This is a genomic window from Helicobacter sp. CLO-3 (genome assembly GCF_001854545.1).
Taxonomy (GTDB): Bacteria; Campylobacterota; Campylobacteria; order Campylobacterales; family Helicobacteraceae; genus Helicobacter_B.
The window spans coordinates 1-46810 of the sequence record NZ_MLQN01000020.1 but is presented as its reverse complement, the minus strand read 5'-3'; the positions used below and the strand labels follow the sequence as shown (position 1 = coordinate 46810).

Genomic DNA, 46810 nt, shown 5'->3' with positions numbered 1-46810 from the left:
CCAAAGAATGGATGAGAGTAGCTAGGATGACACCTTTTGGAAGTGAGATATATGGCAACTATATAAAAGAAGCTATCAAAACAACAATATCTTTGTCTTTGCAAAAATATATGCCGTTGGTTTATGGGGCTTTGCGATATATTAAGCATCGCATAAAATCATAAGTGCTCGAGTATGTCGTGATTGTTGTATAACAGGGGTGTTTTTACTTAAAAATGCTCTACGTGCTTTTTATGGTTTATGATTGCAGGTGTTTGGAGCGTGTTTTACCTTAGTTTTATCTAAAACAGCCTAGAATTGCGCGGAAATTTATTTAAGCGAGATTTTATGCAGCATATTCCGGTGCTTTTGGATTCTGTGCTTGGCGTGTTTGACGAGATATCAGGCGCGCAAGAAAATAATGCAGAATCTAAAAATATCAAAAATAATGACGCCACAAATCAAGCCACTTCAAATAAAAATAGAGAATCTAGGAACGCAGAATCTAAAAATAATAAAAAAAATATAGATTCTAGTCAAAAATCCACAAATCAAATCCCAAAAGAGATAAATACGCTAGCTATGCAAAGCGAGCTAATCGCGCAAGATAAGCCCGCCACACAAGGCGAGCCGCCCGCGCAAAATGAGTTATTTGCGCAAAACAAGCCACTCGCGCAAAAGCCACAAAAGCTTTTCATCGACTGCACGCTGGGGCTTGGCGGGCATAGTGGCGCGCTGCTAAAAGCGCATAGCGACATCGCGCTTATTGGCATCGATCAAGATGAGTTTGCGCTAAATATCGCGCGGGAAAATCTAGCGCTATACGCCAGCCGCGCGCGCTTCATCCATGCAAACTTCGCGCAAGGCTTAGTCCAAGCGCTAGAAATCGCGCAAAATGAGCGGCTAAAAATCGCTGGCGTGCTGGCAGATATCGGTGTAAGCTCATTGCAGCTTGATGATGCTTCGCGTGGTTTTGGATTCTCAAGCGAGCGCCTTGATATGCGTATGGATACGCGCGCGAGTCGCACAGCTAGCGATATTTTGCGCGATTATTCAGAGTTTGAGCTAGCGGGGATTTTTCGCGATTATGGCGAGATAAAAGAGCATAAAAAAATGGCGCGCCTTACAAAAGAATATATGCAGACGCACAAAGGCGGATTCTCCAGCGCTAGGGAGTTTAGCGACTTTTTGGCAAAGCATTTCAAATCTAGCAGAATCCACCCCGCCACGCTTGCATTTCAAGCGCTTCGCATCGAGGTAAATGATGAGCTAGGCGTGCTAAAATCGCTGCTAGACACGCTAGAATCCACCTACAAAAGCCACCCAAACCTGCTAAGCGGCGCGATAGTCGCTATCATCAGCTTCCACTCGCTAGAAGATAGAATCATAAAAGAGCGCTTCAAAGAATGGAGTAGGGCGTGCATCTGCCCTGCTAGCGCGTATCGCTGCGAATGCGGGGGCGATAACGCAAAAGGCGCGATGCTTACCAAAAAGCCAATAATCGCGAGCGAGGCAGAAATCCGCAAAAATCCGCGCGCAAGAAGTGCAAAACTGCGCGCTTTTAGGCTAAAATAAGGATTTGGAAATGTTTAGCGTAAAATGGGATGCAAAAGCCAAAAGCTGCTTTGATAAGGCAGAATCTAGATTCTAGATTCTAGCCAAATGGTAAAATAAATTTGCTAAGTGGAGTAAAAATCAAGCGGGGTAAAAAATAGAGTGGAGCAAAAAAACAAGTGGGGGCAAAAATAAAGTGAAGTAAAAAACAAGTGAAGCAAAAATGCAAAATCAAAAGCGCAAAATAAAAATAACACAAAGGAGCATAAATGCAGCGACAAGCGACTTTTATAATGGATTCTAGCGCGCATGTTAGCGTGGATTCTGGTGCTAAATCTTTGCAATCGCGCGCGGGTGGTGGCGCGCATTCTGGCATAGATTCTGGCGCACATTCTGCCACACATTCTGGCGCGCATGCCAATATACATTTTAGCGCATATGCCAGCGCGCATTCTCGCGCAAATGTGGATTCTGGCATGGATTCTAACGCCGATTTAAAAGCCGCGTTTATCACAGATTCTAGTGCAGAATTTGGCGAGCGCGTAGAATCTAGCGAAAAAGAAGCGCTAAATGAAATCCTCTCGCAAGAATCTACAAAAGATGAGCCACCAAGCGGGCTAAAAGTATCCTATCTCATCGCGGCATATGGCGCGCTATTTGCGGCACTGCTCGTGTGTGTGCCAAAGATTTGGCTTAGCAGCTCGATATACTACACCAGCCGCGACATCACAAAGCTCCAAACCCAAAGCGACTTGCTAAAAGAAGAAAACAAGCGCCTAAAAAACGAGCGCGAAGCCCTGCGCTACCAATACCTAAGCATTCAAGCCAACTCCAATCCATAAGTAAAAATCGCGGGTGTAAATCGCCCGCCAAAAATTAGAGCGCAAAAATTAACGCACCAAGCAAAAAAAGCCAAGCCAAAAGCATTAAGCCAAAAGCCAAGCATTTTCAAGCCTGCGCTTTGGTGGCATATTTTGCCAGCGCATTTTCAAGAATCTTTAAGAATTTTTTAGCTAAAAACAGCATTTATTTTGCGACATCACAACAGCGCAACATAACCAAAAACATACAACAACAAGGAAGCAAAATGAGCCTTATGATAAATGATGAGTGCATCGCGTGTGATGCGTGCCTAGAAGAATGCCCCAATGAAGCGATAATGGAGGGCGATCCGATATACCAAATCGATCCAGATTGCTGCACGGAGTGCGTGGGGTATTATGATGAGCCAAGCTGCGTGAGTGTGTGCCCCAAAGATGCTATCGTGCCAGACCCGGATAATAGCGAGACGCTCGAGGAGCTCAAATACAAATACGAGCAGCTAAGCAAAGGAGAATGATTTGGCAAAAATTACAGCCGTCATCGACATCGGCTCAAACTCCGCGAGGATGGCGATATTTGAAAAAACTAGTCGCTATGGATTTAGGCTTATCTATGAGATAAAATCCCGCGTGCGCATATCTGAAGGCTGCTATGAGAATGGCGGATTTTTGCAAGAAGAGCCCATGAGGCGCGCGATAAATGCGCTAAAAGAGTTTAAAACCATTGCCAAAGAATACGCCGCCAAAAAACTTTTGTGCGTGGCGACTTCTGCGATAAGGGATGCGCCAAATAGGGCGGAGTTTTTGCTTCGTGCGCGCAAAGAAAGTGGTGTGAGTATAAAAGTCATCGATGGTAGCAAAGAGGCGTGGTATGGCGGCGTGGCGTGTGCCAATCTCTCACACAATAAATCCGGCATCACCATAGACATAGGCGGGGGAAGCACGGAGTGTGCGATCATCGAAAATGGCGATATAAAAGAGCTGATATCCCTAAGGCTTGGGACGATAAGGCTAAAGGAGCTGTTTTTTGATAGGCATAAAAATATCGATGCGGCAAAAGATTTCATCGCGCAAGAGCTAGCCAGAATCCCCTCGCATTTCAAGCATGACAATGTCTTTGGTATCGGCGGGACGATCCGCGCTATCGCCAAAATCAATGGTAAGCAAGCCAAATACCCCATAAAAACCATACATGGCTATGAGTTTTCTGTAAAAAGCGCCAAATCATTCATACAAACCATATACAAAACAAAAGAGGAGAATCTAGGCGAGCTAGGTGTGCCACACGATAGGCGCGATAACATCCGCTCGGGTGCCTTGATATTTTCGATGCTTTTGGAGCATTTTGGCGCGAAGCTTATCACAGCAAGTGGCGTGGGCGTGCGCGAAGGGGTGTTTCTCGCTGATATGCTACGCACGCAAAAATACAGATTCCCACCCGGAATCTATCCATCTTTGGTAGCGCTAAAAGATCGCTTTGGCGCGCGCAGTAAGCAGGGCAAAAATATCACCAAACAAGCGCTCGCTATCTTTGAAGCGCTTTTGCCACTGCATAAGCTAAAGCCACACAATGCGAATTATCTGCGTATCGTAGGGCAGCTTTGCGATATAGGAAGCTTTCTAAACTTCTATGGCAGGATGGATCATGGCGCGTATTTTTTGCTGCATGGGCTGGATTATGGATTCTCGCATACGGATAGAGCGATCGTCTGCTTGCTTGTAGAATACCTAAACAAGCGCATCCCAAAAGATGACGCCATCGCGCATATAAATGACATCATGCCGCCTATCGAGAATCTACAGTGGCTAAGCTTTATCCTATCGCTTGCGTATCTGCTGTGTATCACAGGCGAGCACGCGCTGCATTATACTTATAGCGATAAATGCCTCTATATCCACACCAAAGCGCGCCTATATATCGCGCGCGAGAGTGTGGCGCAGCTAGTCGCGCCTACGCATATAGACATAGTGTTTGTGTGATGCAAAAAGCATATATGAATTTTATCGGCAAGCTTTTGGGCGCATTTATCAGCGCGCTTGGTGCATTTCTAGCGGCGATCCCTCATGGCGCGTTTTTGTTTTGTGTGAAAACGCTTGGCTTTCTTATGTGTCTGCTAGATAATAAGCGCCGCTATAATGACGCGATGAGTAACCTAAACTTCATCTACAAAGACAGGCTAACGCCAAAACAAAAAAAGGCTATCATCAAGCGCTGTTATAAAAATTTTGCCTTTGTGATACTGGAGAGCATCCGCATCCCAAAAATCCCATACTATATACATAAGCAGCGCTTTGAAGTGATAGATGAGCACTATTTGCTAGATAGCCTCAAAAAAGACAGCGGGGCTATCATTATCTCGGGGCATTTTGGGTATTGGGAGGCGATGGCGACATTTTTGCCGCCTAGACTTAGACCTTATCATATGGCGAGCCTTGGGCGACTTACGGGGATTGATAGCATTGATAAGCTTATCATTTCTAGGCGCGAGCTGCAAGGCGTGAAGTTTATCAACAAATCTGGCGCGTTTAGGGAGCTTTTGCGCTTTTATGCGGGGAAAAATGCGCTGGCTGGGATTCTTGTAGATCAAAGCATCTCATCAAATGAGGGCGTGCAAGTAGAATTCATGGGGAAAAAGGCGACGTACACGCCTATCGCCTCGATACTCTCGCGTCGATTTAATGTCGCTATCGTGCCGACTTTTATTGATTTCAACAAAGACTACTCGAAATTTAGCGTGCGATTTTACCCGCCGATATATACGCCTCACACTGATGACACCGCCGCTGATATCGCGCTCGCCACGCAAGCGCAGGCTGATATCCAAACGCTTGTGATAAATGAGAATCCATCTAGCTGGTTTTGGTTTCATAGGCGCTGGAAGGATTTTTATGGGGAGATTTACGCGGCCAAAAAATAGGGGTGTGAAAATAGGGTATGAAAATAGCGCGCGTGGCGGTGTTTGGTGGCTTTTAGATTCTGGCGGTTTTGGGATTTATGGAATTTTGGCTTTAGATTCTGGTTTTTGCGAATTTTTAGATTCTGGTAAGATTTGGGTTTATTGAATTTTTGGATTTTCCCTATTATTTTTTGATTGGATTTGTTAAATTTTGTCTTTAGATTCTGGTTTTTGCGAGTCTTTGGATTCTGGTGAATTTTTAGATTCTGGCGGATTTTAGATTCTAGAATCTATAAAATATATCAAATAAAGGAGCGTGTTATGTCAAGCACCATCGCATTTATCGCTTTTGTCCTGCTTGTTATTTTGCTTTTATATAAGCTTTATGTGATGTTTCGCTAGGCTGATAATCCCAAAAGCAAGAGAATAAAATGCAACACAACAGCTACTTGGCACAGATGATTCTTATTTGGCAAGCTTCTTTGAAAAATTGCTAATCGACAAAAATTTGGAGTTAAAAACTATGCCAAAATTAATTTTGTCACCCGAAAACAAAGAAAAACATAGCTTGCGTAAAAAATATCATAGATGATAAAAGGCTAAAAAATGCCAAATCAGATTCTGCAATGCCTGCTTGATGAAAAAAGCAATCCTTATAAAAAAGGCTTATACCACTATACACAAATACATTTTGCCTATCATTCTAATCGCATCGAGGGCAGCACTCTAAGTAAGGAACAGACTAGGTGCATATACGAAAAGGATTCTTTTTTGGCGGATGAAAATCAGATTATAAAAAGCAATGACATCTATGAAATGCAAAATCATTTCAAGGCTTTTGATTATGTGCTAGATAGTGTTTTTGAGCCAATTACTGAAGACTATGTAAAAAAGCTTCATGCAATCATAAAGCAAAATTGCAGTGATATATCTGTGATAGGCGATTATAAAAAGCGCCAAAACTTCATCGCAGACACCAAAACAACGCCTCCACAAAGCGTAAGCAAAGAAATGAAAGCACTCCTAAAAATGCAGAATCTAACTAACATTGAAGATATTATAGATTTTCACTATCGATTTGAAAGCATACATCCATTTGAGGATGGTAATGGCAGGGTAGGGAGGCTTTTGATGTTTAAGCAATGTTTGAGTGCTAATATTATCCCATTTATCATAGATTATGAGCGCAGATTTTTTTATTATCGAGGGTTGAAAGAATATGCACGCGAGAAAGGGTATCTGATAGATACTTGTCTTGCTTGTCAGGATGATTATGGAGAATTAATTTTGGATTTTGGGGTGGATTTGCAGAGCGCAGAGTGAGTGTCGTATAGACTTGGCTAGATTTTACGCAGGTGGTAGGGACGCTCACACCTCCTACACTCAAGCCCAAAGTCTTGATAGGCGACTGGTTCAAAAGAACATTTCACCTGCTTAAAATTAATTATAACATAAAATAATCTCTATAGATTCTGGTTTTGTTTGGCATTTGGGTTTGGTGGATAAAATATAAAAAAGCAAATCCCCAAAACTCTAAGGAAACAAATAATGAAAAAACTAAGTGATTTAACCCTTTTGCAAAGAGAAGCATTGTTTAAAACATTGCGAATTAGCATCACATATCATAGTAATGCTATAGAAGGAATCTCTTTAGGCCTTAAAGAGACAAAAACACTGCTTGAGACAGGCAAAACTGCCAATAATAAACCCATCCACGAACAACTTATTATTCTAGGATTTGCAGAAGCTTATGATATGATAATCCGCGAAGCCAATGATAAAAGTAAGATTCTTGATAGCTCTTTTATCAAAGACTTGCATTATTTGATTTTTTCTAGCGCGCAAAAAGTGAGCCCGCATCTTATCCAAAAACCTATTGGGGCATATAGAATCCATGAAGCAAGAATCGGCGGCGCAGATATAGAGCTCACACCGCCACACAAAATCTCACAAGAGATAGAAAACTTACTCTGCCTTTTTCCTAGTAATCATTTAGATTTAGAACAAATTGCTAAGTTTCACGCGCTTTATGAGAGAATCCATCCATTTGCTGATGGCAATGGCAGGACAGGAAGGCTTTTGATAATCTTCCAATGTATCCAAAACGACTTTATCCCACCACTCATTGAAAATGATGATAGAGAGAAGTATCTAAAAAGTCTCAATGATTACCAAATCAATAATGACATTAAGGAATTTGCATCAAGGGAATTTGCATCATTTTTAGAGTATTGCCAGCTTAAGAGTCTGGCTCTGATAGGAGAAGAGTAGCAAAGTTGCGAAAAGGCAATAAAAATCCATAAAAGGTGAGTATTGTAAATGCATATAAACATTTACAATTATTTTAAACCAACTAAAGATAGGGGTGAATATGAATATTAAAAAAAGAAAACAAGCAATATGAACCAAGAGACATTGAAGTATCTTACTCGCTATGTTTGGTGGGAAAAGCCTGATGAAATCATCAAAAAGAACCCGCTAAGAGTCATTGCAAGTGCTATGCGCTATGCTAATAGCGTGGATTCGTATAAAAAACTCCTAGAAATAGGAGAGTATGCACTAAAAGAAACTCTATCAAAAGCGCAAGCTGGCTGGTTTGATAAACCAAGCTGGCATTATTGGCATTATATACTTTATGGATTAAAGACGAAGATTCCGCCATTTCCTAAGAGAGGATTTTTGCAAGATTCTAAAGATTCTAAAGATTCTAAAGATTCTAAAGATTCTAAAGATTCCAGCGCTAATTCGCCCTTTTCTGGCAGGCTGGGCTCTGCAAAATCTGCTGGCGAAATATCAAGCAATGATAGCGTGCCAATGATAGCAGATGCAGATATACACACCTTGCTTGCTACCAAGCTAAAAGCTATTTGTTATGAAGCGAACTACAAAGATTATCTAGACATTGCAAATATTTTAAAGCACACATCCGCGAATTTGCTAGAAGGCTTAGAAAATGTCTCAAAAATTTTTGGAGAAGACTATCCATTAATCCAGATTCTAAAGAGGCTGGCATTTTTTGAAGATGGCGATTTGTATAAATTGCAACAAGATGATAAAATTATTTTGCTGCAAGCTATTGAGGCAACCAAACCATATTTCCAGCCAAAAACACAAGAAAACGCCAATTGTCTAAATAAGCCCCAATAGCAAAATAATATTACTATAAGCTATCTATACATATAATATAAATATATTTATATCTCAAGTCCATATATCTTATAATACAAAAAGGCACAATATGACACAAATGGAATGTCTAAAAATGCTTGATTTTTTGGAAAAAAATAAAGAATGGTTATTTGATATTAATTTTGTATGTAAGTATTTAAGAAGCGACAACACGCAGGCTGTAAAAATCGATTTAAGTAGATTCTGCAAGGCTGGGCTAATCGAGCGCGTAGCAAAAGGCTTGTATGGCAATCCAAGAACAAATGAGCGCGGAGTTTTTCATTTGGAAAAAATCGCAACTTATCTTAGACCAAAAACGACATTTTATTTGAGTCTTGAATATTTGCTTAGCGAAGAAGGACTTATCTCACAGATTCCAAATAGGCTAACTTTTATCACTTCAGGCAGAAGTCAAACATTTTTCACAAAATATGGGATTTTGGAATATACACATACTTCACGAGATAAACATACTTTGCTAGATAATTGCTATTTTGACAAAGTAAAGGGGCTATGGGTGGCGACAACAGAACAGGCTATAGATGATATTTATAGACACAATAGAGCTGTAGATTTATATGAAGAACAGCAAGCTAAAGATAGGGGTGAATATGGATATTGAAAGAATTTTGAGAAAATACCCGATAAATGCAAGAGAGACAATCTTTAAAGAGATTATGCACTATGAAATATTAGAGAGTCTATTTAGCATAAATGATATTGCCAATACTCTAGTATTTCAAGGCGGAACAGCTTTGCGTTTGTGTTATTATATTAATAGATATAGTGAGGATTTAGACTTTGTGATAAATAAAGGAGCGGAGTTTAGCAAAGAGTTTATGCGTGATTTTGAAAACATTTTTTGTGAAAAAATTAGTAATAAGTATAATCTTGAGACAGAGATAATAGAGCCAAAAGAAAATAAAAATATAGTCCAGCGATGGAGTGCTAGAATATATTTGCCAAACCATAGCAAAAAATCAAAAATCAATCTAGAAATCGTGAATATTCCAAGCCACGATAATAGAAATGTTTATCTGATACCTAATTATGAAGAAGTTATTAATAAATCAATAAGCCTATATGCAGAAAGCACAAAAGAGATTTTTGCAGATAAATTATTGGCTTTGGCTTTGAGAGATTATATGAAATTTAGAGATTTTTGGGATATAGAATGGTTACAGCGCAAAACAAAGCCTGATTATGATTTATTGAGATTAAAAATCAAAGACTACAAGCAAACCGAAGAAAGCTTTCTTGAAAAACTAAAGAATAAAGAATTTGAAATAAGAAATAATGATTTGGAGGAGGGCTTTTTGAGGGAGATGTCGCGCTTTTTAGAGCCTAATGAGTTTTTGAAAGTCAAAGAGCGTCATTTTTATAGGACACTGCAAGAGCGAATACTTGAGGCGATAGATGATATAAAGCACCATTTTAATGAGAGCGAAGATGAGGGAGAATCTAGAGATAAGAGGCTAATGCAAAGCCACACGCGCAGGCGCAGATGATATAAATTTGCGCGTCAAAAGCCTTTGTTAAACACTTTGTTAAGATATTTGACACATATTTTATGTATAATGCAGGCTTTATCACACAAAGGAGTCCCTATGAAAACCTCGACAAATCACACTGCAAAAACCCTAAAATCTATCGCCGCCATCGCGTTTGGTGCGACGATTGCCATCATGCTAAGCGCATGCTTTGATAGCGAGCCAAAGGCAGAGAAAACCGCTGCGCCAGTGAATCTAAGCTGTGCGAATATCAGCGACATAGAAATCGCAAAGCCCGGCGTAAATGAGCTAAACATCGATGCGGATGAGGTCGCCCAAGCCCTCTATCCAAAGCTAAACGAGCTATGCGAGAAAATCCCAGAATCCTACAAAGTGCAAGCGAGCTATGAAAGCAAGCTGGATGAAGCCACCAGCACTACAAACCTCACCGAGCAAGAGACAAAAACCGCGACTTTGGCTATCGAGCTTGCGTTTTTGAGCCCGGGCAAGGAGCATAGCTTCAAAGGCAGCTCGTGGCTAGAGGCTAGCAGCAAAAAGGTGCTAGATATCGGCGAAAGCGTCCAAATATCACCAAAAGATAAGCAAATGATGCTAAACCAAGCGGCAAAAACAGCGATAAATGAAGCGCTAAAGGTGTTTGATAAGAAGTAGATTCTAGCTGTATAACTAGTCACATAAAATTTTGGCGCGTTAGCGGCGCACCTCAAGGAGCAACCATGAAAAAATCTATCAAGCTTTTATCTTGCGCTGTATTAGCATTTGCGCTGGCTTCAAGCTTCACTGCTTGTGCCAAAAAGCCAAAGCCACAAGGCAGCTTCCAAGCATCAGAATGCAAAACGGTTTGTGATAAAAACGAGTGCAAAACGCGCTGCATAAACATAGATGGCAGCTACAAATAATCTGGCGCAATCTAGTGCGATCTAGCAAATCTCTAGCAGGGCAAACGCCTCTAGTGCGCAAACATAGCATGCTAGAGTGGCACTAGGCGCGCAGCCATAGCACAAACCAAAATAAGGCAAGCACAAAAGGGCAAAAATGCGAGTTCGGATTTATTATGAGGATACCGATTGCGGCGGCATCGTATATCATACCAACTACATAAAATACTGCGAGCGGGCGCGCAGTGAGCTGTTTTTTGGCAAGCGGATGCTGCCTTCACTTGATACTTGCGGCTTTGTAGTGAGTGCTATGGAGGCGAAGTTTTTGGGCTTTGCCAAGCTTGGCGATGTGCTCTTTGTGCGCACGGAGGCTATCAAGCTAGGCAAGGTGCAGCTGGTACTAAGGCAGCGGATTTATAGAATCCAGACGCTTGGCGATGCGGATTCTAGCGGCGCTTTGGATTCTAGTGATACTCTAGATTCTAGCAACATTTGGGATTCTAGTAGCGCGCCAAAAACGCAGGCAAATCCCGCGCCAGAAACACAAGCAAATCACGCGCAAAAAGACTATATAGAGGAAAACTGCATATTTGATATGGTGGTGCGTATGGGCTATGTCGATGTGACAAATCAAAAACCAGCGCCTATACCAGCTAAGTTTTTAGAGATTTTGCAAACGATAAAGGCGGAGTAGAATCTAAAAGGCAGAATCCAAAAAAGCAGAATCTAAAAGCGGATTCTACAAACTTAGATTCTGCCAAACTTAGATTCTGCAATCTTAGATTCTGCCAAACGCACTAGAGCATAAACAACCCAAACAAAAGGCAAAAAATGCAACATATAGAAGGCAAACCAGACATCACCTACCCATGCCAATGGGAATACAGAATCGTAGGCGAGAAGCAGCATCGCATCGAGGAGATAGTGGGTGACATCATGCAAAAGCCCTATTATCTCGAGGTCAAAAACCACTCCAGCGGCGGGCGCTTCGTGTCGATGCACCTAAGCACGATGGTGGATAGCGAGGAGGAGCGCAATGAGATTTTCTCAAAGCTTGCCAATCATAAAGAAATCAAAATGGTGATATAGCCGCGAGAATCCACATCGCAAATCTGCATTACAAGAATCTAAGGCGCTTCAGAATCCAAGCCGCCAGAATCTAAACTAGAGAGAATCCACCCACCACTTTAAGCGCGCTTTAAACACTTTTATCATACATACCATATCCCAAACAATCACAAAGGACAATCATGCAACAACCACAACAAATAAAGGAAAAAATCACCAAGCTACTCTCCCAAGTGCTATACCCAAACTTTCAAAAAGACATCGTAAGCTATGGCTTTTTAAAAGAAGTCCGCGAAAGCAGCGGCGGCATCGAAGTGATGCTAAGCATACCTTCAAGCGACGCCACCATCGCCAAAGCCCTGCATGACAAAATCGACAATGTCTTGCAAAAAGAGGGCATAAACGCCACCATCACCATAAACACGCCAAAGCTAGCAGAATCCGCGCAAGCCCGCCAAGCCCCGCAGGCCAAAAACCTGCTCCCCCAAGTCAAGCATTTTGTCATGGTGAGCTCTGGAAAAGGCGGCGTGGGCAAATCCACCGCGTCCGCCAACCTAGCCGTAGCACTCGCGATGGAGGGCAAAAAAGTAGGGCTGCTCGATGCTGACATATATGGCCCAAATATTCCGCGTATGTTTGGACTGCAAGGTGTCAAGCCCAAGCTCGACCCAAGCGGTAAGCGCCTCATACCGCTAAACGCGTATGGCGTGGATATCATGAGTATGGGCGTGCTTTTTGAGGAGGGTGAGAGTCTGATTTGGCGCGGGCCGATGCTTATGCGCGCGATCACGCAGATGTTTAGCGATGTGGCGTGGAAGGATTTGGATATTTTGGTGCTTGATATGCCCCCGGGCACGGGCGATGCGCAGCTATCTATCGCGCAGAGTGTGCCTGTGAGCGCTGGCATCGCGGTCAGCACACCCCAGCTTGTGAGCCTTGATGATGGCGCGCGCTCGCTAGATATGTTTCAAAAGCTCTCCATTCCAATCGCTGGGATCATTGAGAATATGAGTAGCTTCATCTGCACATGCTGTGGCAGCGAGCAAAATATTTTTGGCAAAGATACCACGCTGCCGCTCGCGCAAAAATATGGCACGCAGATTCTGGCTAAAATCCCGCTAGATATGAGCGTGCGCGAGGGTGGCGATGAGGGCAAGCCGGTGGTGTATTTTGCGCCAGATTCTGCTATCGCCAAATCATACAGGAGCGCCGCACTCAAGCTGCTAGAATTCCTAGACAAAGTAGATAGCGAAAACCTCGCCACCAACGCGCAAATCCAACCGAGATAGGCGTTTAGCCAAAGAAGGCTTTAGGCAAAAAAGCTTTTGGCTAAAAGGCTTTGGCCGAAAAAGTGTGCGGTTACTTTGGCCAAAGAAGCGCGACAGTTGTTTTTAGCCAAAAGAAGCGTAGTAGTTATTTAACCAAAGAGGCATAGCAGTTGTTTGGCCGAAAAGCTTGGCGCTTTGCCTCGCCCGTCATTGCGAGGAAGCCGCAGACTGACGAAGCAATCTACAAAAGACACCAAAAAACACAAGGTGGATTTAAATCTGCGCGCACCAAATGGATTACTAAAGAAACTGACGCTTTGCTTCGCAACTATGTTGCTCGCAATGACAGAGGACGGTGCTGGATTGCTAAAGCAGTTTCTTTGGCAAAGCGCAAATTCTTTAATAAGGCATCAGCTTCTTTACATAATGACAAGCAAAGCAAAATTCTTTGGTGATGATAAAGTATACCCTCGCATCTTGATATTTATGTGAAAAGTCGCCTTATGGATTTTAAATTTTGCGCTTGCCAGCATTTACCTTTTTGGCTTTTTGTCAGAATCTGCTTTGCTAAATTCCCAGTTTTTATACTTTTTTGAGAAAAAATGGCAAAATTTCAGCTTTGGTTAAGTTTATTTTCTTATAATTCGTTGATTTTGAAAATCAAAACACCCAAAAGGAGCAAAAATGCTTTCAAAAGAAGTGATCAAAAAGCTAAACAGTCAAGTCGTCGAGGAAATGTATGCCTCAAACCTTTACCTAAGTATGAGTTCATGGTGCTACACACACCGATTTGACGGTGCTGGCGCATTTTTGTTTGACCATGCGAGCCAAGAGAGCGACCATGCCAAAAAGCTCATCACCTACCTAAATGAGACGGATTCTGCGCTGACTATCACGCAAATCGATAAGCCAGAAGCGGATTTTAAATCGTTACTAGATGTGTTTGAGCGCACTTATAAGCACGAGCTTAGCATCACCAAATCCATAAATGAGCTTGTGGAATTTACGCTCGCGCACAAGGATTATTCGACTTTCAACTTCTTGCAATGGTATGTGGCGGAGCAGCACGAGGAAGAGGCGCTTTTCCGCGGCATCGTGGATAAAATCAAGCTTGTCGGCGATGGCGGCAATAGCCTTTATCTAGTCGATCAATACATCAAGGGGTTAGCTGGAAAATAAGCCAAAAAGCTGGCAGGCGCGGGATCTTAGCGCGGCCAAACGCGCGCAAAGTAGGGTGCTCGGCACTGGGTCTAGGGCGCGGGCGCTGGATTCTGCGCGCGCGTGTTTGCTATGGTTTTTGGCAGAATCTAGCTTTAGATTCTGGTCCGCTAGCATTTGTGCTAGATTTTGCAAAATACCGCTTAGGTTCTAGTTGGATTCTGGTTCGCACTTTTTCTTATTTTGACTTTTGACAAAGTTTGCCAAAGTCTAAACAAATCACCACAACTAAACTTCGCTAAGCCTGCAAAACACGCGGGCTTAGCACCACTTACACCGACTGCAAAAACCGGATATACAGAAGCACTTTTTGTGTTATAATGATTGTAATATATCAAGCAAAAAAAGGAGCTAGAATGATTAAAATTAGAAAATCTAGCCTTTTATGGATTCCCGATTTGTTTGGTGGATTGGGCGCATTGGCAGTATTGGCATGTTTTGTTAGCATCCCTGTTTTTATAATCTTGCCTATTTGGTTTGAGTCTTTGAATGAAATAGCAGATGCTGTAATTATGAATATTTTTTACGCTTCCATCATTTTGCTTGGCGCGGTAGTTGTTTTTTATATACTTATGCCGCTATGGGCGCTTTTGTATGTTCCGCTCAAAATTTTGCAAGCCTTTTCCGCGCTTTTCGTGCAATTTGTGAGTGATGAGGAATATGAAGAACATCAAAAAATGAAGCAAGAAATCAGGCAAAAAATAAGTGCTAAATATGCAAAAGCGCAAGAATCTAGAAGCGCAGAATAAAAAAACATAGAATCCAAAAGCGCAAAATCAAATCGCTAGATTCTGCTAGAATCTAAATGCAAAATTATTTTGCGCTTTTGTATGTAATGTATTTATTGGCGATTTTTGGCTTGCGCTTTGGCGCATTCTGCGCATACACCGATAAACACCGCCGATACATCAGAAAGCTCATAGCCTGTTTTATACATCACGCTGCCTAGAAGCTCGCCCACATCCACATGCACATCTTGCAATTTACCGCATTTCTCGCAGCTTACATGTATGTGCTTATCGCTCGCGAGCTCGTATTTTTGCTTTTGCGTGGGGGCTTTGACCTCGCGCAGGATATCCGCCTCGCTCAAAGTCGCGACATTTTTATACACTGTGGCTAGCGAGATGCTAGGATGCAGCTTTTTGATGTGGCTATAAATATCCTCCACGCTGATATGCCCGCTTTTTTGTATTTGGTGCAAAATGGCGATGCGCTGGGGCGTGGATTTTAGGTTTTTATCGCGCAGCATTTCTTTGAATGATTCCGCGTGAAAAGATTCTGCGTGCAAAGATGCGGTATTTGCGCTAGAAGCGATATCAGACATGGCATACTCCATAAAATTAAAAGTGATAGAGATTTTTGTGCGAAAAATAGCAAAAAAAGTTAAACACAAAGTTAAATTTATGAGCGATAAAAGCAAATTGGCAAAAGTCAAATCGCCAAAAGCTAGAATCTAAATTGCCTTTTAAAGTTAAATATATTAGAATCCGCGCGTTTATCGCGCTTGTGAGCCTTGCCAAAAGCACCTTAAGCCAAATTGGCTAAAACGCAAGATTCGCGCCACAAGTTACAAAAATTTCAGACAAATTTAAGGAGTATGCGTGTTTGATACTATTAGCAATTCTTTGCGTTCTATCGCTTCCAAAATCCGCTTCAATGACGATGAAAAAGCCCTCGCGCGCGCGCTTGATGAGCTGAAAAAAACCCTGCTCAAAAACGATGTGCATCACAAGGTGGTGAAATCCCTACTAGAATCCATATCCGCGCAAACCAAGCAAAATGGCATCGGCAAGCAAAGCTTCATGGATGCGCTGCAATCAAGCCTTTTGCAGATTCTGGAAACCAGCGGGCATTATGGATTTGTCTATGCGCAAAAGCCGCCAACCATCGTGCTGATGTGCGGGCTGCAAGGTAGCGGGAAAACGACTACTAGCGCAAAGCTTGCTAATTACCTAAAAACGCGCGGCAAAAAGGCGCTGCTGGTGGCGTGCGATTTGGCGCGGCTAGCGGCGGTGAGCCAGCTAAAGATTCTGGGCGAGCAGATAGAAGTCGAGGTGTTTAGTCATGAAAATATCGGTGCTAGTGATGCGAGCAAGGCTAGCGTGCTAGATATCGCCAAGGCTGCTAGGGCGCATGCGATAGATAAAAATTTTGATGTGATGATAGTGGATTCTGCGGGGCGATTGGCGATAGATGAGGCGCTGATGGGCGAGCTAAAGAGCCTTTGTAAGCTGCTGGAACCGCATGAGAAGTTTTATGTCGCGGATTCTTTGAGCGGGCAAGATGGCATACGAAGCGCGCAGTCTTTCAAAGATGCGATCGGGCTTAGCGGCGTGATTTTGACGAAGTTTGACAGCGACTCAAAGGGCGGCATCGCGCTAAATATCGCATATCAGCTGCAAGTGCCGCTGCGCTTCATTGGGAGTGGCGAGAAGATCCCAGATCTTGATATTTTCATCCCTGATCGCATCGTATCAAGGCTCATGGGTGCGGGCGATATCGTCTCGCTGGCGGAAAAAACGGCTGGCGTCATCGATGAAAAAGAGGCGAAAAATATTAGTAAAAAGCTGAAAAAGGGGCAGTTTGGGTTTGAGGATTTTCTAAATCAAATCGAAAATGTCAAAAAACTAGGCTCAATGAGCTCGATAATGTCGATGATCCCGGGGCTTTCATCGATGGCGGGACAGCTTAAAGATGTGGATCTGGATAACTCGCAAGAGATCAAAAATATCCGCGCAATGGTGAATTCTATGACGAAAAAAGAGCGCGAGAATCCGGATCTGCTAAATGGCTCTAGGCGCAAGCGAATCGCAATGGGCGCGGGGCTAGAAGTGGCGGATATAAATCGCATCATCAAGCAGTTTGACAATGCTTCTAAAATGGCAAAGCGCTTGAGTCAAAAGGGCGGTATGCAAGAGCTTATGAATATGATGGGGCAAATGCGGGGAAGGGGGTAGGGCACCCAGTCTTTTTGTAGCCGATAATGCTGGCGTGATGACCGCGCCAGATGTTGATTTATGATTTGATTTTTTTTGGTACTTTGACTTGTGCGCAGCTTTTTAGATTCTGGGTTGTTTATTTTGCGCGCACTAGAATCCAAATTTTTAATATCTATTCTTAATACTACTACAAAACTTCAAAAATGTTTAATATTATGTTATATGATTGTGATTAGATACATTACCTTGTAAAGGGGCGCGAGATGAGTAGTATTAAGATTTTGGGGTTTGATATAGGTGTGGCAAGTATTGGCTGGGCTTTTGTAGAGGGCGATGAGATTAGGGATTGTGGCGTTAGGATTTTTACCAAAGCTGAAAATCCAAAAACTGGGGAATCTCTGGCGCTTCCAAGGCGCGAGGCAAGGGGCGTGAGAAGAAGGCTTGCGCGTCGTCGAGTAAGGCTAAACACCATAAAAAAGATAATATGCAAAGAGTTTGATTTGCGTTTGAGCGATTATATAGCAGATGATGGCGAGCTGCCAAAAGCGTATCAGACAAATAAGGACACCAAGAGCCCTTATGAATTGCGATATAAGGCGCTTAACGAACGACTAAGCAAAGAGGAGCTGGCGCGCGTGATTTTACATATAGCAAAACATCGTGGCTATGGCAATAAGCATGCAAAAGATGGCGACGACAAAGATTCTGGCAAGGTAAAAAAGGCTATTGGCGAAAACAAAACATTGCTAGAGCAAAAAGGGTATGAGAGTGTTGGTGAATATTGTTTTAGGGAGTTTTTTAAAAGCATAAAAGATAAGGATGGCGAGACGCACAATATTCCATCTCAAAATATACGCAATAAAAAGGGTAATTATGATAGATGTGTGTCGCAAAAACAACTAGAGGATGAGTTGAAGCTAATTTTTGCAAAACAACGCAAGCTTGGATTTAACAAAGAGTTTGAGGATGCGATTTTGGAAGTTGCCTTCTATCAAAGACCATTAAAAGATTTTGATGATAAAATAGGTGATTGTATATTTTTTGATAATGAAAAACGCGCACCCAAAGAAAGTATCAGTGCTATTGAGTTTGTGGCACTCACTCGCATCATAAATACGCTAAAATATCTTAGCAAAACCACCGGCGAAGTATATGAAAAAGAAATAATAAATAAAATTTGGCAAAAAATTCTAGAAAATGGCAAAATGACTTATGCAGAACTGCGCAAGATTTTGGCGCTAGATAGTTCGGTATTTTTTAAAGATAAAGACCTTGATTATACGCTTGGCATAAAAGAGGCTGAAAAAATAAAATTTATAGAATTTAAAAAGCTAATAAAGTTTAAAAAGGCGCTTGGTAGCTTTGATGGGCTTAGTCGCGAGATTTTAGACAATATTGCTATGCAAATAGCCATCACAAAAGATAGGCAAAGATTACTAGAAAAATTAGAAGTCTTTCCGCTCAATAAAGAACAAAAAGAAAATCTAAGCCAGCTGAATTTTTCAAAGTATATAGATTTGAGCTTAAAGGCGCTGAATCAGATTCTGCCCTTTATGCGAGAGGGTAGGCGATATGATGAGGCAAAAGATGATGCTAAGCTGCAAGAAAAGGCAAAAAATACCAAAAAAGAAGAGTTTTTGCCACCACTTAAAGAATTTGATCTAAATTTGACAAACCCTGTAGTGGCGCGCGCATTGGCAGAGTTTCGCAAGGTGCTCAATGCTTTGTTAAAAAAATATGGTAAGGTGCATAAAATCCACTTGGAGTTTGCGCGAGATATGAGGCTGGATTTTGATGAGCGAGAGAGGCTAATATCGATACAAAATGATAATTTTAATAAAAGACAACTTGCAGAGGATTTTTGCAAGGAGCATGGGCTTGAGCCAAGCAATGCCAATATTTTAAAAATAAAATTATGGCAGGAGCAGCAATGGCATTGCATGTATAGTGGCGAATTAATAGGCATACCAGATTTAAAAGACCCTACAAAGCTACAAGTCGATCATATCTATCCATATTCCAGAAGTTTTGATGATAGCTATACAAATAAGGTTTTGGTGCGTGCCGAGTGGAATCAGGAAAAAGGTAATCACACACCATTTGAAGCATTTGGTGGTGATAAAAATAAATGGGATAAAATTGTAGCGCTTGCAGAAAAACTCCCGCCATCAAAAAAGCTAAATCGTAGTGAGAAGTCTAAAAAAGATAAGCTATTGGATGAAAAATTTAATGATAAAGAGCTTGGATTTCTCGCTAGAAATATTGTAGATACAGGCTATATAGCGCGACTAGTGGCAAAATATATTGATATGTATTTGGAGTTTTTGCCGCTGGAAGAAAATGAGAATACCTCACTTGCTAGGGGAGAAAAAGGAAGTAAAAAGCATATCGGCATAGTAAATGGCAGGCTGACTTCTGAGGTTAGGCACAATTGGGGGCTTGACCCAAAAGATAGGGATAATCACTTGCATCATGCAATAGATGCCATAGTGATTGCCTATATGAATGATAAAAGGATAAAGGCTTTTGCAGACTTTAGGAGGTTAAAGGAGCTAAAAATAAAGAGATATGGTCGCGAAATAACAGAAGATGAATATCAAGAAAAGAAAAAAGAGTTGTCATGCGCGCCATTTGATGATTTTCGTAATCGCACCCTAGAAAATATAGATAAAATCTTTGTATCAAGACCGCCTAGAAAAAGAGCCAGAGGCACATTGCACGAGGAAACTTTTTACTCCATTGATGATAAAAAATTGCTAAAGGCATATGGTGGAAAAGAGGGCATGCAAAGGGCATTGTCACTGGGTAAAATCCGCCAAATAGGCACAAAAATTGTAAAAAATGGCACGATGGTGCGCGTGGATATTTTTAAAGATAAGCGGGGTAGATTCTATGGGGTGCCTATTTATACAATGGATTTTGCACTCGGTGTGCTGCCAAATAAGGCAGCCGTGTCTGGTAAAGACAAAAATGGATTAATAAAGGAGTGGGCAGAAATGGATAGCGGATATGAATTTTGCTTTAGCCTTTTTAAAGATGATTTGATATTGGTGCAGAGAAAAGAAATGCAAGAGCCAGAGCTTTGCTATTTTGTAAGTTTTGATTCTAGCAATGCGCAAATAGATGTAAGGAGTCATAATAATCATTTTTCTGTGCTTAATGAAAACCAAAAGCTGCTTTTTAAAAGCGCTACGCAGGCAGAAGTGATCGGAGAAAGCATCGGCATACAGAATCTAAAAGTATTTGAAAAATGGCATGTATCGCCGCTTGGGGAAGTGCGCAAGGCCGAATTTAGCCCAAGAGGTGAGGCAAAACTCAAAACAAGCAAAAAGCGCAAAAAGTAGCGATAGCATAGTAAAAATAGTAAAAAATTAGCGGCGCAGAATCCAAAGCAGCAGCACTTAAAAAGCCAGAATCTAAAGGCTAAAAATGTCAATATAGCACACGCCAGCACAAAGGAAGCAAAATGTTTGATTCTGCGTTTCGCACGCTGTTTTTAAGCACTAAAGCGCACCTTAGCCTAAACAACAAATTTTAGCATAAAAAGATTTATGAAGTGGCTAAAACTGATGATTTTATGCGAGCCAAAAAACGAGTATTTTAGCATAAAAAGATTTATGAAGTGGCTAAAACTAATAGAACACACACTAAAAATACTACTAAATTTTAGCATAAAAAGATTTATGAAGTGGCTAAAACTAATTCGCGCGAGATATGCAAACACAAAGGATTTTAGCATAAAAAGATTTATGAAGTGGCTAAAACATAATCACGCTTCCTTTATGCATATTTGCAATTTTAGCATAAAAAGATTTATGAAGTGGCTAAAACAATAGTCTACAATATAAACACCTCTTCCATATTTTAGCATAAAAAGATTTATGAAGTGGCTAAAACTAAGTTAAATTTGTCATTGGCTAACATTTAGTATTTTATCATATAATACATAAATGGATGGCATTTTATTTGCATTTTGTGTATAAAATTGCTTGGTAATCAAACTAATGAGGGTATATAAGCCTAGTCAGGTGCATCAAAATAAGCATAATTTTGTCCATATTGTTATTTAAGCGCTAGACTTGTTGTAATAGAGCAGGCAAACATTATTGCGACTTGACATATATCACCAAAAATACCAATGTAATGCGAATTCTGATTTTCTGATTTTTGTGCGGCAAATCTAGAACTAAATAGTCAAAATAGGCGCCAAGACAATTGCAAAAAACATAAAATACGAATGAATAATCTAAAAAGCCTTTGTGCGAGTAGCACATTGTATTCGCGTATAATGATGACAGAATGCAAGGCAATGTTATAATAAAACATCTGTAAATACTTGCAGCATACTGCATGTAACTTATTGGCAAATTGGTGTATTATATAAAATAGTATCCATTGTTCAATATCCAAAATTTCTTGACAGGCTTTCCCATCTTATTTTTTTGCCTGTACAAAATCATCCATATGCATGGATGCAAATAAGCGCAACGCGGTTTTTGGATCTTTTGGAGATTGATGGCTTGATGGGATTGCTTATACCTTTTGTTGGTGTGCCAGAGGGCATGGTTGTTAGCGCAACATGTGACAAGATAAATAAGGTTGCGCCAACGGCATCAACTTTTCCGCTTTTTGTCATTGCGAGGTTTTAAAAATCCGAATATACGATCTATTAAAACATTAAAATCTAATTTTGCATTTTTGTCTGTTCTTGTTTTGCCTTATCATCGTTTGCTTTTTGTGTGAGGATTCAATCCAATGAATATTGGCTCTTGATTTTGTGTATCTCCATGATACATGTAGTATTTTCAAGGCCGTTGTGCTTATGCATAAAACTTTATTTAGCTGAAAGATTTTTGCTGCTTTTTGTAGATTAAAAAACCTTTGCCTTGTTTTTGCCATTTTGTTTCTTGCAATGATGATAAATCTTTGTACAATCAATCATTTTGCATCATTTCCCCGATTTAGATTCTGGGGTGTTTTGGATGAGGGCGGCTTCATAGAGGAAGATGGAGGGCCGGTAGTCGATGTTTTTCATCGCGTCGCGGCTGGCGTAGGAGAGGTAGAGGATTTCTTTGGCGCGCGTGATTGCCACATAAAACAGCCGCCGCTCTTCTTCGAGGCTCCCGCCTTTGGCGATGAGCTTTAGGTTTGGGAATCTGCCCTGCATCAAATCAATAACAAACACCATCCCAAACTCAAGCCCCTTGCTAGCGTGGATGCTTAGCAGATTTACGCCGCTTCCTTGCGTGTTTTCGCTGCTGCCTAGCACCATCGCGTTTAAAAACCTGCCTAGATTCTCGTAGTTTTTGGCGATGTCTTGGAGTAGCAGCATTTTGCGCTCGATTTTTTCGCGCGCGTCTATTTTGCGCTCTGGGTCTATCACGCCATCTTTGTTTTTGGCGCGTTGGGTGCAAAGCATCTCTACTATATGCTGATAAAAGTCGCTTTTGGCGATGTTTGCGATGAGTGGGCGCGGGTGCGTGCCTATATCATGCGAGCGCACGATCTCAAAAAGCGCGCTTAAAAATTTCGCACCCTCAAAAGTAAGCTTGGGATGTGATAGTATCGGATTCCCGGCAAATCGCGGATGCACGACATCATCAAACTTTTTGGTATCTTGCAAGGTGAAAAAATCATCAAAAAGCCCAAGTTGCGAGTTTTTCGCTCGCTTTTCAAAGGGGCGGATGCTAGTATCTGGCGAGAGTAGCCCGCGCCTCGCATTTCCTTCGCCTAGCCTGCTTAAGCCTTCATAGATCTCTTTGCCTATCGAGCTTCCGATGCCAGAGCCATAGCTTAACACATGGATATATGCCATCATATCTTTGTGGTTGTATAAAAGCGAGCAGATATCTAGCATGAGTGCCACTTCTTTGGCATCAAAAAAGCTCACGCCACCTTTGCGCTTGGAGGGGATGTTTAGCTCTCTTAGCAGTGCTTCGCAGCCATCGGCTGAAGAGTTGTTGCGGAAAATGATAGCAATGTCATCAAGCGGATAATTCGCTGTCATGATTCTGCGCGCGATGTCTTGGTATTGGGCAAATAGCTCATCATACACGAGCAGTTTTGGTGGGATTGGCTCGGTGTTTTTGATGACTTCTAGGCGTTTGGGGTAGATTCTCTCGTTTTTTTCTATCACGCGGTTAGCAAGGTCTAGGATGTATCTAGTCGAGCGGTAGTTTTTGCTAAGCGTCCAGACTCGAGAATCCGCATAGGTGCTTTGAAAGCTAGAGATAATAGAGATGTCTGCGCCATTAAACGCATAGATGCTTTGGTCATAGTCGCCCACGCAAAAAAGGCTTTTTGGTGAGAGCGCGTGTATGACTTGGTTTTGCAAGGGGTTTGTGTCTTGGTATTCATCGCATAGTATTTCTTGATAGGGGCAGTCTATCGCGCGCATTTCTTTGGCATACTCGATAAGCAAATCATTATAATCCATATAATTATGCGCTTTTTTGAGTGCATTATACTCATCAAAAATGCCCTCATATATCTCGATATACGCGCTATGATCGCTGCCTCTTGATGATAGCCACTCTTCAAAGCTTTCGTTATTTCTAGCGTTTAGGAAAAGTGAGTAGATATCAAACAAATATTGTGCAGAATATGGCGGCGTGTTTGTTTGATTGGTATATACGCGCGATTGTGCGATGCTTTTGAAAAGCACTTTTAGCTCTTTTGGCTGTTTTAGGCTTATGGCGTATTTTTCTTTTAGATATCTGTAGCACACAGCATGAAAAGTGCCGCATTCTATTTGGTTTGCGATATTGCCAAAGCGTTTGGCTACGCGCGAGATCATCTCTTGGGAGGCTTTGTTGGTAAAGGTTAGCAGCAGTATTTCTTGTGGATTTATGCCACTTTCTAGCAGATGTGCTATGCGCCCCACGATAGTAGAGGTTTTGCCTGTGCCTGCGGAGGCGATGATGAGGTTATGTCCCATAGGCGCAGTAGCAGCATTATACTGCTCGGTGTTTAGGTTGCTAAGAGGCATTATCTATCGACGCTTTTTATGATTTCATCTATTACCATATCCACCGGCGCAAACGCGCGCTGAATGACTTTGAGCGGTGTTTTTAGCAAATCTTGTGCGAGGCTTATTTGGGTTTTGGGGTCTTGGAGGGTGCCGCGCACGCTTACTTGCGTCGTCACACGCCCATCTTTGCCTAGCAGCAGATAGCCTACGATTGGGATTTTGTTTAGAATCCCGCTTAGGTTTTTTAGCGTAGAGATAGAGAGCCCCATATCCACTTCTTGCGTGTCTATCTCGATAAATCCATTCCCCACGATATCCATAGATTTGCCGGTTAGGTCTATGGATTCTAGTCCCACATATTGCGTGTTTAGCGACACTTTTATTTTGCCTTTGCTTACTTCATAGCCTTTAGAGCTAAGTGCTGGGCTTCTAAACATCACAAGTGAAGGGATTGTATCAATAAGCCCTATGATATTTTGCGCGATAGCAAAGCCTACGAAGCTTGTATTTTGCATGCTTATTTCGCCATTGAAAATCTCTTCTTTGTAGATTCCACCCATCTCAAACAGCCCGCCATCCACGATTTTGCGCCCGATGACGCGGTTTAGAAAATCCCCGCTGAAATTCCCCGCTTTAAACAAAACATTGCCATGAATTATATCGATGTTTGCGATGCCATTTTTGTAAGTGGCATCAGCGCTTATGCGATCATCGCGGATTTTGGCGTTGAAATCATCAAATGGCAGCGTGATATCTTTGAAAAATCCTACGACATTTTCGGCTTCTATGGCGATGATTTTGGGTTTTATGTTGTTTTGGCGCTCATATCGCCTTTTTTGACGCAAAAACTCACTCTCTAGCAGAATCTGCTCTCGAGTGAAAACCGCCTTTTTCTCACTAGAAGTGCTAAACGCCTCTTGTATCGCTGGAATCTCGCTAGAAAGCAGGCTATCAATATCCACATCTATATCTTTGAAACTCGCTAGCACGGTATTATCATACAAATCTAGCCCGATGAGTTCATCCTCGCTTTTTATTTGCAATTTGTCATTGGCATAGATTCCGCGGAATGAAAAATCTTTGATAACCTGCTTTTGCTTATCAAGCAAAAATGAAGGAAAGTCGATGATACTTACACCAAAGCTAAAATCCTTCGCCCCTCTAATATGCACGAACGCGCTGCCTTGCGAAAGCCCCAGATAGCGCATAAGCGGCGAGTATGGCGCGAATTTGGCAAAGTTTGTGATGTTTGCTTTTATCTCTTCGCCTAGCACTTGCGCTTGCACATCAAGAGTCGGGATGCTGATAAGCACCGGGTCTTGCGCAAAATCCACTTCTATGTCAATCTGTGGCAGGCTCTCTTGCGTGGCGCTAAAAATATCATAGGTGAATTTTTGCTCATCTTGATGTTTGATAAGCTCGATGATTTTTGCCTGCATGACTTCTGGGCTCATGGGTTTGGTGAAATCTAGCTCCACGCCATTGGTGCGATAGGTGCTTGGGGCTTGTTTTTTGGGTTTTGCGGCGGGTTGGGCGTCGTTGTCGCTTGCTTCGTTTGTGTCGCTCGTGTTGTTTGCGTTGCTTGTTTCGCTCGTGTTATTTGCGTTGTTTGTGTCGCCTGCTTCGCTTGTGTCGCCTTCGTCATTTTTGATAGCTTCTTGGTTTTGCGCGGATTCTTGGGTTTGGCTTTGTTCTTGTGTTGGCGCTATTTCTTGGGCGGCAGAATCTGGCGCGCTAGATTCTGGATTTTCTTGTGTAGCTGGCGCGTTTTCTTGCGTGTCATTTGGCGCGCCCTTTTGTGTGGCGGATTCTGCGCTAGAATCTGGATTTGCTTGCGCGCTAGATTCTGACATATTAGATTCTGCTTCTTGTGGCTCTTGCGTGGCTGGATTTATGGGCGCGGTTGGGTTATGGATACTGCTTTGCTCCACATCTTCGCCAAACTCGAGAATCTCTTCTTGCGGCGCTTGTGAAGCATCGGGCGCTTTTGGCAAAATGATAGAATCTTGCGGATTATTTGGCGCGCTGGCATTCGTGGTGCTTGGCGCAGTTGGTGTGCTTGGCGTGTTTGTTGTGGGTGTGTTTATCGCGGGCGCGTTTGGTGCGGCTGGCTTGGTGTTTGGATTAGAATCTAGCTTGACATAGCCATCACTGCCATCATTATCGCTACTATCGCTAGATTTAGATTCTGCATTTTGAGATTCTGGGTTGGAATCTGATTTGGATTCTGGCAAAGCGGTAGTGTTTGATGCGTAATGCGCGAAGTTTCTGATAGGCACTCTAGTAAATGAGCCAAAAGGATACTCAAACGCGCGCAATGCGCTTGTCAAATGCGCGCTGGATTTTGCCAAATGCTTGGCGCGAGAATCTGATTTTGCGCTAGATTCTGCACCACTTGCACCACCAGCGCTCGCGCCACCAGAATCCATATTTTGCCCGCTAGATTCTGCACCACTAGAATCCTCGCTAGAATCCGGCGCAAAATCATTTTCCCTAGATTCTCTCTCTCTTGATTCTTGTATATCTTGGATTTCATTAGAGATTTCATCTTGCATTTTATCTAGCCCATCGATATGCCTAAAAATCTCTTTTGGCTGGATGAGGCGCTGATTTACATCGGGGTTGGTGCTGACGCGCAGTGCGTGGATGAAGAGGCTTGTTTTTATCTTTTTGTCCGCGAGGCTCAAGCGCGATTTGGTATCGATGTCAAATAGATTCTCATAGCGCGTGTTTTGCGTCCATATATCCACATAGCTATCTTGTATCTGTGGCGTTATGTTGATAGCGATATTTGCCTGCTTGGTGCTAAAATTTTGCCCCGAGATGCTGATGAGCCCATCTTGCGCGTTTATCTCGCCTTTAAGCGAGACATGCGCCTCCTCCTCAAAAGCGACATTTATATCTAGCTTTGCCTTAGTTTGCGCGTCTATAGAATCTAGCGGGATTTTCACATGATATATCGCTAGCAAATCGCGCAGTGCTTGCGTATAGTCTAGCTGCTCGGCGCGCGCTTGTATGCTAAGGGTTGGCACATCTTTTGGAAGCGTGAAAATAAGCCTTGAGCCAGCAAGGCTAGTGGTGTCAAACTTGATATCATCTGGCTCAAGCACCGCTTGCATATTGGCGACTTTTATCTGCGCTGATTTGGCGGCAAAGGGCTGCAGGCTCGGGTCTAGCTTGTAGTTTGGCTTGCTTACTAGAAGCGTCATTTTGGCGTTTTCCATAAGCGTTTTGAAAAACTTTTTGTCATTTAGCGTGATGTCAAAGCTAGCGGTTTTTATCTCCATAGTATCAAAGCTAAGCGCGTCAAAAAGCCATTTATCAAGTGCGGGCAGCACATTTGGCGCGCTTTGAGCCAAACTTTCGCGCAAGAAGTCGAGATTTTTTATTTTGGAGGTTTGTGCTTTTAGCACGAGGCGCTTGAGATCGCTTGTGCCTTGCAGAAATATTTTGATGCCAGAATTTTTGAGATCTTGGCTTTTGGATTCTGCATTTTTGGCGCTAGAATCCGCGCTAGAATCCACGCCAGAATCTCTAGAATCTAGCTTTTTAGATTCTGCATTTGCGCTTGATAGAAATGGACTGATAGCCAGCCCAAAGCCGATTTGCCCGCTAGAGCTAGCATACAAAATCCGCCCCGCTACTTCCATATTTGGCTCGATGATATGGAGTTTTTTGATGTTTAGCTCGATTTTATTATCTTGGCTTTGGACATCAAACACCGCTTCAAGCTTAGGAAAATGCAGCAAATAATGCTCGCCATCATACAAAATCGACGCGACATAATCATCGCTCAAAATGATGCGCTCCACGCCCAGCTGCTCGAAATACGCCAGCCCCCAAAGGGCGTATTGTATGTAGCTGCCGATTTGTTTGAAATCTAGCTTAGAATCCTTTTTGCCAGATTTTTCACTCTTTTTCATTTGCTCGCGCAGATCCACTTCTTGTGCTTGCAAAATAAACTTTTTATTGAGTTTTAGGTAGAATCCTTTGATTTGTATGTCAGATATTTTTAGATTCTCGATTTTGATGCCATCTGAAAGTATCTTGAGACCACTAAAAAGGGCGACAATGGTTACAAAGAGGATGATAAATACGCTTAATAATCTTTTGGATGGGGTTTTTCTCATAATCTTAGCTATCTTTTTTTATTTGGGATTGCCTATACAAAGCACGCCGATAGTCAATGTGCCACAAGGTTCGATAGCCAGCATTATAGCATATCTATCAAAAAATGGATTTGATATTAACCAATTCGACAAAAACATTTTGCGCCTTTTGGGCAAACCGCAAAGCGGCGCGATAGATATGAGCCAAGCGATACAAATCTACACCAAAGCAGATTCTGCCAAAGGCTATGCTATCGCCAAAGGCGACTTCCTCTACTATCTCACCGCCGCCAAAGCAGCGCAGCAGAGTATCACGCTGATACCAGGTGAGACGATGTATTTTTTCATCCAAAATATCGCTAGCGAGCTAAACCTAAACGAAGCCAAGCTCTGGGAAGCGTATCACAAATACGCGCCCTATGATGATGGCGTGATACTGCCAAACACCTACAAAATCCCTTCACAAATAGATGAAGACAAACTCATCTCAAACCTCATCGCGCGCTCGATGCAAATACATGAGAATCTAGCCACAAAGCATTTGGGGCGATACGAGCAAAATGAGTGGTTTAGATATGTCTCTATGGCTTCTATCGTGCAAAAAGAGGCGGCAAATATACAAGAGATGCCAATAGTCGCTGCTGTGATTTATAATCGCATAAATATCGGTATGCCTTTGCAAATGGATGGCTCGCTAAACTATGGCAAATACTCGCATCTAAAAATCACGCCAGAGCGCATAAGAAACGACGCCTCGCCTTATAACACCTATCGCAACAAAGGCGTGCCACCAGCACCGGTGGGAAGTGCTAGCATCGAGGCGATAGAGGCGGTGCTAAATCCGGCTAGCGTGGATTATCTCTACTTCGTGCGTAACAAAAACGGCACGCATTCATTTAGCAAGACATTTAAAGAGCACCGAGAGAATTTTAATAAGTAGGGGAAAATTGACAAGTAGGGGATTTTGATAAGTGGAGATTAATAAGCGGAGGGGATTTGATAAATAGCTTATAAAGGAGCCAAAATGATAATGCAGAATCTTAGGAAAACTACAAAACGCGAGCAAAATGCAGAATCTAAAAATGCCAAAAAACTTTTTTCGTCATTACTAAAGAAGCTGCGCTTTACTGAAGAAACTCACTTCGTTCGTTTTGCGAGGAGCGAAGCGACGAAGCAATCCATTTTGGTAAAATGACGACGACAAAACTTAAAAGGAGCCAAAAATGAAACACATAAATCAGAATCTAAAAAACCTAGCATTTATCGCCATAGCCACGCTTGGCTTGATGTTTAGCGCTTGCTTTGACCCAAAGATTAATACCAAATTAGATTCTAGCCCGAGCCTCAAAAACACAAACCCTTTGACCGACAAATCAAAGCACATTTACCACCCAAAAAATCGCGATGAACTCGTGCAGCTGCTAAAAGATGAAAGCATAAAGCTAGACACGATAGATACGAGCAAAATTACTAATATGGGTTGTTTGTTTGCGAATATGTTTCATGTTAGTTATTGCCCTGAATTAAAGGCAATAGAAGAAATAGAGCACTATGCAAGACAATGTCAAAATACCGCTGAATATAGAAAGGATTTTGGCGGGATTGAGACTTGGGATGTGAGTAAGGTTACAGATATGAGTTTTATGTTTGCTTCAGTAAAATCCTTCAACCAGCCGCTTAATTCTTGGAATGTCGGTAATGTAAAAGATATGAGCAGTATGTTTTGTGAAGCATATTCATTTAATCAACCGCTTGATAAATGGAATGTTGGCAAGGTAGAAAATATGAGCGGTATGTTTTTTGGCGCAACATCCTTTAACCAACCACTTGATAAGTGGGATGCAAGTAAAGTAAAAGATATGGCTCATATGTTTAGCGATACAATACTCTTTAACCAACCGCTTAATAAGTGGAATGTGAGCAATGTAAAAAATATGAGCGGTATGTTTCTTAGAGCGGATTTATTTAACCAGCCGCTAGACAAATGGGATGTTAGCAATGTGGAGGATATGGGTGCTATGTTTTGGGGCGCAATACCATTTAACCAGCCTTTAAATTCTTGGGATGTAAGTAATGTAAAAAATATGAGCGGTATGTTTGCTTATACAAAATCTTTTAATCAACCACTAGATAAATGGAATGTCAGCAATGTGGAGAATATGGGTGAAGTGTTTCGGGGCGCAAAATCATTTAACCAGCCGCTAGATAAATGGGATGTAAGTAGCGTTACAAATATGAGTCATATGTTTAGCGATACAATACTCTTTAACCAACCGCTTAATAAGTGGAATGTAAGTAAGGTAAAAATATGAGCGGTATGTTTCTTAGAGCGGATTCATTTAACCAGCCGCTAGACAAATGGAATGTCAGTAATGTGGAGAATATGGGTGATATGTTTTGGAGCGCAATATCATTTAACCAACCTCTAGATTCTTGGAATGTCGGTAATGTAAAAAATATGAGCCATATGTTTTATGATGCAAAATCTTTTAACCAGAATTTAGATTCTTGGAATACGCGCAATGTCAAAATTATGAGAGGCATGTTTGTTGGCTCGCCACTAGAATCCAAACCGCCAAAATGGTATGACTCTTCTAAAAGTCATATTGATGTTGATGGTTGCTAAAGCAAACTCAAAAGGAGCAAAAATGACAATGCGAAATCTAAAACTGCTAAAAACGCTACAAAACGCCCGCGCGACGCAAAATCCAAAAACATTAAATCTAAAGACGCTAAAATCAAAAATATCAAATCTAAAAATGTTTAAAAAGCTAGCCCTTGCCTGCCTTTTTGCGCTAATGCTAGATTCTAGCCTGCAAGCCAACACAAACCCCTTGACTGACAAATCAAAACACATTTACCACCCGCAGACGCGCGATGAGTTCGTGCAGTTGCTAAAAGATGAAAGCATAAAGCTAGATACGATAGATACAAGCAAGATAAAAGACATGAGCTTTTTGTTTGCGAATATTGGCGATGAGTGCTATAGCTTAAGATATATAGAACTTGAAACATATATACCAAATTGCAAAAACAATGCTAGAGCGCGAAAAGATTTTAGCGGGATTGAGACTTGGGATGTTGGCAGGGTAAAAGATATGAGCGGTATGTTTGTTGGTGTAACATCCTTTAACCAACCGCTTAATTCTTGGGATGTTGGCAAAGCTACAAATATGCAGATGATGTTTTATAAAGCTTGCTCTTTTAATCAGCCCCTAGATTCTTGGAATGTGAGTAATGTTACTAATATGAGCCTTATGTTTTATGGCGCAGAATCCTTTAATCAGCCGCTTAACTCTTGGGATGTAAGCAAGGTAAAAAATATGAGCGAGATGTTTAAAAATGCAATATCGTTTAACCAGCCCCTAGATTCTTGGGATGTGAGTAAGGTTACAGATATGGATAGTATGTTTAGTGGTGCAGAAGCTTTTAACCAGCCGCTAGATAAATGGGATGTAAGTAGCGTTACAAATATGAATCATATGTTTAGTCACGCAAAATCTTTTAATCAGAATCTTAATTCTTGGAATGTAAGTAGCGTTACAAAAATGTGGGGCATGTTTAATGAAGCTCACTCCTTTAATCAGCCACTAGAATCTTGGGATGTCTCTAATGTAAAAGATATGAGTTTTATGTTTTTTGGCACAGAATCTTTTAATCAGCCGCTAAACTCTTGGGATGTGAGTAATGTTGCAACTATGGGTGATTATGTTTATGGACACAAAATCCTTCAATCAGCCGCTAGATAAATGGGATGTAAGTAGCGTTACAAATATGAATCATATGTTTTTTGGCGCAAAATCCTTTAATCAGCCGCTAGATTCTTGGGATGTAAGTAATGTTGAATATATGGGTTTTATGTTTTATGATGCAAAATCGTTTAATCAAAATCTAGATTCTTGGAAAGTAAATAAAGAGGCAAATCAGGAATATATGTTTGGACACTCACTGCTAGAATCTAACCCGCCGAAGTGGCATAAGAAATAAGGCAAAATCGCTAGAATCCAAAAAAGTGCAGAATCTAAATTTGTCGTTGCCAAAAACCTTCCTTGTCATTACTAAAGAAGCTACGCTTTACTGAAGAAACTCACTTCGTTCGTTTTGCCAAATAAATCTCGCGCTTCTTTCGTCATTGCGAGGAGCAAAGCGACGAAGCAATCTATAAAAATGCAATCTATAAAAATGCAAGTGGATTGCCGCGCTCGAGCTATGCTCTCGCTCGCAATGACAGATAAGGCTAATTGATTACTCAAAGAAGTTAGTTTCTTTAAGTAATGACGATAACAAAACTTAAAAAGCGACAAAAGCGCTAGAATCTAAAAACAACTTAAAGTATAATGCCAAAACCAAATCGCAAGGAGTCAAAAATGAAGTATATAAATCAGAATCTAAAGAAACTAAAAAATGCCAGCGAAGCGTGGAATCTAAAAAATCTACAAAACACTAGCAAAGTGCAAAATCTAAAAATGCTAGCCTTTATCGCCATAGCTGCGCTTGGCTTGATGTTTAGCGCTTGTAATATTTTTTCAAACAATGCAGCAAATACAAACCCGCTCACTGATAAATCAAAGCATAAATACCACCCACAAAATAGGGATGAATTAGTAGAATTGTTAAACGATGAATCTATAAAGCTAGATACGATAGACACGAGCAAGATCACGGATATGAGCTTGTTATTTGCAGATACTTCTAGCTATAGATGCGATAAATTATTAAAGATAGGACTTAAGTCATATATGCGAAAGTGCGAAAATACAGCTGACGAACGAAAAGACTTTAGCGGAATTGAGACTTGGGATGTGAGTAATGTAATAGATATGAGTGCTATGTTTTATGAAGCACACTCATTTAATCAACCGCTTGATTCTTGGGATGTTAGCAAGGTAAAAATATGAGTTCCATGTTTTATTATGCAGAGTCATTTAATCAGCCGCTTGATTCTTGGAATGTCCGTAATGTTACAGATATGAGTTCCATGTTTTATAGGACACGCTCATTTAACCAACCGCTTGATAAATGGAATGTTAGCAATGTTACACATATGAGTGATATGTTTTCTGAAGCGCAATCATTTAACCAACCTTTAAATTCTTGGAATGTGAGTAAGGTGGAAAATATGAGCAGCATGTTTTATGAAGCACACTCATTTAATCAGCCGCTTGATAAATGGAATGTTAGTAATGTTACATATATGAATGGTATGTTTGATAGAGCATATTTATTTAATCAACCGCTTGATTCTTGGGATGTGAGTAAGGTAGAATCAATGGGGTCTATGTTTGCTAAAGCACGCTCATTTAACCAACCCCTAGATTCTTGGAATGTTAGCAAGGTTACATATATGCATGCTATGTTTGCTCATGCAGAATCCTTTAATCAGCCGCTTAATTCTTGGGATGTTGGTAATGTAAAAGATATGGAGGCTATGTTTGCTGGAGCACGCTCATTTAACCAACCCCTAGATTCTTGGAATGTTAGCAAGGTTACAGATATGAGTTCTATGTTTTATGAAGCAATCTCATTTAACCAACCACTAGATTCTTGGAATGTTAGCGAGGTCATAGATATGGATGAGATGTTTAAAGGCGCGCAATCTTTTAATCAACCGCTAGATTCTTGGGATGTGAGTAATGTAAAAAATATGAACTGCATGTTTTGTGCCGCAAAATCATTTAATCAGAATCTAGATTCTTGGAAAGTAAATGCATACAAAGGCCTTCATATGTTTAAAGACTCACCATTAGAATCTAATTCGCCGAAGTGGCATAAGAAATAAGGCAAGATTACCCGGAATCCAAAATCGCTAGAATCTGCAAAGCACAGAATCTAAAGCGACTTTTGAAGTATAATGCCAAAACTAATTGCTAAGGAGTCAAAAATGAAACACATAAATCAGAATCTAAAGAAACTAAAAAACGCCAGCAAAGCGCAGAATCTAAAACAGCTAGCCTTTATCGGCATAGCTGCGCTTGGCTTGATGTTTAGCGCTTGCTTTGACTCCAAACTCAACGCCAGCCTAGATTCCAAACCCAACTCCAAGCTTAATGCCAAATTAGATTCTAGCCTAAGCTTCAAAAACACAAACCCCTTGACTGACAAATCAAAGCATAAATACCACCCAAAAACTCGCGCTGCATTAGTAAAACTACTCAAAAATAAAAAAATCAAGCTAAACACGATAGATACGAGCAAAATCACTGATATGAGTTTTTTGTTTGCCGATGCTTCTTTTGATGGATGCGAAGAATTATTGGAAAATCTGAAGCTTAAATCATATATGAAAAATTGCAAAAATTCCGATGCCGAGCGAGAAGACTTCGAAGGGATAGAGACTTGGGATGTGAGTAATGTCACAGATATGACCGCTATGTTTTTTAGCGCATATTATTTCAACCAGCCGCTAAACTCTTGGAATGTCAGTAATGTAAAAAATATGAACGGTATGTTTTGGGGCGCAACATCTTTCGACCAGCCACTAAACAGCTGGGATGTCAGTAATGTTACAGATATGAAAAAAATGTTTGATTATGCAAAATCCTTTAACCAGAATCTAAACTCTTGGGATGTGAGTAATGTAGAAGATATGGAAGCAATGTTTTTAAAAGCAGTATCCTTTAACCAGCCGCTTGATAAATGGAATGTCAGCAAGGTTACAAATATGATCCATATGTTTAGCAAAGCAATACTCTTTAACCAACCACTTAATAAATGGGATGTCAGCAAGGTTACAAGTATGCATGGTATGTTTTATGAAGCTTATTCCTTTAACCAGCCACTAGATTCTTGGGATGTCAGCAAAGTAGAAAGCATGAGATTTATGTTTGCAAGAGCAGCATCCTTCAACCAGCCGCTAAACTCTTGGAATGTCAGCAATGTTGCGGATATGAGTTTTATGTTTTATTTTGCGCTACACTTTAACCAGCCTCTTGATAAGTGGGATGTGAGCAATGTAAAATATATGGATGAAATGTTTAAGAATGCATACTCCTTCAATCAGTCGCTAAACTCTTGGAATGTTGGCAAGGTAAAAGATATGCAGAGCATGTTTAAAGGCGCGCAATCTTTCAACAAGCCGCTTGATAAATGGAATGTGAGTAATGTAGAAGATATGGAAGAAATGTTTTTGGGTGCAAAATCTTTTAACCAGAATCTAAACTCTTGGGATGTTGGCAAGGTAAAAGATATGCGGGGTATGTTTAACGATGCGCAATCTTTCAACCAGCCGCTAGATAAATGGAATGTCAGCAATATTGCGGATATGGGTGCTATGTTTGCTGGGGCGCGATCCTTTAACCAAAATCTAGATTCTTGGAAGGTAGATAAAAATACAACGCGAGAAAAAATGTTTGTCGGCTCGCCGCTAGAATCTAAACCGCCCAAATGGTATAAACAGCGATAGAAAAACAAAAGCTTAGGGCAAAACCAAAATGCAAGAAGCCAGAAGACAAAAACCAAAAAGATAAGAGTGTGGATAAAATGAATATTTGTTTGCAAAATGATTTGTCGCAAGACATGCCGCGTATCATCTCGCCAGCGGTTTTTATCGCCGATGCGCATTATAAGACAAATGGCGCGGGTGGCGATGTCGTGCGCGTGGATTTTGACAGCGGCGCAAATGTGGATTCTGGCGCGCACAATTGCATTTCACCATCGCCAGCGAGAAAATCGCAGAATCCAAAGCGTCATTGCGAGGAGCAAAGCGACGAAGCAATCCAAACAGCGCAAGCCACAAGTGCCGACAATGGATTGCTTCGCTACGCTCGCAATGACAGAGATAATAACGACAACACTCGCAATGACGACACTCGCGATGATAGCGCTTATAACGACAACGCTCGCAACGACAGCGCAAAAGCTAAGTGGCTAGAATCCATAAAATGCCTAAAATCTTGCGATGTAGATTCTGCGTTTTTGCGCTATGAAAGTCATGAAAGCCACGAGAACCATGAAGGCCATAAAAACCACAAAAGCGCGGATTCTAGCGCAAAAAGTTTTGGCAAAAGCGACTTGCTGGGCTTGCTTGCCGCGCTTATTAAGAATCCGCCCGCGCAAGTGTTTTTGATGGGCGATATAGCGCATTTGCTTATCGGGCATATCCCAAGCAGCGCCAAGCGCAACCGCGCGCTGATAGCCGCGATAAACGAGCTTGCGACAAAATGCGAGGTGTTTTATTTTGAGGGGAATCATGATTTCGGGCTGGATTCTGCGCTTTCCCCAAATGTCAAAATCTATCCCAGATGCACCCAGCCAGCACTTTTTGCGCTTCAAGACGCCACGCCAAGCCAAAACAACACATCGTGCCAAAACGATATGCCAAACCAAAACGCCACGCCACGCGCGCACGCTTCGCAGAATCCAAATCCGCCCGAAGTAGATTCTGTGTCAGATTCCGCACGAAATCTAGCGCCAGATTTTATGCCGGATTCCGCGCCAGCTCTAGCGCTAGATTCTGTAGGGCAGAATCTCTTTTTGCTTTCACATGGCGATGTTTTCGTGGGGCACGGCTATGAGTGCTACATCCGCGCGATAAATTCGCCGCTAATGCTAAGCGCGCTAAAGCTCATCGACACTCTTAGCTTTGGGCTTATCTACAAGCTAGCAGAATCTAGGGTCAATGCCAATCATATCCGCCTGCCGCGCATGGGCGCGCGGGCGTTTGGCGCGTTTGTGAAAAAACGCTTTGCACGATATCTGAAATGCCTGCCAGCGCCCAAAAATGCGCGCGCCAACGCACAATCAACCGAGCCGATAAATACGATAAACATAATAGAAGGGCATTTTCATATCGGCGCGATAGGGGCTATAAACCGCGCGGATTCTGCGCCCGCTATAGATTCTATAGAGCCCAAATCGCATGCAGAATCCAAATCTCACGCAAAATCCACCAGCCCCGCAGAATCTAAAAAACGCGCAGAATCCACAAAGCACCCAGAATCCACAAACCCCGCAAAATCCCCCAGCGACAGCGCCACAAACGTCAGCGACGCAGACAAAGCGGACAATACAGACAGCACAGACAACACAAACAAAGGATATTTTATCGCCTTGCCCTCTTTTTATTGCGATAAAAAAATTTTTGTTTTATAATATGCGCTACAATTCGATATTAATCTATCAGCACCACAAACAAAGGCAGAAATATGGCAGGCAATCTTTTAGATTCTCAAATTGAAGGATATAATGAAATTGCTTTGATTGATTTTCGTATTTTTGAAATGCGCGATGGCGAGTCGTATGAGGGCGTGTATGGCGTGAATGTCGCCAAAGTGCAAAGCATCGTCGAGTATCCAGAGGAGCTGTTTGACATCCCAGCGAGCCCGGATTATGTGCTTGGGCTTTTTGATTTGCGCGGGATGATTATACCAATCGTCGATCTTTCAAAATGGCTCAATATCAAAGTAGATTCTGCGCCTCGCAAGCACAAAGTCATCATATCCGAGTTTAATAATGTAAATATAGGCTTCGTCGTCGATGAAGTGCGGCGCATAAGGCGGGTGAATTGGAAAAATGTGGAGCCGGCGCATTTTAGCGCATCTAGCACCATAGAGCGCGGGAAAATCACAGGCACCACGCGCATAGAGGGCGATAGGACGCTGCTTATTTTGGATCTAGAAAGTATCATCGATGAGCTGAATTTCTATGAGAAAAAAGCGGATGATATTATCGAGATTGTCGAGGAGCATGAGAAGTTTAGCGGGCTGGCATTGGTGCTAGAGGATAGCTCTGTGGCACGCAAAAGAGTGGTGAAAAACCTGCAAGCGATGGGCTTTAGCGTCGTAGAGGCAATCGATGGCGAAGAGGGCAAACAAAAAATCGAAGCACTTTTCAAACAATATGGCGACAAGCTAGGCGATCACCTAAAAATCATCGTCTCTGATGTGGAGATGCCAAAAATAGATGGATTCCACTTCGCCAACGAAGTAAAAAACGATCCGCGATTTGCAAAAATACCATTGGTGTTTAACTCCTCGATATGCGACTCAAACAGCGTAGAAAAGGGCAAAAAAGCCGGCGGCGATGGGTATATTGTGAAATTTGATCCCAATATATTCTATCAAGAAATCAAAAAACTGCTAACTTCAGTGTGAAGTTGCAAAAATTTTTGGTAGAATTAGCAAAATTAACTTTGGTGAGGTATTTGTATGGATGATATGCAAGAGATAATGGAAGATTTCCTTGTAGAAGCCTTTGAGATGGTGGATCAGCTAGACCAAGACTTGGTAGAGCTAGAAAACAATCCAGAAGATCTCGAGCTGCTAAACCGCATTTTTAGGGTGGCGCACACTATCAAGGGCTCAAGCTCGTTTTTGAATTTTGATATTCTCACCAGCCTTACGCACAATATGGAAGATGTCCTAAACAAAGCGCGACGCGGTGAGCTAAAAATCACGCCAGATGTCATGGATGTCGTGCTTTTGTCAGTGGATTTGATGAAGGCGCTTTTGCAGGCGATAAGGGATTCTGGCACGGATGCAAATAGTGGCATAGACATCACTGATGCGGTCAAAAAGCTACAAGCTATCTCTCAAGGTAGCGCACCAAGCGCAGAAGCAAGCACTCCAGCAGCTTCCGCAGAATCTGCACCAGCGGTATCAGCTCCCGCAGAATCCGCGCCAGCAACTTCTGCCGCGCCTACAGCCGATGCGTCAAACCCGCTAGCTGATGAGCCAGAAAAAGACTACTCTAATATGAGCTCATCTGAAGTAGAGGCAGAAATCGAGCGCCTACTACAAAAGCGCCAAGAAGCAGATAAGCAAATGCGCGCACAAAAGCGAGCGAGCGGACAAGCAGAAGATATCCAAGCCCCCAAAGCACCAGCGCCAGAGGCGCCAAAAGAAGCGCCACAGCCAGCCGCTGCCGCGCCAAAACCTGCCGCAGCCGCGCCAAAACCAGCGCCTAGAGCAGATGCAAAAGCAGGCGGCAAAGATGAAAGCAAAGCGGTGGCCACAAATGTCGAGCAAACCGTGCGCGTGGATGTCCGCAGGCTAGATAACCTTATGAATCTCATCGGCGAGCTCGTGCTTGGCAAAAACCGCCTTATTAAGATTTATGGCGATGTGGAAGAGCGCTATGATGGCGAGAAATTCCTAGAAGAGCTAAATCAAGTCGTTTCTGGAATCTCGAGCGTCACTACAGATTTGCAGCTAGCGGTTATGAAAACGCGTATGCAGCCTGTAGGTAAGGTGTTTAACAAATTCCCGCGCATGGTGCGTGACCTTTCAAGAGAGCTCAAAAAGAGCATCGATCTTGTCATCACTGGTGAAGAAACCGAGCTTGACAAATCTATCGTAGAAGAGATAGGCGACCCGCTTATCCACATCATCAGAAACTCATGCGACCACGGCATAGAATCCCCAGAGGATAGAAAAGCGCTAGGCAAGCCAGAAGTGGGCAGAGTGGATCTAAAAGCCTATAATGAAGGCAACCACATAGTCATCGAGATAACCGATGATGGCAAGGGGCTTGATGCGGATTTCTTGAAGCAAAAAGCCATAGAAAAAGGGCTAATATCTGAAAAAGACGCCGATGGCATGAGCGAAAAAGAAGCATTTGGCATCATTTTTAAACCCGGATTCTCCACCGCCAAAACCATAAGCAATGTATCTGGGCGCGGCGTGGGAATGGATGTCGTCAAAACCAATGTCGAAAAGCTAAATGGGATCATCGAGATAGATTCTGAAAAGGGCGCTGGCACGACATTTAAGCTAAAGATTCCATTGACGCTAGCTATCATCCAAGCCTTGCTAGTAGGCGCACAAGAAGAATACTATGCGATCCCGCTTTCATCAGTCATCGAGACGGTCAGAATCGGGCAGGATGAGATCTATAGCGTAGATGGAAAATCTGTCTTGCGACTGCGCGATCAAGTGCTTTCACTAGTGCGTTTGGCGGATATCTTTGGCGTGGATTCTGTGCTAGAATCTCCAAATGAAGTCTATGTCGTCATCATCGCGCTTGCCGAGCAAAAAATCGGCGTCATCGTTGATTATCTCATCGGGCAAGAGGAAGTCGTTATCAAATCGCTTGGCTATTATCTCAAAAGCACGCGCGGCATCGCAGGCGCTACCGTGCGTGGGGATGGTAAAATCACGCTTATCGTGGATGTAGCAGCGATGATGGAGATGGCAAAAGAAGTCAAAGTAAGCATAAACAATGTCATCGAAGAAGCGCAAGCCTCCAAGGCAAAAAGCTCGCCGGCTGATTATGTCGTGCTAGCGATAGATGATAGCAACACCGATAGGGCTATCATGAAAAAATGCCTAAAAACGCTAGGCGTCACCGTGCTAGAAGCGAGCAATGGCCTAGAAGGACTAGAAATCGTGAAAAACAGCGACAAGCCGATTGATGCGGTGCTCGTGGATATCGAGATGCCAAAAATGGATGGCTACACATTTGCCGCAGAAGTGCGCAAGTATAATAAGTTTAAAAACTTGCCACTTATCGCTGTCACCAGCCGCGCTAGCAAAACTGACAGAATGCGCGGCGTAGAATCTGGTATGACAGAATACATCACCAAGCCATATACGCCAGAATATCTAGCCAATGTGGTAAAACGAAACATAAACCTAGTAACGGGAGAATAATATGGCGGATAAAATTAGAGATATTTTCGAGCAGCAAAAAATACAATCCGGCAAAGTGGGCGGCGGAGGCGATGTGCAAGATGAGCCAGAAGATATTCTGCAAGTCATTGGCTTTGTCGTAGGCAATGAAGAATTCGCCGTGCCAATCCTAAATGTCAAAGAGATAGTAAAGCCCACCGATTTTACGCGCGTGCCGGGCACTCCGCCTTATGTGCTAGGCGTGTTTAATATGCGCGGAAATGTCTATCCGCTCATAAACTTGCGCCTAAAATTTGGGCTTCCAGCTATCAAGCAAGACAAAGATACAAGATATCTCATCGTGCATCAAAATGATGAGATAGCGGGCTTTGTCATCGATAAGCTAACCGCTGCTATCACGCTTCCGGGCTCTAGCATCGACCCAGTGCCAGACACGCTAGCTAGCAACCAAGCGGGTATGATAGATGGCGTAGGCAAACGCGAAGACCATCTCATCACCATCCTAAAAATCGATGTCTTGTTGAAAAGGGATTTTTAGGCTATAGATTTTTTATAGAATCTAGCAAGATTCTAGCACCAAATTTGTTTTGATGCTCTTTTGGTGCGGCTTTAGCGCGCTTTTTGCTATTTTTTTGTTTCTACTTTTATTTTTGTTCTCGGTAGATTCTATCAATTTTTATATTTTTATCTTTTATTTGCTTTTGTGGCTTTTTGATTTTTACTTTAAACTTTTGGAGCTTTTCATTTGTCATTTTTTCTGCTTTAATGTTTTTTTGTGCTGTTTTAGATTCTGCTGCTTTTTTATCAAACTTGTTTTTGCTGTATAGGATCTGCTTTATCACTTTTGCCTATCTTGCCTCATATATTCTGTCTATTTTTGGATTCTATCTTGCAAACATGCAAGAATCTATTTTGCCTATCAAAATTACCAAGCTTTTGGCATTGCAGATTCTGCCAATCATCACGCTAAAATATTTTCCTAAAATCCCACGCCAAGCATCACCGAGCCATAGGTATGTAGCGCATCTTGCGTGGCAAACTCGCGAGTCCTATGCACCACGCTATAATTTATCACAAAGCGCTTATACTCCATCCCAAGCCCCCATGCAAACTCGCCCATCACCCTTTGCAGCGCGAGATTGTGCGGCGTGACATAATGCGGCGCAAAAGTGTTGCCCTGCACGAACATATTGCGCCCCACAAACCGCGCGCCAGCCGCCACAAATCCATATATACTAAAGCCATATTTATGCCCCACAGAGCGCACAAACCCGGTGTTTATCGTAAGTGGCATAGCATTTTTGGAGAGATTGTAGCCAAAGCGCAGTGCGAGGCTAGTTTGCGCGTGGATTCTGGCATTGCCGAGCGCTAGGCTAAGCTGTGGCGTGAGATCCACAAAATGCGCGCTTTTCTCATAAATCGCCGGCACACTATAAGAGAGCCCATAATAAAGATTGGCGACAAACTCATTTCTAAGCTGCGTATCCCAGCCGGCAAGTCGCGCGTTGTTGGTGAGGTCGTGTATCAGATTTTGCGCCTGCTTGCCAAGCGCGCTTTTCCCCACCAGCCCAAGCTCGATAGATAGCTGCTCCAGCGCGTTTGCATAGCGGTGCTGCGCTAGAAATCTAGCATACAAATACCCACTATATGGATAATCATCAGGCGACGGAATGGCGCTGAAGCGATCTTTTGGCGCATACATTTCTTGCGCGATAGTGATAGAAAATGAGCTGTGTGGTAGCGAGCTATTTGGCGGTGTCGCGGCGTTTAATGTCGCGCGGCTTGTGGCTGTATCGGCGGATGAATTCTGGGCGGGTTGATTTTTGGCGGATAGATTTTGGTTTGTATCAAGCGCATTTGGCGCGTTTTGTGCGTTTGATTTGGCTGTAGATTCTCGTAAAATAGGCGCGAAAACAGGGCGCAGAGAAAGCACCCGCAAAAATCTAGCCATAGCAGAATCCGCCTCGTATTCTTTGGAGACAAACGCCAGCGAAGTGCCAGCAGTGTAGTATTTGTCAATCATTGAATCAAAGTTTGAGTCGTTTTCATAATCTAGTATCAAAAAATGCTTTTGGCGTGCGGTGCTTGCGCGCGGACTTTGTGGGTTTTTTAGATTCTGCGTATCTTGCGGGCTTTGCAGATTCTGCTCTTTTTCTGTATCGACGCTTTGTGCGCTTATAGGCATCAAAAAAGCGCAAAAAGCGATAGCTATCACAAGCGTGATTTTGCGAAAAATAACAGCGCAAAAAGCAATAATTTTTGCAAAAATAGCCTCAAAAATATAGCTATATAAAAAATAAAAATCTAAAAGGTGCGGAAAAAGATTAGAACAAGAACGCAATATATATATTGTTTTTATGGGTGTCATTATGATGAATATGCAAGCAGTAAATAAGTGGCAAAAGTAGTTTTTTGGTGTCAAGCAAGCGAAATCATAGCCCAAAAGGCTATGATTAGAAACTATTTAGCTTCTTCTTTCACTTCGGCATTAGCTTCGGCCGGTGCTTCGCTAGGTGTAGCCGCTTGCTCTTGAGTAGATTCTGTAGCGGCTGGCGCAGCTTCTTTTTTGTCATCACCGCAAGCAGCAAAAAGCACTGCTGCACAAGCTAGAATAGCAAATTTTGAAACAAGACTTTTCATCGGATCTCCTTGAAATTAGAAATAAAACTGATTTATAGCAAAATGCGCATTAATCTTACATTAAATGTCATAAAAGCTAGCGATAAGGCGATTATATGTTTTTTAAGACGCAAGGGTTTATAATCGCAAGCTACAAAAAAGGCGTAAAAAGGATTGGGATGGATAACTTTGACAAATGGAATGACACCAAAAAAGCTATACATAATAGCCCAAAGCGACAAAAAATAATAAAAGAGGGTGGCGTGTATTGGGTGAATGTGGGGCAAAATGTGGGATGTGAAGTGAATGGCAAAGGTGGCGATTTTGTTAGACCTGTTTTAGTTTTGAAAAAGGTGTATATAGAAAATACTACTTATGATTTTTTCATAGGTGTGCCACTCCTAGCAAAAACAAAAAAGGCTTTCTATACCAAAAAATAACAAGCAAAAAGAATGGCACTAAAGTAACCGCTATGCTGGGGCAAATAAGAATGTATGACGCTAAAAGGGTTATAAACTATCACTATATGGCTGATAAAAATGAGCTTGAAGCAGTAAGAAGCAAGATGTCAAGAATAATATCCCCCGGAAGCTAGTCCGGGAAACCTAAGCTAAAAGCTTAGGCCAAGACTCCTTATGAGAGTGCGCGTATTGTATTCTTATTTTGTTAAATAAAGCTTAAATATCTGTGTTTTTTGGATTTTGCTGCTTTTTCGCATTAAACCCCATGCTATCCAGCCGCATAATCTTAGCTCCAGCCAAACAGAGCACAAACAAATCCAGACCCTCGTTGCGCTCGCGCACTTTCTCCCAGCGGTAAGTGTTGTATCCGCTTGGCGTTTTTGTTTTGACTAGTTTTTCTGCGGTTAGCTGGCGGAAGTATTCTAGGCTGTAGGTCTCGCTAAAATGACAATATCCAGCCCCTACCTCATCGATTCAAGTGGCCCCAAACGTTTTGCCAGCCCTAATCTTTTTTTATTTTTTTTAAGATCCCAAGAATTTGCCTTTGAAATATTTTGGCATTTTAACAACCTAAAACATTTTATGGATAAATCCTAGCGATTTCTTTGGCGAATTCCACGCAGCCCTCTATCGTCTGCACCGGGCTTACATAGCCCATCACCTCGCGCCCAAACGCCCCAAAAGTCGTCATCCCAATAGCGATGGCGATGTAGCTCCCCTCCCAGCCAAAATTTTGCACGAATGAAAAATAATTGCTCGGCGATGTGAAAATGATGATGGCGCGAGGCGCTGGCTGGTCGCTTTTGGCGAGGGTTTTGGTGGTGTTTTTGTAGGCGATTATTTGTCTGAATGGGATTTTGGCTTCAGTGAGGCGCTCATCAAGCCCAGAGACGATTTTTTTGGCGCGCAGATAGAGGGTGGGGCGGTTTTTTAGCCGATGCACTAGCTCATTGCCAAAGGATTCTCCATGCGAATCATGGCAGACAAACTCCACGCCAAAGCCCTCTTTTTGCAATGCATGCGCGCTGCCAGAGCCTATCGCAAAGGTCGGGATTTCTAGGAAAGCGCGCATTTTTGGGTATTTTTGCATCTCTTGTGAAAGCGCTTTGACAGCGTGTTTTGAGGTGACGATGAGTGCTTGGATTTGTTCTTGCGGGCGGTCGGGGTCGATGTGCGCCTCTACGAGCGCGTTTCGCAGCGGATAATAAGTGATCTCATTTACCACAATCGTGGCGATATCAGCGAATGGCTGGGAATTTATCAAAACTATTGGACGCATATCAAGCCTTGTTTGAGTTTGGATTCTAGATTTTTGTGTTTAAAAAACTAGATTTTGTTGTTTTTATCTATGGATGATAGCATAAGTTTTGCAAAAGAACACTTTGCCAGCAAGGCTTATTTTGCTTGCAAAGATTGTTACGCTTAAATAATGTAATATATTATCAAAATATTCTAATTATTTTTACTCCCCTATATATTCGTGTAATATTTTTAGCGCTTCCCTAAGCTTATTTGGCTCAAAGTAGGCGTTTTCTTTTTGTGGATGTGGTGTGGTGTCTTTGGTTTCACCTATCATGTAGAAGTATTTATCCTTTCTAGATAGCGCCATTAAAAATGAAAATGGGTCATGATAATATTGTGAAAATAGCTCAAATACAAAGATATTTCTTGGCGCAAAAAGTATATTTGCAAATCCAGAGCCATGCAGACTGGCTACGACTTTAGCTTGAGAAAAAAGCTCCATTTGCTCGTTTAAACTCATAGAGTCTGGCAGAATGATTTCAAATCCGAATTCTTTAAATAGAGATTCCACCTCACTGGCATTTTCTATATTGCGATTAGAATTCTTGGGGCGCGTGAGAAATATTTTTCTTTTTGGGATTTTTGGTAATGTGTTTATGAGCAAACTGGAATACAGAAGGCTATTGATGACTTGGGTTAAAATAGTGACGCTAGAATGAAGATTGTCGGGTCTATATTCTACATATGAATAATCATGCAATATAGTGGGAATGAGTAGTTCTGTAGCCTGGATGATTTTGCTAGGATTGGCAGCTATGATTTTGGATTCTGGGATACCAACCAAAGGCATCATTTCTTTTTGAAAAGCATAATCTTGCGCGATGATGTAATAATCTATCTGCTTGCCACTTAATCGAAATTGATAAAGGCTAAGCATAACCTCTTTGACAAAATGCCCAAAGGTGCCATCCACAGGTCGCGTAAGCAGCGCCGCAGCCCCATCAAGTCTTATAACTTTTGGTTTATAAAATAGTCTATACCAATTTCTAATCAGTTTTAAAATAACAATAATAGAGCGCAAAAATGATGTATTTTGAGGCGCTTCTAGTTGATGATGCCTATAGTTCGTATATGGCAGCAGCGCCCTTTTGCTTTTGGTCCATACCAAGTCTTCTTTCATATGCGCATATGCATTTGGTAGAGAGTGCACAACAAATGCCTTTACGCTGCTAGCATATGGGCGAAAAAAACGATGATATCTACCAAAAATATCGCGCATATGAAAGTTTGAGTATGGTTTGCTGGGAGAGGTGATATAAGAGGTATCAGGACTGTTTGCATTAGAATTCGCATTTGCTCTATCTGGATCTAGCTCTCTTGCAAGTGCAAAGACATCGAGATTTTTATCGGGATTACCTCCCCCCCCCCCCCCCTCTCACACTCGATAGATAAACTGCTTATACTCCTCTTGCGTGCAGAATCCCATCACGCGCTCCACGCCCGCGCGGTTATACCAGCTGCGATCAAAAAAGACGATTTCCC

Annotated in this window: 45 protein-coding genes, 1 pseudogene and 1 CRISPR repeat array; of the genes and pseudogenes, 35 read left to right on the top strand and 11 right to left on the bottom strand. The window is 42.1% G+C overall.

Features of this window, described 5'->3' with window-relative positions; translation table 11 throughout:
• The first annotated feature begins 327 nt into the window (after positions 1 to 327).
• The 18 genes from rsmH to ftnA all read left to right on the top strand — a co-directional run bounded on the left by rsmH (position 328) and on the right by ftnA (position 14323).
• Complete coding sequence (rsmH, locus tag BKN38_RS06460; RefSeq protein ID WP_233712904.1) at positions 328 to 1554, top strand: 16S rRNA (cytosine(1402)-N(4))-methyltransferase RsmH; 1227 nt, start codon at positions 328 to 330, stop codon at positions 1552 to 1554.
• Positions 1555 to 1802: 248 nt separating this feature from the next.
• Positions 1803 to 2375, top strand: coding sequence for a hypothetical protein (locus tag BKN38_RS10355; protein ID WP_082942473.1), 573 nt, complete (start codon positions 1803 to 1805; stop codon positions 2373 to 2375).
• Between the two features lie 245 nt (positions 2376 to 2620).
• Entirely contained in the window at positions 2621 to 2872 is a 252-nt protein-coding gene (locus BKN38_RS06450) for a YfhL family 4Fe-4S dicluster ferredoxin (protein ID WP_066454466.1), read from the top strand.
• 1 nt (position 2873) lies between these two features.
• The gene (locus BKN38_RS06445; RefSeq protein ID WP_066454452.1) at positions 2874 to 4334 is read left to right on the top strand and encodes a Ppx/GppA phosphatase family protein; all 1461 of its coding nucleotides are present in this window, start codon (positions 2874 to 2876) and stop codon (positions 4332 to 4334) included.
• Positions 4334 to 5272, top strand: a complete 939-nt coding sequence (locus BKN38_RS06440) for a lipid A biosynthesis lauroyl acyltransferase (RefSeq protein WP_233712906.1) — start codon at positions 4334 to 4336, stop codon at positions 5270 to 5272. The genes BKN38_RS06445 and BKN38_RS06440 overlap by 1 nt, the downstream gene beginning before the upstream one ends.
• A gap of 4 nt (positions 5273 to 5276) precedes the next feature.
• Complete coding sequence (locus BKN38_RS11125) at positions 5277 to 5417, top strand: hypothetical protein (protein WP_158655949.1); 141 nt, start codon at positions 5277 to 5279, stop codon at positions 5415 to 5417.
• Between the two features lie 440 nt (positions 5418 to 5857).
• Positions 5858 to 6574 (top strand): Fic family protein, encoded by a 717-nt coding sequence (locus BKN38_RS06435; RefSeq protein WP_066454449.1) that lies wholly within the window; start codon positions 5858 to 5860, stop codon positions 6572 to 6574.
• Between the two features lie 225 nt (positions 6575 to 6799).
• Positions 6800 to 7522: a Fic family protein gene (locus BKN38_RS06430; protein ID WP_066454446.1), complete on the top strand. Its 723-nt coding sequence runs from the start codon at positions 6800 to 6802 to the stop codon at positions 7520 to 7522.
• Positions 7523 to 7651: 129 nt separating this feature from the next.
• Positions 7652 to 8398 (top strand): hypothetical protein, encoded by a 747-nt coding sequence (locus tag BKN38_RS06425; RefSeq protein WP_070957742.1) that lies wholly within the window; start codon positions 7652 to 7654, stop codon positions 8396 to 8398.
• Between the two features lie 91 nt (positions 8399 to 8489).
• Positions 8490 to 9041 carry a type IV toxin-antitoxin system AbiEi family antitoxin gene (abiEi, locus tag BKN38_RS06420; protein ID WP_066454441.1) on the top strand — a complete coding sequence of 184 codons (552 nt, stop codon included), beginning with the start codon at positions 8490 to 8492 and terminating at the stop codon, positions 9039 to 9041.
• Positions 9031 to 9927, top strand: coding sequence for a nucleotidyl transferase AbiEii/AbiGii toxin family protein (locus tag BKN38_RS06415; protein ID WP_066454438.1), 897 nt, complete (start codon positions 9031 to 9033; stop codon positions 9925 to 9927). The genes abiEi and BKN38_RS06415 overlap by 11 nt, the downstream gene beginning before the upstream one ends.
• A gap of 99 nt (positions 9928 to 10026) precedes the next feature.
• The gene (locus BKN38_RS06410; RefSeq protein ID WP_066454435.1) at positions 10027 to 10581 is read left to right on the top strand and encodes a hypothetical protein; all 555 of its coding nucleotides are present in this window, start codon (positions 10027 to 10029) and stop codon (positions 10579 to 10581) included.
• A gap of 65 nt (positions 10582 to 10646) precedes the next feature.
• Positions 10647 to 10829 (top strand): hypothetical protein, encoded by a 183-nt coding sequence (locus tag BKN38_RS06405; protein ID WP_066454433.1) that lies wholly within the window; start codon positions 10647 to 10649, stop codon positions 10827 to 10829.
• A 136-nt stretch (positions 10830 to 10965) separates the two neighbouring features.
• Positions 10966 to 11502 (top strand): YbgC/FadM family acyl-CoA thioesterase, encoded by a 537-nt coding sequence (locus BKN38_RS06400; RefSeq protein ID WP_066454430.1) that lies wholly within the window; start codon positions 10966 to 10968, stop codon positions 11500 to 11502.
• 137 nt (positions 11503 to 11639) lie between these two features.
• A complete protein-coding gene (locus BKN38_RS06395) occupies positions 11640 to 11897 on the top strand; it encodes a DUF493 domain-containing protein (RefSeq protein ID WP_066454427.1) in 258 nt (85 codons plus the stop codon).
• A gap of 161 nt (positions 11898 to 12058) precedes the next feature.
• A complete protein-coding gene (locus tag BKN38_RS06390) occupies positions 12059 to 13165 on the top strand; it encodes an Mrp/NBP35 family ATP-binding protein (protein ID WP_066454425.1) in 1107 nt (368 codons plus the stop codon).
• Positions 13166 to 13314: 149 nt separating this feature from the next.
• Positions 13315 to 13599, top strand: a complete 285-nt coding sequence (locus BKN38_RS06385) for a hypothetical protein (RefSeq protein WP_143000227.1) — start codon at positions 13315 to 13317, stop codon at positions 13597 to 13599.
• 229 nt (positions 13600 to 13828) lie between these two features.
• Positions 13829 to 14323 (top strand): non-heme ferritin, encoded by a 495-nt coding sequence (gene ftnA / locus BKN38_RS06380; protein WP_066454420.1) that lies wholly within the window; start codon positions 13829 to 13831, stop codon positions 14321 to 14323.
• Here ftnA and BKN38_RS06375 read toward each other — a convergent pair.
• Positions 14309 to 14497: a hypothetical protein gene (locus BKN38_RS06375; protein WP_066454418.1), complete on the bottom strand. Its 189-nt coding sequence runs from the start codon at positions 14495 to 14497 to the stop codon at positions 14309 to 14311. The two genes, ftnA and BKN38_RS06375, sit on opposite strands and share 15 nt — an antisense overlap.
• Before the next feature lie 185 nt (positions 14498 to 14682).
• Between BKN38_RS06375 and BKN38_RS06370 the strand changes: the two genes are divergently transcribed.
• A complete protein-coding gene (locus BKN38_RS06370; RefSeq protein WP_143000226.1) occupies positions 14683 to 15111 on the top strand; it encodes a hypothetical protein in 429 nt (142 codons plus the stop codon).
• Positions 15112 to 15203: 92 nt separating this feature from the next.
• On the opposite strand, the gene BKN38_RS06365 is transcribed toward BKN38_RS06370, so the two are convergent.
• Entirely contained in the window at positions 15204 to 15686 is a 483-nt protein-coding gene (locus BKN38_RS06365) for a Fur family transcriptional regulator (RefSeq protein WP_082942470.1), read from the bottom strand.
• 277 nt (positions 15687 to 15963) lie between these two features.
• On the opposite strand from BKN38_RS06365, the gene ffh reads away from it, so the two are divergent.
• Positions 15964 to 17319, top strand: a complete 1356-nt coding sequence (gene ffh, locus BKN38_RS06360) for a signal recognition particle protein (protein WP_066454412.1) — start codon at positions 15964 to 15966, stop codon at positions 17317 to 17319.
• Between the two features lie 245 nt (positions 17320 to 17564).
• Positions 17565 to 20645, top strand: a complete 3081-nt coding sequence (cas9, locus tag BKN38_RS06355) for a type II CRISPR RNA-guided endonuclease Cas9 (protein ID WP_104720817.1) — start codon at positions 17565 to 17567, stop codon at positions 20643 to 20645.
• Positions 20646 to 20832: 187 nt separating this feature from the next.
• Positions 20833 to 21198: direct repeats of the CRISPR family, unit length 36 nt; unit sequence ATTTTAGCATAAAAAGATTTATGAAGTGGCTAAAAC.
• Positions 21199 to 22249: 1051 nt separating this feature from the next.
• On the opposite strand, the gene BKN38_RS06345 is transcribed toward cas9, so the two are convergent.
• Positions 22250 to 24289, bottom strand: coding sequence for an ATP-dependent helicase (locus tag BKN38_RS06345; RefSeq protein WP_066454397.1), 2040 nt, complete (start codon positions 24287 to 24289; stop codon positions 22250 to 22252).
• Positions 24289 to 28401: an AsmA-like C-terminal domain-containing protein gene (locus BKN38_RS06340; protein ID WP_066454396.1), complete on the bottom strand. Its 4113-nt coding sequence runs from the start codon at positions 28399 to 28401 to the stop codon at positions 24289 to 24291. Before BKN38_RS06340 ends, BKN38_RS06345 begins: the two co-directional genes overlap by 1 nt.
• On the opposite strand from BKN38_RS06340, the gene mltG reads away from it, so the two are divergent.
• From mltG to BKN38_RS06280, 13 genes are all read left to right on the top strand, one after another.
• Entirely contained in the window at positions 28343 to 29320 is a 978-nt protein-coding gene (gene mltG, locus BKN38_RS06335) for an endolytic transglycosylase MltG (RefSeq protein WP_066454394.1), read from the top strand. The two genes, BKN38_RS06340 and mltG, sit on opposite strands and share 59 nt — an antisense overlap.
• A gap of 84 nt (positions 29321 to 29404) precedes the next feature.
• Positions 29405 to 29575 (top strand): hypothetical protein, encoded by a 171-nt coding sequence (locus tag BKN38_RS11120; protein ID WP_156528113.1) that lies wholly within the window; start codon positions 29405 to 29407, stop codon positions 29573 to 29575.
• Between the two features lie 28 nt (positions 29576 to 29603).
• Entirely contained in the window at positions 29604 to 30692 is a 1089-nt protein-coding gene (locus BKN38_RS06330; RefSeq protein ID WP_066454389.1) for a BspA family leucine-rich repeat surface protein, read from the top strand.
• Positions 30689 to 31006: a BspA family leucine-rich repeat surface protein gene (locus BKN38_RS06325; protein WP_066454386.1), complete on the top strand. Its 318-nt coding sequence runs from the start codon at positions 30689 to 30691 to the stop codon at positions 31004 to 31006. Before BKN38_RS06330 ends, BKN38_RS06325 begins: the two co-directional genes overlap by 4 nt.
• A gap of 22 nt (positions 31007 to 31028) precedes the next feature.
• A complete protein-coding gene (locus BKN38_RS06320; RefSeq protein ID WP_070957741.1) occupies positions 31029 to 32129 on the top strand; it encodes a BspA family leucine-rich repeat surface protein in 1101 nt (366 codons plus the stop codon).
• Entirely contained in the window at positions 32089 to 32367 is a 279-nt protein-coding gene (locus tag BKN38_RS06315; RefSeq protein WP_066457486.1) for a BspA family leucine-rich repeat surface protein, read from the top strand. The genes BKN38_RS06320 and BKN38_RS06315 overlap by 41 nt, the downstream gene beginning before the upstream one ends.
• A gap of 380 nt (positions 32368 to 32747) precedes the next feature.
• The gene (locus BKN38_RS06310; protein ID WP_066457480.1) at positions 32748 to 33278 is read left to right on the top strand and encodes a BspA family leucine-rich repeat surface protein; all 531 of its coding nucleotides are present in this window, start codon (positions 32748 to 32750) and stop codon (positions 33276 to 33278) included.
• Positions 33275 to 34159 carry a BspA family leucine-rich repeat surface protein gene (locus tag BKN38_RS06305; RefSeq protein ID WP_066457476.1) on the top strand — a complete coding sequence of 295 codons (885 nt, stop codon included), beginning with the start codon at positions 33275 to 33277 and terminating at the stop codon, positions 34157 to 34159. Before BKN38_RS06310 ends, BKN38_RS06305 begins: the two co-directional genes overlap by 4 nt.
• A 102-nt stretch (positions 34160 to 34261) precedes the next feature.
• On the top strand, positions 34262 to 35782 hold the full coding sequence (locus tag BKN38_RS06300; RefSeq protein ID WP_066457472.1) for a BspA family leucine-rich repeat surface protein: 1521 nt from the start codon (positions 34262 to 34264) through the stop codon (positions 35780 to 35782).
• A 68-nt stretch (positions 35783 to 35850) separates the two neighbouring features.
• The gene (locus tag BKN38_RS06295; RefSeq protein WP_070957740.1) at positions 35851 to 37470 is read left to right on the top strand and encodes a hypothetical protein; all 1620 of its coding nucleotides are present in this window, start codon (positions 35851 to 35853) and stop codon (positions 37468 to 37470) included.
• 53 nt (positions 37471 to 37523) lie between these two features.
• Complete coding sequence (locus BKN38_RS06290) at positions 37524 to 38471, top strand: chemotaxis protein (protein ID WP_066457465.1); 948 nt, start codon at positions 37524 to 37526, stop codon at positions 38469 to 38471.
• A gap of 54 nt (positions 38472 to 38525) precedes the next feature.
• Positions 38526 to 40967 carry a chemotaxis protein CheW gene (locus BKN38_RS06285; protein WP_066457462.1) on the top strand — a complete coding sequence of 814 codons (2442 nt, stop codon included), beginning with the start codon at positions 38526 to 38528 and terminating at the stop codon, positions 40965 to 40967.
• Position 40968: 1 nt separating this feature from the next.
• The gene (locus BKN38_RS06280) at positions 40969 to 41484 is read left to right on the top strand and encodes a chemotaxis protein CheW (protein ID WP_066457459.1); all 516 of its coding nucleotides are present in this window, start codon (positions 40969 to 40971) and stop codon (positions 41482 to 41484) included.
• A 106-nt stretch (positions 41485 to 41590) separates the two neighbouring features.
• On the opposite strand, the gene BKN38_RS06275 is transcribed toward BKN38_RS06280, so the two are convergent.
• The 3 genes from BKN38_RS06275 to BKN38_RS06265 form a co-directional block, all read right to left on the bottom strand.
• Positions 41591 to 41788: a hypothetical protein gene (locus BKN38_RS06275; protein WP_070957739.1), complete on the bottom strand. Its 198-nt coding sequence runs from the start codon at positions 41786 to 41788 to the stop codon at positions 41591 to 41593.
• Between the two features lie 137 nt (positions 41789 to 41925).
• A complete protein-coding gene (locus BKN38_RS06270) occupies positions 41926 to 43131 on the bottom strand; it encodes a lipid A deacylase LpxR family protein (protein ID WP_233712905.1) in 1206 nt (401 codons plus the stop codon).
• Positions 43132 to 43406: 275 nt separating this feature from the next.
• Positions 43407 to 43586, bottom strand: coding sequence for a hypothetical protein (locus tag BKN38_RS06265; protein ID WP_066453882.1), 180 nt, complete (start codon positions 43584 to 43586; stop codon positions 43407 to 43409).
• 95 nt (positions 43587 to 43681) lie between these two features.
• Here BKN38_RS06265 and BKN38_RS11930 point away from each other — a divergent pair, with 95 nt between their 5' ends.
• On the top strand, positions 43682 to 44005 hold the full coding sequence (locus BKN38_RS11930) for a hypothetical protein (RefSeq protein WP_104720816.1): 324 nt from the start codon (positions 43682 to 43684) through the stop codon (positions 44003 to 44005).
• Between the two features lie 237 nt (positions 44006 to 44242).
• Here BKN38_RS11930 and BKN38_RS12305 read toward each other — a convergent pair whose 3' ends face one another.
• The 4 genes and pseudogenes from BKN38_RS12305 to BKN38_RS10345 form a co-directional block, all read right to left on the bottom strand.
• A complete protein-coding gene (locus BKN38_RS12305) occupies positions 44243 to 44500 on the bottom strand; it encodes a terminase gpA endonuclease subunit (RefSeq protein ID WP_082942430.1) in 258 nt (85 codons plus the stop codon).
• A gap of 106 nt (positions 44501 to 44606) precedes the next feature.
• Positions 44607 to 45305 (bottom strand): uroporphyrinogen-III synthase, encoded by a 699-nt coding sequence (locus BKN38_RS06255; RefSeq protein WP_066453880.1) that lies wholly within the window; start codon positions 45303 to 45305, stop codon positions 44607 to 44609.
• Between the two features lie 183 nt (positions 45306 to 45488).
• The gene (locus tag BKN38_RS06250; protein ID WP_082942429.1) at positions 45489 to 46547 is read right to left on the bottom strand and encodes a DUF563 domain-containing protein; all 1059 of its coding nucleotides are present in this window, start codon (positions 46545 to 46547) and stop codon (positions 45489 to 45491) included.
• Positions 46548 to 46706: 159 nt separating this feature from the next.
• Positions 46707 to 46810 (bottom strand): annotated as a pseudogene (locus BKN38_RS10345) (polyphosphate kinase 2); the annotation flags it as partial.

What these genes read in the sequence shown, in the direction of transcription:
- rsmH (WP_233712904.1), top strand. Translation starts at nt 328, where the DNA reads ATGCAGCATATTCCGGTGCTTTTGGATTCTGTGCTTGGCGTGTTTGAC.
- BKN38_RS10355 (WP_082942473.1), top strand. Translation starts at nt 1,803, where the DNA reads ATGCAGCGACAAGCGACTTTTATAATGGATTCTAGCGCGCATGTTAGC.
- BKN38_RS06450 (WP_066454466.1), top strand. Translation starts at nt 2,621, where the DNA reads ATGAGCCTTATGATAAATGATGAGTGCATCGCGTGTGATGCGTGCCTA.
- BKN38_RS06440 (WP_233712906.1), top strand. Translation starts at nt 4,334, where the DNA reads ATGCAAAAAGCATATATGAATTTTATCGGCAAGCTTTTGGGCGCATTT.
- BKN38_RS06435 (WP_066454449.1), top strand. Translation starts at nt 5,858, where the DNA reads ATGCCAAATCAGATTCTGCAATGCCTGCTTGATGAAAAAAGCAATCCT.
- BKN38_RS06430 (WP_066454446.1), top strand. Translation starts at nt 6,800, where the DNA reads ATGAAAAAACTAAGTGATTTAACCCTTTTGCAAAGAGAAGCATTGTTT.
- BKN38_RS06425 (WP_070957742.1), top strand. Translation starts at nt 7,652, where the DNA reads ATGAACCAAGAGACATTGAAGTATCTTACTCGCTATGTTTGGTGGGAA.
- abiEi (WP_066454441.1), top strand. Translation starts at nt 8,490, where the DNA reads ATGACACAAATGGAATGTCTAAAAATGCTTGATTTTTTGGAAAAAAAT.
- BKN38_RS06415 (WP_066454438.1), top strand. Translation starts at nt 9,031, where the DNA reads ATGGATATTGAAAGAATTTTGAGAAAATACCCGATAAATGCAAGAGAG.
- BKN38_RS06410 (WP_066454435.1), top strand. Translation starts at nt 10,027, where the DNA reads ATGAAAACCTCGACAAATCACACTGCAAAAACCCTAAAATCTATCGCC.
- BKN38_RS06405 (WP_066454433.1), top strand. Translation starts at nt 10,647, where the DNA reads ATGAAAAAATCTATCAAGCTTTTATCTTGCGCTGTATTAGCATTTGCG.
- BKN38_RS06400 (WP_066454430.1), top strand. Translation starts at nt 10,966, where the DNA reads ATGCGAGTTCGGATTTATTATGAGGATACCGATTGCGGCGGCATCGTA.
- BKN38_RS06395 (WP_066454427.1), top strand. Translation starts at nt 11,640, where the DNA reads ATGCAACATATAGAAGGCAAACCAGACATCACCTACCCATGCCAATGG.
- BKN38_RS06390 (WP_066454425.1), top strand. Translation starts at nt 12,059, where the DNA reads ATGCAACAACCACAACAAATAAAGGAAAAAATCACCAAGCTACTCTCC.
- ftnA (WP_066454420.1), top strand. Translation starts at nt 13,829, where the DNA reads ATGCTTTCAAAAGAAGTGATCAAAAAGCTAAACAGTCAAGTCGTCGAG.
- BKN38_RS06370 (WP_143000226.1), top strand. Translation starts at nt 14,683, where the DNA reads ATGATTGTAATATATCAAGCAAAAAAAGGAGCTAGAATGATTAAAATT.
- BKN38_RS06365 (WP_082942470.1), bottom strand. Translation starts at nt 15,686, where the DNA reads ATGTCTGATATCGCTTCTAGCGCAAATACCGCATCTTTGCACGCAGAA.
- cas9 (WP_104720817.1), top strand. Translation starts at nt 17,565, where the DNA reads ATGAGTAGTATTAAGATTTTGGGGTTTGATATAGGTGTGGCAAGTATT.
- BKN38_RS06345 (WP_066454397.1), bottom strand. Translation starts at nt 24,289, where the DNA reads ATGCCTCTTAGCAACCTAAACACCGAGCAGTATAATGCTGCTACTGCG.
- mltG (WP_066454394.1), top strand. Translation starts at nt 28,343, where the DNA reads ATGGTTACAAAGAGGATGATAAATACGCTTAATAATCTTTTGGATGGG.
- BKN38_RS06340 (WP_066454396.1), bottom strand. Translation starts at nt 28,401, where the DNA reads ATGAGAAAAACCCCATCCAAAAGATTATTAAGCGTATTTATCATCCTC.
- BKN38_RS11120 (WP_156528113.1), top strand. Translation starts at nt 29,405, where the DNA reads ATGATAATGCAGAATCTTAGGAAAACTACAAAACGCGAGCAAAATGCA.
- BKN38_RS06330 (WP_066454389.1), top strand. Translation starts at nt 29,604, where the DNA reads ATGAAACACATAAATCAGAATCTAAAAAACCTAGCATTTATCGCCATA.
- BKN38_RS06325 (WP_066454386.1), top strand. Translation starts at nt 30,689, where the DNA reads ATGAGCGGTATGTTTCTTAGAGCGGATTCATTTAACCAGCCGCTAGAC.
- BKN38_RS06320 (WP_070957741.1), top strand. Translation starts at nt 31,029, where the DNA reads ATGACAATGCGAAATCTAAAACTGCTAAAAACGCTACAAAACGCCCGC.
- BKN38_RS06315 (WP_066457486.1), top strand. Translation starts at nt 32,089, where the DNA reads ATGTTTATGGACACAAAATCCTTCAATCAGCCGCTAGATAAATGGGAT.
- BKN38_RS06310 (WP_066457480.1), top strand. Translation starts at nt 32,748, where the DNA reads ATGAAGTATATAAATCAGAATCTAAAGAAACTAAAAAATGCCAGCGAA.
- BKN38_RS06305 (WP_066457476.1), top strand. Translation starts at nt 33,275, where the DNA reads ATGAGTTCCATGTTTTATTATGCAGAGTCATTTAATCAGCCGCTTGAT.
- BKN38_RS06300 (WP_066457472.1), top strand. Translation starts at nt 34,262, where the DNA reads ATGAAACACATAAATCAGAATCTAAAGAAACTAAAAAACGCCAGCAAA.
- BKN38_RS06290 (WP_066457465.1), top strand. Translation starts at nt 37,524, where the DNA reads ATGGCAGGCAATCTTTTAGATTCTCAAATTGAAGGATATAATGAAATT.
- BKN38_RS06285 (WP_066457462.1), top strand. Translation starts at nt 38,526, where the DNA reads ATGGATGATATGCAAGAGATAATGGAAGATTTCCTTGTAGAAGCCTTT.
- BKN38_RS06280 (WP_066457459.1), top strand. Translation starts at nt 40,969, where the DNA reads ATGGCGGATAAAATTAGAGATATTTTCGAGCAGCAAAAAATACAATCC.
- BKN38_RS06270 (WP_233712905.1), bottom strand. Translation starts at nt 43,131, where the DNA reads ATGCCTATAAGCGCACAAAGCGTCGATACAGAAAAAGAGCAGAATCTG.
- BKN38_RS06265 (WP_066453882.1), bottom strand. Translation starts at nt 43,586, where the DNA reads ATGAAAAGTCTTGTTTCAAAATTTGCTATTCTAGCTTGTGCAGCAGTG.
- BKN38_RS11930 (WP_104720816.1), top strand. Translation starts at nt 43,682, where the DNA reads ATGTTTTTTAAGACGCAAGGGTTTATAATCGCAAGCTACAAAAAAGGC.
- BKN38_RS06255 (WP_066453880.1), bottom strand. Translation starts at nt 45,305, where the DNA reads ATGCGTCCAATAGTTTTGATAAATTCCCAGCCATTCGCTGATATCGCC.
- BKN38_RS06250 (WP_082942429.1), bottom strand. Translation starts at nt 46,547, where the DNA reads ATGCGCGATATTTTTGGTAGATATCATCGTTTTTTTCGCCCATATGCT.